Origin of the sequence: Aerolutibacter ruishenii (assembly GCF_007830115.1) — a bacterium.
GTDB classification, from domain to species: Bacteria; Pseudomonadota; Gammaproteobacteria; order Xanthomonadales; family Xanthomonadaceae; genus Aerolutibacter; species Aerolutibacter ruishenii.
This window is the reverse complement of sequence record NZ_VLKP01000003.1, coordinates 228,205-285,374: the sequence shown is the minus strand read 5'-3', so window position 1 is coordinate 285,374 and position 57,170 is coordinate 228,205. Positions and strand designations below refer to the sequence as shown.

At 66.6% G+C, this 57,170-nt stretch carries 53 protein-coding genes, 1 other RNA gene and 1 pseudogene (2 of these 55 only partly in view); 34 read left to right on the top strand and 21 right to left on the bottom strand.

Features of this window, described 5'->3' with window-relative positions:
- The 3 genes from dnaK to hrcA form a co-directional block, all read right to left on the bottom strand.
- On the bottom strand, nt 1-1,229 hold the 5' portion of the coding sequence (gene dnaK / locus IP93_RS05345) for a molecular chaperone DnaK (RefSeq protein ID WP_144812970.1). 688 nt of this gene lie to the left of the window's left edge; 1,229 of the gene's 1,917 nt are visible here — the first part of the coding sequence; the start codon lies at nt 1,227-1,229; the stop codon falls past the left edge of the window.
- Between the two features lie 103 nt (nt 1,230-1,332).
- Complete coding sequence (gene grpE, locus IP93_RS05340; RefSeq protein WP_144812968.1) at nt 1,333-1,863, bottom strand: nucleotide exchange factor GrpE; 531 nt, start codon at nt 1,861-1,863, stop codon at nt 1,333-1,335.
- Nucleotides 1,864-1,950: 87 nt separating this feature from the next.
- On the bottom strand, nt 1,951-3,009 hold the full coding sequence (hrcA, locus tag IP93_RS05335; RefSeq protein ID WP_144812964.1) for a heat-inducible transcriptional repressor HrcA: 1,059 nt from the start codon (nt 3,007-3,009) through the stop codon (nt 1,951-1,953).
- Nucleotides 3,010-3,205: 196 nt separating this feature from the next.
- Here hrcA and recN point away from each other — a divergent pair, with 196 nt between their 5' ends.
- The gene (gene recN / locus IP93_RS05330) at nt 3,206-4,873 is read left to right on the top strand and encodes a DNA repair protein RecN (protein ID WP_144812962.1); all 1,668 of its coding nucleotides are present in this window, start codon (nt 3,206-3,208) and stop codon (nt 4,871-4,873) included.
- Nucleotides 4,874-4,971: 98 nt separating this feature from the next.
- Here the strand turns inward: recN and fur are convergent, their stop codons facing one another.
- A complete protein-coding gene (fur, locus tag IP93_RS05325) occupies nt 4,972-5,376 on the bottom strand; it encodes a ferric iron uptake transcriptional regulator (RefSeq protein WP_144812959.1) in 405 nt (134 codons plus the stop codon).
- An 89-nt stretch (nt 5,377-5,465) separates the two neighbouring features.
- Here fur and IP93_RS05320 point away from each other — a divergent pair, with 89 nt between their 5' ends.
- Nucleotides 5,466-5,855 carry an outer membrane protein assembly factor BamE gene (locus IP93_RS05320; RefSeq protein WP_144812957.1) on the top strand — a complete coding sequence of 130 codons (390 nt, stop codon included), beginning with the start codon at nt 5,466-5,468 and terminating at the stop codon, nt 5,853-5,855.
- Nucleotides 5,856-5,911: 56 nt separating this feature from the next.
- Here the strand turns inward: IP93_RS05320 and IP93_RS05315 are convergent, their stop codons facing one another.
- Nucleotides 5,912-6,181, bottom strand: a complete 270-nt coding sequence (locus tag IP93_RS05315; protein WP_144812954.1) for an RnfH family protein — start codon at nt 6,179-6,181, stop codon at nt 5,912-5,914.
- On the bottom strand, nt 6,178-6,612 hold the full coding sequence (locus tag IP93_RS05310) for a type II toxin-antitoxin system RatA family toxin (protein WP_144812952.1): 435 nt from the start codon (nt 6,610-6,612) through the stop codon (nt 6,178-6,180). The genes IP93_RS05315 and IP93_RS05310 overlap by 4 nt, the downstream gene beginning before the upstream one ends.
- A 43-nt stretch (nt 6,613-6,655) precedes the next feature.
- Here IP93_RS05310 and smpB point away from each other — a divergent pair, with 43 nt between their 5' ends.
- Nucleotides 6,656-7,165, top strand: a complete 510-nt coding sequence (smpB, locus tag IP93_RS05305; RefSeq protein WP_144812949.1) for an SsrA-binding protein SmpB — start codon at nt 6,656-6,658, stop codon at nt 7,163-7,165.
- Between the two features lie 33 nt (nt 7,166-7,198).
- Here smpB and IP93_RS05300 read toward each other — a convergent pair whose 3' ends face one another.
- Nucleotides 7,199-9,388 (bottom strand): CHASE domain-containing protein, encoded by a 2,190-nt coding sequence (locus IP93_RS05300; RefSeq protein ID WP_158636276.1) that lies wholly within the window; start codon nt 9,386-9,388, stop codon nt 7,199-7,201.
- Nucleotides 9,389-9,515: 127 nt separating this feature from the next.
- Between IP93_RS05300 and ssrA the strand changes: the two genes are divergently transcribed.
- The 13 genes from ssrA (at nt 9,516) to IP93_RS05240 (ending at nt 19,691) form a co-directional block, all read left to right on the top strand.
- Nucleotides 9,516-9,869: a transfer-messenger RNA gene (gene ssrA / locus IP93_RS05295) on the top strand.
- A gap of 175 nt (nt 9,870-10,044) precedes the next feature.
- Nucleotides 10,045-11,271, top strand: a complete 1,227-nt coding sequence (locus IP93_RS05290) for a tyrosine-type recombinase/integrase (protein WP_144812945.1) — start codon at nt 10,045-10,047, stop codon at nt 11,269-11,271.
- 67 nt (nt 11,272-11,338) lie between these two features.
- Nucleotides 11,339-11,614, top strand: a complete 276-nt coding sequence (locus tag IP93_RS05285; RefSeq protein WP_144812942.1) for a hypothetical protein — start codon at nt 11,339-11,341, stop codon at nt 11,612-11,614.
- Nucleotides 11,611-11,787, top strand: coding sequence for a hypothetical protein (locus IP93_RS15600; RefSeq protein WP_158636275.1), 177 nt, complete (start codon nt 11,611-11,613; stop codon nt 11,785-11,787). The genes IP93_RS05285 and IP93_RS15600 overlap by 4 nt, the downstream gene beginning before the upstream one ends.
- A 1-nt stretch (nt 11,788) precedes the next feature.
- A complete protein-coding gene (locus IP93_RS05280; protein ID WP_144812940.1) occupies nt 11,789-12,337 on the top strand; it encodes a hypothetical protein in 549 nt (182 codons plus the stop codon).
- A 56-nt stretch (nt 12,338-12,393) separates the two neighbouring features.
- Nucleotides 12,394-12,597: a helix-turn-helix domain-containing protein gene (locus tag IP93_RS05275; protein ID WP_144812938.1), complete on the top strand. Its 204-nt coding sequence runs from the start codon at nt 12,394-12,396 to the stop codon at nt 12,595-12,597.
- Entirely contained in the window at nt 12,594-12,869 is a 276-nt protein-coding gene (locus IP93_RS05270; protein ID WP_144812935.1) for a hypothetical protein, read from the top strand. Before IP93_RS05275 ends, IP93_RS05270 begins: the two co-directional genes overlap by 4 nt.
- Nucleotides 12,866-13,102, top strand: coding sequence for a hypothetical protein (locus IP93_RS05265; protein ID WP_144812933.1), 237 nt, complete (start codon nt 12,866-12,868; stop codon nt 13,100-13,102). Before IP93_RS05270 ends, IP93_RS05265 begins: the two co-directional genes overlap by 4 nt.
- Nucleotides 13,092-13,913: a helix-turn-helix domain-containing protein gene (locus tag IP93_RS05260; RefSeq protein WP_144812930.1), complete on the top strand. Its 822-nt coding sequence runs from the start codon at nt 13,092-13,094 to the stop codon at nt 13,911-13,913. The genes IP93_RS05265 and IP93_RS05260 overlap by 11 nt, the downstream gene beginning before the upstream one ends.
- Nucleotides 13,914-14,231: an HNH endonuclease gene (locus IP93_RS05255; protein ID WP_144812927.1), complete on the top strand. Its 318-nt coding sequence runs from the start codon at nt 13,914-13,916 to the stop codon at nt 14,229-14,231.
- 144 nt (nt 14,232-14,375) lie between these two features.
- Entirely contained in the window at nt 14,376-14,675 is a 300-nt protein-coding gene (locus IP93_RS05250; RefSeq protein ID WP_144812924.1) for a helix-turn-helix transcriptional regulator, read from the top strand.
- Nucleotides 14,676-14,760: 85 nt separating this feature from the next.
- The gene (locus IP93_RS05245; protein WP_158636274.1) at nt 14,761-15,987 is read left to right on the top strand and encodes a phage major capsid protein; all 1,227 of its coding nucleotides are present in this window, start codon (nt 14,761-14,763) and stop codon (nt 15,985-15,987) included.
- A gap of 164 nt (nt 15,988-16,151) precedes the next feature.
- A complete protein-coding gene (locus IP93_RS05240; RefSeq protein WP_144812919.1) occupies nt 16,152-19,691 on the top strand; it encodes a phage tail tape measure protein in 3,540 nt (1,179 codons plus the stop codon).
- A 200-nt stretch (nt 19,692-19,891) separates the two neighbouring features.
- On the opposite strand, the gene IP93_RS16020 is transcribed toward IP93_RS05240, so the two are convergent.
- Together IP93_RS16020 and IP93_RS16015 are read right to left on the bottom strand one after the other, a co-directional pair.
- On the bottom strand, nt 19,892-20,866 hold the full coding sequence (locus IP93_RS16020; protein WP_338419406.1) for an isoaspartyl peptidase/L-asparaginase family protein: 975 nt from the start codon (nt 20,864-20,866) through the stop codon (nt 19,892-19,894).
- A 201-nt stretch (nt 20,867-21,067) separates the two neighbouring features.
- Nucleotides 21,068-21,628 (bottom strand): annotated as a pseudogene (locus IP93_RS16015) (cyanophycinase); the annotation flags it as partial.
- 316 nt (nt 21,629-21,944) lie between these two features.
- Here IP93_RS16015 and IP93_RS05230 point away from each other — a divergent pair.
- The 3 genes from IP93_RS05230 (at nt 21,945) to IP93_RS05220 (ending at nt 26,730) form a co-directional block, all read left to right on the top strand.
- Entirely contained in the window at nt 21,945-22,541 is a 597-nt protein-coding gene (locus tag IP93_RS05230) for an RNA polymerase sigma factor (RefSeq protein ID WP_144812914.1), read from the top strand.
- Nucleotides 22,519-23,598 carry a FecR family protein gene (locus IP93_RS05225; protein WP_144812911.1) on the top strand — a complete coding sequence of 360 codons (1,080 nt, stop codon included), beginning with the start codon at nt 22,519-22,521 and terminating at the stop codon, nt 23,596-23,598. Before IP93_RS05230 ends, IP93_RS05225 begins: the two co-directional genes overlap by 23 nt.
- A gap of 87 nt (nt 23,599-23,685) precedes the next feature.
- A complete protein-coding gene (locus tag IP93_RS05220) occupies nt 23,686-26,730 on the top strand; it encodes a TonB-dependent receptor (RefSeq protein WP_144812908.1) in 3,045 nt (1,014 codons plus the stop codon).
- Nucleotides 26,731-26,813: 83 nt separating this feature from the next.
- Here IP93_RS05220 and IP93_RS05215 read toward each other — a convergent pair whose 3' ends face one another.
- The 8 genes from IP93_RS05215 to IP93_RS05180 form a co-directional block, all read right to left on the bottom strand.
- A complete protein-coding gene (locus IP93_RS05215) occupies nt 26,814-27,518 on the bottom strand; it encodes a YiaD family glycine zipper/OmpA-like lipoprotein (protein WP_425480025.1) in 705 nt (234 codons plus the stop codon).
- Nucleotides 27,519-27,595: 77 nt separating this feature from the next.
- Nucleotides 27,596-29,011 carry a WS/DGAT/MGAT family O-acyltransferase gene (locus IP93_RS05210; RefSeq protein WP_242006748.1) on the bottom strand — a complete coding sequence of 472 codons (1,416 nt, stop codon included), beginning with the start codon at nt 29,009-29,011 and terminating at the stop codon, nt 27,596-27,598.
- A 110-nt stretch (nt 29,012-29,121) separates the two neighbouring features.
- The gene (locus IP93_RS05205; protein ID WP_144812900.1) at nt 29,122-30,546 is read right to left on the bottom strand and encodes a cryptochrome/photolyase family protein; all 1,425 of its coding nucleotides are present in this window, start codon (nt 30,544-30,546) and stop codon (nt 29,122-29,124) included.
- A gap of 115 nt (nt 30,547-30,661) precedes the next feature.
- Nucleotides 30,662-33,499, bottom strand: coding sequence for a replicative DNA helicase (gene dnaB / locus IP93_RS05200; RefSeq protein ID WP_277874013.1), 2,838 nt, complete (start codon nt 33,497-33,499; stop codon nt 30,662-30,664).
- A 392-nt stretch (nt 33,500-33,891) separates the two neighbouring features.
- Entirely contained in the window at nt 33,892-34,344 is a 453-nt protein-coding gene (rplI, locus tag IP93_RS05195; RefSeq protein WP_144812895.1) for a 50S ribosomal protein L9, read from the bottom strand.
- 131 nt (nt 34,345-34,475) lie between these two features.
- Nucleotides 34,476-34,706 (bottom strand): 30S ribosomal protein S18, encoded by a 231-nt coding sequence (gene rpsR, locus IP93_RS05190; RefSeq protein WP_144812893.1) that lies wholly within the window; start codon nt 34,704-34,706, stop codon nt 34,476-34,478.
- A gap of 11 nt (nt 34,707-34,717) precedes the next feature.
- Complete coding sequence (gene rpsF, locus IP93_RS05185) at nt 34,718-35,146, bottom strand: 30S ribosomal protein S6 (protein ID WP_144812891.1); 429 nt, start codon at nt 35,144-35,146, stop codon at nt 34,718-34,720.
- A 207-nt stretch (nt 35,147-35,353) separates the two neighbouring features.
- Nucleotides 35,354-35,692, bottom strand: a complete 339-nt coding sequence (locus tag IP93_RS05180; protein ID WP_144812888.1) for a HesB/IscA family protein — start codon at nt 35,690-35,692, stop codon at nt 35,354-35,356.
- Between the two features lie 206 nt (nt 35,693-35,898).
- Between IP93_RS05180 and asnS the strand changes: the two genes are divergently transcribed.
- From asnS to IP93_RS05105, 15 genes are all read left to right on the top strand, one after another.
- A complete protein-coding gene (gene asnS / locus IP93_RS05175) occupies nt 35,899-37,299 on the top strand; it encodes an asparagine--tRNA ligase (RefSeq protein ID WP_144812885.1) in 1,401 nt (466 codons plus the stop codon).
- Between the two features lie 3 nt (nt 37,300-37,302).
- Nucleotides 37,303-37,611 (top strand): hypothetical protein, encoded by a 309-nt coding sequence (locus IP93_RS05170; protein ID WP_144812883.1) that lies wholly within the window; start codon nt 37,303-37,305, stop codon nt 37,609-37,611.
- Nucleotides 37,608-37,910, top strand: a complete 303-nt coding sequence (locus tag IP93_RS05165) for a hypothetical protein (protein WP_144812881.1) — start codon at nt 37,608-37,610, stop codon at nt 37,908-37,910. Before IP93_RS05170 ends, IP93_RS05165 begins: the two co-directional genes overlap by 4 nt.
- Before the next feature lie 15 nt (nt 37,911-37,925).
- On the top strand, nt 37,926-38,714 hold the full coding sequence (locus IP93_RS05160; RefSeq protein WP_144812878.1) for an SDR family oxidoreductase: 789 nt from the start codon (nt 37,926-37,928) through the stop codon (nt 38,712-38,714).
- Between the two features lie 128 nt (nt 38,715-38,842).
- Nucleotides 38,843-40,267, top strand: coding sequence for an aldehyde dehydrogenase (locus tag IP93_RS05155; RefSeq protein ID WP_144812877.1), 1,425 nt, complete (start codon nt 38,843-38,845; stop codon nt 40,265-40,267).
- 6 nt (nt 40,268-40,273) lie between these two features.
- On the top strand, nt 40,274-40,936 hold the full coding sequence (gene can / locus IP93_RS05150; RefSeq protein ID WP_144812875.1) for a carbonate dehydratase: 663 nt from the start codon (nt 40,274-40,276) through the stop codon (nt 40,934-40,936).
- Between the two features lies 1 nt (nt 40,937).
- Nucleotides 40,938-41,381, top strand: coding sequence for a RidA family protein (locus tag IP93_RS05145; protein ID WP_144812873.1), 444 nt, complete (start codon nt 40,938-40,940; stop codon nt 41,379-41,381).
- A gap of 24 nt (nt 41,382-41,405) precedes the next feature.
- Nucleotides 41,406-41,954 (top strand): 3-hydroxyanthranilate 3,4-dioxygenase, encoded by a 549-nt coding sequence (locus IP93_RS05140; RefSeq protein WP_144812871.1) that lies wholly within the window; start codon nt 41,406-41,408, stop codon nt 41,952-41,954.
- Between the two features lie 13 nt (nt 41,955-41,967).
- Nucleotides 41,968-42,978: an amidohydrolase family protein gene (locus IP93_RS05135; protein ID WP_144812869.1), complete on the top strand. Its 1,011-nt coding sequence runs from the start codon at nt 41,968-41,970 to the stop codon at nt 42,976-42,978.
- A gap of 45 nt (nt 42,979-43,023) precedes the next feature.
- Nucleotides 43,024-44,319: a kynureninase gene (kynU, locus tag IP93_RS05130; RefSeq protein WP_144812866.1), complete on the top strand. Its 1,296-nt coding sequence runs from the start codon at nt 43,024-43,026 to the stop codon at nt 44,317-44,319.
- On the top strand, nt 44,309-45,667 hold the full coding sequence (locus IP93_RS05125; RefSeq protein WP_144812865.1) for an FAD-dependent oxidoreductase: 1,359 nt from the start codon (nt 44,309-44,311) through the stop codon (nt 45,665-45,667). The genes kynU and IP93_RS05125 overlap by 11 nt, the downstream gene beginning before the upstream one ends.
- Nucleotides 45,668-45,671: 4 nt before the next feature.
- Nucleotides 45,672-47,114 carry an exodeoxyribonuclease I gene (gene sbcB / locus IP93_RS05120; RefSeq protein ID WP_144812862.1) on the top strand — a complete coding sequence of 481 codons (1,443 nt, stop codon included), beginning with the start codon at nt 45,672-45,674 and terminating at the stop codon, nt 47,112-47,114.
- 40 nt (nt 47,115-47,154) lie between these two features.
- On the top strand, nt 47,155-47,841 hold the full coding sequence (locus IP93_RS05115) for a DUF2461 domain-containing protein (RefSeq protein ID WP_144812861.1): 687 nt from the start codon (nt 47,155-47,157) through the stop codon (nt 47,839-47,841).
- 2 nt (nt 47,842-47,843) lie between these two features.
- Nucleotides 47,844-49,064: an MFS transporter gene (locus tag IP93_RS05110; protein ID WP_158636273.1), complete on the top strand. Its 1,221-nt coding sequence runs from the start codon at nt 47,844-47,846 to the stop codon at nt 49,062-49,064.
- 198 nt (nt 49,065-49,262) lie between these two features.
- Complete coding sequence (locus tag IP93_RS05105; RefSeq protein WP_158636272.1) at nt 49,263-49,826, top strand: DUF2939 domain-containing protein; 564 nt, start codon at nt 49,263-49,265, stop codon at nt 49,824-49,826.
- A 91-nt stretch (nt 49,827-49,917) separates the two neighbouring features.
- On the opposite strand, the gene IP93_RS05100 is transcribed toward IP93_RS05105, so the two are convergent.
- The 4 genes from IP93_RS05100 to IP93_RS05085 form a co-directional block, all read right to left on the bottom strand.
- Nucleotides 49,918-50,826, bottom strand: coding sequence for a 5'-nucleotidase (locus IP93_RS05100; protein ID WP_144812852.1), 909 nt, complete (start codon nt 50,824-50,826; stop codon nt 49,918-49,920).
- Nucleotides 50,827-51,007: 181 nt separating this feature from the next.
- On the bottom strand, nt 51,008-51,781 hold the full coding sequence (locus tag IP93_RS05095) for an NAD kinase (RefSeq protein WP_144812849.1): 774 nt from the start codon (nt 51,779-51,781) through the stop codon (nt 51,008-51,010).
- Between the two features lie 66 nt (nt 51,782-51,847).
- Nucleotides 51,848-56,830, bottom strand: a complete 4,983-nt coding sequence (locus IP93_RS05090) for an NAD-glutamate dehydrogenase (protein ID WP_144812846.1) — start codon at nt 56,828-56,830, stop codon at nt 51,848-51,850.
- A 218-nt stretch (nt 56,831-57,048) separates the two neighbouring features.
- Nucleotides 57,049-57,170, bottom strand: partial view of an acyl-CoA dehydrogenase family protein gene (locus IP93_RS05085; RefSeq protein ID WP_425480024.1) — the end only. It continues 1,069 nt past the right edge of the window; the window shows 122 of its 1,191 coding nt (coding positions 1,070-1,191); the start codon falls outside the window, past its right edge; it ends in the stop codon at nt 57,049-57,051.

Genomic DNA, 57,170 nt, shown 5'->3' with positions numbered 1-57,170 from the left:
GTGAATACGCCGCCCAGGGTCTCGATGCCCAGGCTCAGCGGGGTCACGTCCAGCAGCAGCACGTCCTTGACGTCGCCGGCCAGCACGCCACCCTGGATCGCGGCGCCCACGGCCACGGCTTCGTCCGGGTTGACGTCCTTGCGCGGCTCCTTGCCGAAGAACTCGGCCACCGCCGCCTGCACCTTCGGCATGCGGGTCTGGCCACCGACCAGGATCACCTCGGTCACGTCGCTGGCGCGCAGGCCGGCGTCGTTGAGCGCGGTGCGGCACGGCTCGATCGACTTCCTGATCAGGTCATCGACCAGCGACTCCAGCTTGGCGCGGGTCAGCTTGATGTTCAGGTGCTTCGGGCCGCTGGCGTCAGCGGTCACGTACGGCAGGTTGACCTCGGTCTGCTGCGCGCTGGACAGCTCGATCTTGGCGCGCTCGGCCGCGTCCTTCAGGCGCTGCAGGGCCAGAGGGTCCTTGCGCAGGTCGATGCCCTGGTCCTTGAGGAACTCCTCGACCAGGTAATCGATGACGCGTGCGTCGAAGTCCTCGCCGCCCAGGAAGGTGTCGCCGTTGGTGGCCAGCACCTCGACCTGCATCTCGCCGTCGACCGAAGCGATCTCGATGATCGACACGTCGAAGGTGCCGCCGCCGAGGTCGTACACGGCCACCTTGCGGTCACCGCCCTTCTTGTCCATGCCATAGGCCAGCGCGGCCGCGGTCGGCTCGTTGATGATGCGCTTCACGTCCAGGCCCGCGATCTTGCCCGCGTCCTTGGTCGCCTGGCGCTGGCTGTCGTTGAAGTACGCCGGCACGGTGATGACCGCCTCGGTGACCGTCTCGCCCAGATAGGCCTCGGCGGTCTTCTTCATCTTGGCCAGCACCTCGGCCGAGACCTGCTGCGGGGCCATCTTCTTGCCCTCGGAGGTCTGCACCCACGCATCACCATTGTCGTGCTGCAGGATGCCGTACGGGACGAGGTTGATGTCCTTCTGCACTTCGGCGTCGGTGAACTTGCGACCGATCAGGCGCTTCACCGCGAAGAAGGTGTTCTTGGGGTTGGTGACGGCCTGGCGCTTGGCCGAGGCGCCGACCAGCACTTCGCCGTCCTTGGTGAACGCAACGATGGACGGCGTGGTGCGGTCGCCCTCGGCGTTCTCGATGACCTTGGCCTTGCCGCCCTCCATGATCGCCACGCACGAGTTGGTCGTGCCGAGGTCGATGCCGATGATCTTGCCCATGGTGTTTCCCTCTCGAAATCTTTGACTTGGGGGCGGCCGGGCCGCCGATGGTCGTTATCTGGGGTCGCCGGAAAGCACTTCAAGCACCCGGCTGTGCAATGATTCAGGCGTCCCTGGCCACCACGACCAGCGCGGGGCGCAGCAGGCGCTCGTTGAGCAGCCAACCCTTCTGGTAGACCTGGACCACATGGCCGGGCGCGTGATCGCCGCTGTCGACCACGCTCATCGCCTGGTGGTGTTCGGGATTGAACGGCTGGCCGACGGGGTCGACCATCACCAGCCCGTTGTCGGAGGTGACCTTGAGCAACTGCTTCAGCGTCAGCTCCATGCCATCGCGCAATGCGCCTGTATCGGCCACGGCCGCGGCCAGTCCCGCTTGCAGGCTGTCGATGACCGGCAGCAGTTCGGACAGCAGCCGCTCGTTGGCGAACTTGCGCGCCATCTCGAGGTCGCGGGCAAGCCGCTTGCGCTGGTTGTCCAGCTCGGCGCGCTCGCGCAGCGCATCCTCGGACAGCTTGGCCAGTTCGGCCTTCAACTCGTCGATCTGCGATTCGAACGCATCGAGGGGCCCGGCGTCGGCCCCGCCTTCGACGGATTCACCCTGGTGGGGGTCGGTCTGGTGTTCGGTGGTCATCATGTCTGGTTCTCTGCCTGAAACGGACGCACCTACCCTGCGCGGGGGTGCACGACAGCCCTGCTATGGGGCTCCCACGAAGGGGTTTCAAGCGGACCGGCCCAGATCCGGCTGGATGGCGTCGCCCAGTGCGTCGGCGGCCGCCTGGACGACCGGGATCACCCGCTCATAGGCCATGCGCGTCGGGCCGATGACCCCGAGCACCCCCAGCACGCGCCCGCCGGATGTATACGGCGCGGTCACCAGCGACACGCCCTCCAGCGGCGCCAACCCGGTTTCCTCGCCGATGAAGATGCGCACGCCCGGCGCCTGCACGGTGCGCTCCAGCAACTGCAGTATCTCGCGCTTGCGTGCGAAGGCCTCGAACAGCTCGCGCAGGCGATCCACGTCCGACAACTCCTGGACTCCCATCAGGCGCGTCTGTCCCGCCACCACCATGTCCTCGCCGCCCGGTACCAGCACCTGCTCGGCCAGTTCAACCGACTGCGCCAGCAGGGACTCCATCTCCGCCCGGGCGCTGCGCAGTTCGAGCAACAGCGTGGCACGGATGTCCGCGACCGCGCGGCCGGCGAAGTGGCTATTGAGGTAATTGGCCACCCGCTCCAGCTCACCGGCGTCATACGGGCGGCGCGTCTGGATGATCCGGTTCTGCACGTCGTTGTCGGCCAGCACCACGATGGCCAGCACTCGCTGGGCATCGATCGGCACGAAGCCGACCCGGCGGAACGCGAACTGCGCGCGGTTGGGCACGCTGACCACCCCCACGAAATGGGTCATCGCCGATAGCAGTTCCGACGCGCTGCCCAGCAAAGCCTGGGTTCCGGAGCCGGCCGGCAACTCGCTGCGAAGGCGCGACACATCGCCCTCGGGCAAGGGCGAGACCTGCAGCAGCGAATCCACGAACAGCCGGTAGCCCTGCGCGGTGGGAATGCGCCCGGCCGAGGCATGCGGGGCGCTCAGCAGGCCCACGTCCTCCAGGTCGGCCAGGATGTTGCGGATGGTGGCGGGGCTGACGTCGAGCCCCGAATGCCGCGCCAGCGTCTGCGACCCCACCGGCTCGCCGCTCTGGATGTAGCGGCCGATCAGCGTACGCAGCAACTGCCGGGCGCGCGGATCGAAGACGGGGTCGGAGGGACGGCGGTTCATCCTGTTGATATATGCGCGCGGCCGCCGGGGCGCAAGCGAACACCCGCCGTATGGCGCCGGGGATTGGGGCCCGTTGCCCCGCTGGACCTTCCCGACTGCCCCGCTCCTGCCAGTCTCGTCGCGTGCGATGCGGCCATGCCAGGGTCTACCCACACCCGCTTGGCCCACAGCCCCGCACCCGGCACAATCGCTCCGCATGCTGACCCACCTCTCCATCAAGCAATTCGCCGTCGTCACCGAAGCCGAGCTGGCGTTCGGTCCCGGCCTGACCGTCATTTCCGGCGAAACCGGCGCCGGCAAGTCCCTGCTGGTGGATGCGCTGGGGCTGGTCTCGGGCCTGCGCGCCGACAGCGGCGTCGTCCGCCATGGCGCGGCACGTGCCGAACTGGTGGCCGATTTCGCCCTTGCGGACACTCCCACCGCAACGGCATGGCTGCGCGAGAACGAACTGGACGAAGAGGATGGGTGCCAGGTCCGCCGCGTCATCCGTGCCGATGGCGGCTCCAAGGCCTGGATCAACGGCCGACCGGTGACGTTGTCGCAACTGTCCGATCTGGCCACGCGCCTGGTGGAAATCCATGGCCAGCACGAACACCAGGCCCTGATGTCCAAGCCCAGCCAGCTTGCGCTGCTGGACGCCTACGGCCGCACCGAAGGCCCTCGCGCCGCCGTCGCCGGGGCCGCCCGCCAATGGAGCGCACTGCTGCAGGAGCGCGATGCCCTGTCCGCCCGTGGCGATGTATCGGAACGCACGGCCTGGCTTGAACACCAGTTCGCCGAGCTGGACCGGGAGGCACTCGATGCGGACACCATCGCCAGGCTGCAGGCGGACCACCGCCGCCTGGCCCATGCGACCGACCTGATCACCGCGTGCGAGGGCACCTTTGCGCGCCTGGGAGGCGACGACGGACCATCGCTGGCCCGACAGCTCCAGCAGGCCAGGCACGATCTCCAGCGCGTCGCCGAGCATGAGCCGCGTCTGTTGGACGTGGATGCCATGCTGGACAACGCCGCGATCCAGATCGACGAGGCACTGGTGGTGCTGGACCGCGTGCGCAGCGACCTGGACCTCGACCCGGGCGCCTTTGAAGGGCTGGAACGCCGACTCGGACGCCTGCACGAACTGGCACGCAAGCACCGGGTCAACCCCGATCAGTTGGCGGCTCATCGCGAGAGTCTGGCGGAAGAACTGGAGGTCCTGCGTACCGCAGGTGTCCGCGTCCAACAGCTGGAAGGCGAGATCGAGGCGGCAAAGGCCGCGTGGCAAGCTGCCGCCGCCGTCCTGACCGAAGCGCGCCAGACAGCCGCCCGATCCCTGTCCGAGGCCACCACCGCCCTGATCGGGGAGCTCGGGATGGGCGGCGGCAGCTTCACCGTCGCGCTGGAGCCCCTAGAGGCAGAGCGGCCCGATGCCAACGGCGCCGAGCGCGTGGAATTCCTCGTGGCCGCCAATCCCGGCCAGCCCGCCCGTGCCCTGCGGAAAGTGGCGTCGGGCGGCGAACTGTCCCGTATCTCGCTGGCCATCGAAGTGGCGGCGCTCGGCCTGGATGCCGTGCAGACCATGGTGTTCGACGAGGTGGACTCGGGCATCGGCGGTGCGGTGGCCGACATCGTGGGCCAGAAGCTGCGGGCGCTCGGTGCCAGTCGGCAGGTGCTGTGCGTGACCCACCTGCCCCAGGTGGCCGCCAAGGGACATGCCCACTACCGGGTCAGCAAGGCGGCCAGCGAAGGCATTACCCGCAGCGCGGTGCAGAAGCTCGACCCCAAGGCCCGCGAGGAAGAACTCGCCCGCATGCTGGGTGGCGTGGAGTTGACCAGGGAAGCACGCGCGGCGGCCAAACGCCTGCTCGCGGACGTGGACTAAGCTATCGGCGCTGTTCCGCTCAAGCCTGGCGCCATGCGCGCCCGGCAGTTGCGCAAAACCGCCCCTCCTGCGGGCGTGTCGCCTGTATAACCGTGGTATCAGCCACGCTTCTTGCGCACGTACAGCACCAGCGAATGCGCCTCGATCTCGTAGCCGTACTTGGCCGCGATCGTATGTTGCAGCGCCTCGATTTCCTCGCTCTCGAACTCGATGATCTTGCCCGTGTCCACGTCCACCATGTGGTCGTGGTGGTCGCCACGGTCCAACTCGTACACCGACTGGCCAGCCTCGAAGTTGTGCTTCAACACGAGTCCCGCCGCCTCGAACTGGGTCAGCACGCGGTACACCGTGGCCAGGCCAATGTCCTCGCCCTGCTCCAGCAGGTGGCGGTAGATGTCTTCGGCGGTCATGTGCCGTGGCTTGGCCTGCTCCAGCAGTTGCAGGATGCGCAGGCGCGGGTGGGTGACCTTCAAACCGGCATTGCGCAGGTCTTGCGATTCCATGTCGTCTCCATGAACGGACGGCACGCGGCGGGCGCGCAAACGGACCTTCAGTGTATCATCGGGCCGATATCCGCCTGCCGCGAAACCCAATGCGAAAGCTCGTCCTGGTCCTCACCCTTGCCCTTGCCACCTCCGGTTGCGGGATCGTCTACCGCCAGCCCATCTACCAGGGCAACCTGCTGGAAAAGAGCGCGGTCGACCAGCTCCAGGTGGGCATGAGCAAGCAGCAGGTGCAGTTGCTGCTGGGCACGCCGTCCATCGCCGACCCCTTCAGCCAGTCCCGCTGGGATTACACCGCCACCCAGCGCGTGGGCCGATTGGCCCGCATCGAGAAAAAGAACCTCACCATCCACTTCGAGGGTGATGCGGTCACCCGCTGGGAAGGCGACTACTTCCCGGAGCAGGACGAAGCCCTGGCCAAGTCCGCGCGCAAGCAGTTCGGTCCGAACCTCGCGAAGGACAAGAAGAAGGGGCGCTGAGCCCGTCCCACGCGACCGGGCATCGGAAAGGGCCGCTATTCGCGGCCCTTTCTCGTTCAACGCTTCCCGGCCGGTCGAGCTTCGGCACGCTTGCGGCGGGCCACCTTGGGATCCACGGTGAGCGCGCGCAGCACTTCCACCCGGTCGCCTTCCGCCAGGACCGCGGCCGGGTCTGCCTTGGCACCGAACACCGCAAAACCGGCGACATCCGCCTCCCCGGCCCAGCCAGCCGCGGCGACGGCGTCACGCACGCAGGCGCCTGGCGCCAGCACCAGTTCGACCACCTCATGGCGGTGGGGCCACGCCCGGATCACCTGCACCTTCACGCAGCGCTGCCCCGGTCGGCGACGCGCACGAAATCATCCACCATCCGATCAGCCAGGCCCTGGAACCCCATCGCCATCGCCGCACCCAACAGCTTCACCGAGGGCTCGAAGTCCAACGTGAGGGTCACCTTGCACGCGGACTCATCGAGGGAATGGAACTCCCAGCGCCCGCCCAGCTTGCGGAACGGGCCATCAAGCAGGCGCATGTCGATATGGTGCGGCGGCGCCAGCGTGTTCTCGGTCTTGAACCAGGTGCGCAGCCCGCCCATGCGCAGGTCCAACCGGGCCACCTTGCGCCCCTCGCCCTCCTCCAGCACCTGGGCGGCTTCGCACCATTCAAACCGCCGCGGGTAGGCCTCGACGTCGTTGACGAGCGCGTACATGCGCGCGGCGGAGTGTTCGACAAGGGCGGAACGGCGGATGCTTGGCATGGGTGGTCGCCTGTGGCCCCCACTTTCGGGGACAATAGGCCTGATGGCAAAGAACAATGGCAAGACCGGCAAGGATAAGGCAAAGGGCGCGGGTGGCGGCACCATCGCGTCCAACAGGCGTGCGCGGCACGACTACCACCTGGAACAGAAATACGAAGCGGGGCTGGCTCTGCAGGGCTGGGAACTGAAGGCGATCCGTGCCGGCCGCGCCAACATCGGCGAGAGCTACGCCCACATCCGCGATGGCGAGATGTACCTGCACAACGCGCAGATCACGCCGCTCATCTCCGCCTCCACCCACGTGGTGGCCGATGAGCGACGTACGCGAAAACTGCTGCTGCACCGGCACGAGATCGACAATCTCATCGGCCGCGTCCAGCGCGAGGGTTACACCGTGGTGCCTACCTCGCTGTACTGGAAGGGCAACAAGGTCAAGATCGAGGTCTGCCTGGCCAAGGGCAAGCAGTCGCATGACAAGCGCGATGCCAGCAAGGAGCGCGATTGGCAACGCGAGAAGCAGCGCGTGATGCGCCGGCACAACAAGGACGCCTGAGCGGCGCGAACCTGATCGCTCCGGGACGCAGCGTCAAAACTTCTCCATGATCGCCGGCAGCGAGAAGTGGAGCGCGGCGCCCTCGCCCTCGCGGCCTTCCGCACGAACCTCGCCGCCGTGCCGTTCCACGATGCGCTTCACCGACGCCAGTCCAATGCCGTGGCCTGCAAACTCCTCCTGGCGGTGCAGGCGCTGGAACGGACGGAACAACTTGTCCGCGTACTCCTGGGTGAAGCCGGCGCCGTTGTCGCGCACGAAGAACTCGACCATGCCGTCGCGTTCACCGGTGACGCCAATCTCGATGCGCGCATCGGGCCGGTTGCGGGTGAACTTCCATGCATTGCCCAGCAGGTTGCCGAGCAGGTTGCGCACCAGCGCCGCATCTCCCTCCGCGGCCATGCCCGGGGCGATCACCACGTCGACGTGGCGTTCGGGCGCGGACAGCCGCAGTTCCTCGACCACTTCGCCGGCAAGGCGGCTCAGGTCCAGCCGCGCCAGCCGCATCTCGCCACGCCCCACGCGCGACATCTTGAGCAGCGCGTCGATCAACTCGCCCATGCGCGAGGCCGCCTTTCGCACCCGGCCAAGGTAATCCACCCCCTCCTCGTCCATCACGCGCGCGTAGCGTTCGATCAGGACGCGACTGAAGCCGTCGATGGCGCGCAACGGCGCCCGCAGGTCGTGCGACACGCTATAGGCGAACGCCTCCAGTTCCTGGTTGGCCTGGCTCAACTCACGGGTGCGCAGCGCGACCCGCGCCTCCAACGTGCGGTTGAGTGCGTGCACGCGGGCCTCGGCGCGCACGCGCTCGGTAATGTCCTCCACCTGCACCAGGCTGGCGACATCCTGGCCAACGTTTCCCGGGATGGGCGAGAAGGTCAGTTGCACCTCGCGCACGTCGCCGTCCTGCCGCACGATCTGCCGGTTGCTGCGGCGGATCCCCTGCTCGTCGATGCTCTCCCTGGATTCGCCCACCGCAAACAGCGAGGACAGGGCCGTCCCGGCCAACGAGCCACGGTCACGTCCTACGATCTTGGCCAACGCGGCGTTCACGCCCACGACGCGCTCGTCCCTGTCGAGCAGCGCCTTGCCGATGGCCGAATGCTCAACCGCGATGCGGAAGCGCTCCTCGCTGCGACGGAGGTCCTCGGTCATGCGTTCCGCCAACGCGCGGGCGCGTGCCTGGGTCCTGACCAGTGTCCACGCCACCGCATACATCAGCAGCGACACCAGCACGCCCAGGGCCCCGGTCCAGTACAGGCCGCGCAGTTGGGGCGCCGCGACGGCGATGGGCCCGGAGTGGAAGGTGAACCGCCACCGTCGGCCGTAGTGGTCCAGTTCGAATACATGCACGAAAGCCGGGGGCTGCTTGCGCGGGGAAGGCAGCGAGGAGAACAGCGGTCGCGCCCCTTCATCCGTGACATCCGCAATGCTGAAGCGCAGATCGGAGCCTGCCCCCGCTTCGCCCAGAGCAGCCCGCACGAAGGGCTCCAGCCGCATGGGCGCATACACCCAGCCCAACAGCCCCTGCCTGCGCCCCGACAGCGTCCTGGGTTCCAGTCCTCCGAGATAGACCGGGACATACAGCAGGACGCTCTCACGCTGCTGGTCCCCGTCCTGTACCAGTTGGACGAGGCCTGTCAGGCGCGGCATCGCCATATCCCCGGCATCCGCCATGGCCCGGTGCCGTACTGGTTCGGAAAACATGTCGAAGCCAACGGCGCGGGAATTGACGGCGGTCCGTGGCTCCAGGTACAGGATCGGCCCGTAATAAGGCCGGATGCCCCTGGGCGAGACCTCCAGGCGCCCGTAGCCCGATTCCATCCATTCCCGTTGCAGGGCGATCATCTGCGCCTGGCTGACATAGCCGGCAAAACCAAGCCCGACCATGCCCGGGAAACGATTCGTGATCTCCAACTGGTCCACGTAGGCCCGCCATTGCCCGGGCGTCGGGCGGGCGATGGACGCGAACAGTGAGGCTCCCCCCATCAGCACCAGCTCATGCTTCACCATTCGTTGGCGCACGCGCTCGACGACGGTTTCGGCATCCTGGACGAACCCCTGGCGCGACGCTTCCAGCTCCCGCTGGTAGGCCACGCGCCACAGCGCCACGACAATGCCCAGAGAGCCCAGCAGTACCGCCAGTGCCAACAGGTGTTTACGCGGCCCGGCTCGCCCGCGGAGTCCATGGTCGTTCCTGGACACAGGATCGAGTGAAATCATGCGCGCGAGCATAGCGCGTGGCCGTGGAGAGCATGTCACTGAACGGTTGCAACATCCCGCGGCGTGCCCCCTTGAGTACCGCCCGCGCGGCCCTATACTGGGGTTGTCAGCGATGTTGGCTGTCCCCGGGGGTGCACTGGCTTCGACGGGGGTTGCAAAGTCGCCTGGCGCATGCCGAGGGGGTAGCTTTCCTCGTAAATCCAGCTGCAAAACTCTAGTTGCCAACGACGACAACTACGCTCTCGCCGCTTAAGGCGTAAGCCCCGAAACTGCTTGTGTCCGTGCTCGCAGCGTAGGGTCATCATCACGGAATCGCCGGGGGTGGCCGCCTGTCAGCCCTTGGTTAACCCAAAGCAGGCTGGTCCTTGGGCGCGCTTTGCGCACCGTGCTGTCCCGGGACGAGATCTAACGGTGAGCTAAGCATGTAGTGCCGGGGATGGAGTGCCTTCGGACGGCGGTTCGATTCCGCCCACCTCCACCATTTGAACGTTCGCAGGTGACCGCAGACGTACGCTAAGGGTCTGATTTCAAGGGAATTTCCCAAGAGATCAGGCCCTTTTTGTTTGCCAGCGTCCACAAGCGGCTGTTGCAATCCGGGGGCATGTGGGGGCAGATTTGGGGGCACGCGGCCTACCCCGCCGCTTGGATGCCCCCAGATGCCTCTCTCCGATGTCGCCGTCCGCAAGGCCAAGCCCACCGGCAAAGTGCAGCGACTCTTCGACGGCTTCGGCCTGTACCTGGAGATCTCGCCGACTGGCGCCAAGCTGTGGCGGCAGAAGTACCGCTTCGGTGGAAAGGAGAAGCGGCTCGCCCATGGCACTTACCCCGAGGTCACGCTCGCTCAGGCTCGAGAACGCCTCGCTGCTGCGCGCAAGCTGCTGGCGGCCGGCGTGGATCCCGCGGACCACAAGCGAGCCGAGAAGGCGGCCGGAGATGACCGCGCAGCCAACAGCTTCGAAGTCATCGCCCGCGAGTGGCTGAGCAAACGCGACTGGGTGCCGGCCTACACGTCCAAGGTGACCGCATGGCTGGAGAACGATGTCTTCCCGTGGATCGGCAAGCGCCCCGTCACCGACCTCGCCGCCCCTGAGTTCCTGTCCGTCGCGCGGCGCATCGAGTCCCGCGGCGCCATCGAGTCCGCGCATCGGGTCATGCAGAACTGCGGCCAGGTCATGCGCTATGCGATCGCCACCGGCCGCGCGAGATACAACCCCGTGGTCGACCTCAAGGGTGCGCTTGCGCCGGCGCCGGAGAAGCACCACGCCGCCATTACCGACGCGACCGATATCGGGCCCCTACTCCGGGCCATCGATGCCTACAAAGGCAACCTGGTGACCAGGATCGCGCTCCAGCTGGCGCCGCTGGTCTTCGTCCGCCCGGGCGAACTGCGGAACGCTGAGTGGGCGGAAATCGACCTGGAGGCTGCGGAGTGGAACATCCCGGCCGCCAAGATGAAGATGCGCCAGCCGCACTTGGTCCCGCTGTCCCGGCAAGCGGTCGCCCTGCTGGAAGAGCTGCAGCCGCTCACCAGCCGCAGCCAGTATGTGTTCCCGGGCGGCCGCAGCATCAAGCGCCCGATGAGCGACAACGCGCTCAACGCCGCACTGCGCCGCATGGGCTTCGACAAAGACACGATGACGGCCCACGGCTTCCGTGCGATGGCCCGGACGGTGCTGGACGAGGTGCTGCACTTCCGGCCCGACTACATCGAACACCAGCTGGCGCATGCCGTTCGCGATCCCAACGGCCGCGCCTACAACCGCACTGCCCACCTGCCCGAGCGCCGCAAGATGATGCAGGCCTGGGCCGATTACCTTGACCTCCAGAAGGCCGACACCGGCACGGTGCTGCCCTTCCGCAAGAAATCCGGCACCAGCCGGTAACGCGCCGGCCGGCGTGGTGACACACGACCGGCCGACGACTTCCACAACCGTTCACTGGAGAACGATCATGGCGAAGCAGAGTGTAACGACCCCCACGGTAGAAGTTCCGGCGGCCCACGTGTTGGCCAACGCCGAGACGGCCAACGAAGTCAGCTGCATCATCGAAAGCGTTATCGGCATCCTCGAGGTAGCGGCCGAACGATTCGCCGATGACCGCTTTGGTAGCACTGCCATTTATGGGGCGATCCGCCTAGCGCAGGACGGATTCAATAAGGCGAACAGTCTGCAGGTGGACATGGACATGCAGGCGCGCGCACGTGAGGCGGTTGGGGCTGCGCAATGAGCGCGCAAGTCATCCCCTTCCCGCGCGCCATGACTGCAGTGGCGAACGATGGCGAGGCGACTCCCGAGCTGCTGCGGCTCGCCGACCTTATAGCCGAGCGCGTGCGGCGGGAACGCCAGTGCACGCCTGCAGAGGCGGTCGCCGCGGCACGCGCTGCAATGAGGGCCGGCTGACATGGCACGCAAGGGAATGGAGGACGGCGCGGGGAAACCCGCGCCAGCGAAGTCCCGCGACTACTGGGGGAAAGACGACGCCCCCAAGGGGAACAGGCTGATCCAGCAGTTCCTGTTTGCAGCAGCTGCGGAGGACTTCAACGACCCATGGTTTCTGGAGCTCTTGCCGGAAGTCATTAAGTGCCTGCAGCGCTACGAACTCCATGAGGCCAGGACACTGGACGAGGCCTTCGAAGCCGCACGCCCGCCAGGTTATCGGCGTGCCGCCGCGCACAACCGTGCAACCAACAAGAAGGCCGTCCAGATTTTGGGCGGAAGGCTGCGCGATGCAGGTGCCGCGGTTGATGAGGCATTTTTCAAGGTCATCGGGAACCTGCGAGGGGTGGAGTCAACCCAAGCAAAGGACTGGTATTACGAGGGCAACCCGTCGACGGCACCGCGGCGCTTCGCCCCGCTACCTTCCATCTTCCAACCCTTCATCGGAGAGTTGACTTGGGTTGAGGGTTCCGCACTTCATCTTGGAAAGCGGAAATACACAAGAAATAGGTAGCCATAGCCTGTCCTCACCGCTCCGCACAGACGCGAGCGCCCACGAGAGGACAGGCCGTGAACACCCAAGAATCCACCTCCGCAGCTCCCCTGCTGCACAAGATCCCAGAGGCTTGCGCCCGACTCCAAGTCGGCCGCTCCACCCTCTACGAACTGATCGCCAGCGGCGAGATCCGCGCCATCAAGTTCGGCACCGCGACCCGGATCCCCGAGAGCGAGCTCCAGAAGGTCATCGCCGCGCGCATGCAGGTGCAGGCATGAAGCCCGCTCCCGAAGACGTGGAGGGCATGGCCAACGCGCTTCGCGAACTGGCGGCTCAAGCCAAGCACGCATCCAACATGGTCAAGACGCGCAAGGCGGCGATGCGCGTACTGCTGCACACGCGAGAGGGGCGGAAGTCCATCCAGGACACGGCCGACCTGCTGGGCGCGCTGTACCCCTCAGTCTGCGAAGCGATGGCCGCCATGGGCCCGGCACTGGGCGCGCTCAACCGTCTGCTGAAGCAGGCCCAGCGCGGGAGGTTCCAGGCATGACCGGACCTCACGCCGCGGCTGTCTATGCCGCCCAGTTCAGTCCTCGCGTCGACGAGCTGACTAAGCCTCTTCCCGATGCCGGCGACGCGTTCGCTGCGATGCTGGCTGACCTCGCGCGCGATCCCCAGCCTGAGCGCGTGGAGCGCGCCCTGGTGCGCCTGGAGGGAATCCGCCAGCACCTGCACCGCCTCCACGGCGCGCTGACGCGTGGGGATGGCGCAGATGGCCGATGAACCACGGAAGCGCCCCTTTGTCCTGCAGTGGCGATCTGCCGTGCTGAACAGTGCGGAGCCGGCCAGCACCAAGCTGACCCTGCTGATGCTGGCGGAGTACGCCGACACCCGCGGCGCCAACGCACTGCCGGGGATGAAGTCACTCGCCCAGCTCTCCTCCCAGAGTGAGCGCACCTGTCGCCGCGCGCTCGAGGATGCAGACGGGAAGTGGTTCACCAGGCAGCCGGTCAACGTCGGCGGGCAGCAGTGGCGAGGCTACGTCTACACGCTGCGCATCCCCGAAGGTGCGGACACCACGACCGCACGTAGCCGTAAAGGTGCGGTCACAGTGTCCGCAGCTGAACCCGAAAGGTGCGGACATTCGGAACCGAAGGTGCGGACATTGACGACAGAAGGTGCGGTCACAGTGTCCGATGAACTAGGTTCTAAGCTAGGAAAAGCAACTAGGGGGACGCGCTCACGCGCTGCACCCAAGGTCACGTTCGACAGCTGGATCGAAAACCACCCCACGCCGGATGACGTGATTCCTGCTGATCATGCTGTGAACCGGTTCGCCGAGAAGGCAGGCATCCCCGATGCGTTCATGGATCTCGCCTGGATCGCCTTTCAGGATCGTTACGCCGGCAACCCGAAGAGGTACGCCGACTGGCCGCGCGTCTTCCACAACGCCGTCCAAGGCGACTGGCTGAAGCTCTGGCGTTACGACCAGCAGAGCAGCAGCTGGGTGCTGACCACCGCCGGCTATCAGCTGCAGCTCAGCGAGGGCCAGCAGCAGAACAGGCCGAACCGTTTGCCGGTGCTCGAGGCCTAGATGGGCAAACTGAAGACACTCAAGCCACGCATCGGGGCATTGCCGCCCAGGCTCAAGCCGGTGCAGGCCGACCGGCAGGCCACGCGCCAGTACGCGACCAACAGCGCCCCTTGGCTGGCCCTGCGCCTCCAGGTGCTGCTGCGGGACGCGTACACCTGCCAGACCTGCGGGCGCGTCTGTGGGCGGAAGGGCGAGGCCCACGTCGACCACAGGGACGGCGACAGCAGCAACAACCACCTGACGAACCTCCAGACCCTGTGCGCTCCCTGCCACAGCAGGAAGACTTGCCTCGAGATGGGAGCGAACGGCCATGGATGAGGGCACGAACCCGGGGGCCATTGGAAAGTCTGGAACCCCCCAAACCAACGATACGCCTGCCCCCCCACGCGTGGATTTTTTTCGTGATTTGAAAAATTCAAATGAATGAGTTTTTGCGCAAAAAACGAATTTTGGAGGTTGACTATGGCAGCCCGTAACCGACTGCTAGGCGCCCTCTGCGCCACGATTGACGGTCGCGCGGACGCGACGACGGAACTGATCCTGGCCGAGATCCGGAGGGCTGGCTACTGGATAAGCGGCGATGGCCGCATCGGCGAGGGAGACTTGGCCACGATCCTGGGCATGGCTGCAGGTGCATTGGCCAACCGGCGACGGGAAGGCAAGGCGCCGCCCAGCTATGCCCTGGGCGGTGGTGGTCATCGGGTCACCTACCGCGTGACCGAGGTCGCGCAGTGGCTCGAGGCACACCGCAACGCCACCTAACCCCACACAACCTTATGGTTTGCACGGGGCGCGTTGCTGACCATGAAGTCCTCAACCGGAGGACACCATGGAACACAATCGAAAGATGACCCGCGGTATCCAGTGCGTGCGGGCTGAGGGCGAAGAGCCCGATATCAACGCGCTGGTCACTGGCCTCAACCAAGCGTTCGCCCAGTTCAAGACCAAGCACCAGTCCGAAGTCGACGATCTCCGCCGAGCCATCGACGAGCAGGCAACACAGGCCGCAGCCCGGCAGATGAACGGAAACCATGACCCGAACGCCGCCAAGCTGGACGGCGGTGGCGTCAAGGTGCTCCGCACCGCAGCGGAATTCCAAGCGCACTACGCCGGCAAGTCCGAGGGGCGCGAGGAAGGTCCTAGCCTGCAGGATTTCATGCGCGGCGTCGCTGGGATGAAGAGCACCGACGCGGTGCTGGCGTCGATGTCCACCGGTACCGATTCCGCGGGCGGTTACTCGGTCCCGACGAAGACCATGCCTGGCATCCTAAGCGCACTGGTCCCGGCATCCTCGTTGATGCAGGCCGGCGCCGGCATCGTCCCCATGGAGGCTGGCGCGAAAAGCGTCACCACGGCAGCGATTGACACCATCCCCACCGCGTCCTGGCGCGCAGAGCTGGGCAACGTTGCGGAGAGCGATCCCAGCCTGCGCGCGGTGACGGCAGCACCGAAGAGCCTGGCCTGCATCGTGCGGGTGTCTCGCGAACTGTTGGCCGATGGTACCGACGTGGACCGGGCGCTCCGTCTTACCATCGCGCAAGCCTTCGCCAAGGAACTGGATCGGGTCGGGCTGATGGGCTCCGGCACCGCGCCTGAGCCGCGCGGCCTGCGCAACACGTCCGGCATCAACATCGTGAGCATGGGCACCAACGGCGCGGCCCTTGCCAACTATGGGCCGCTGCTGAGTGCGCACTCCCCCATCATCGCCGCGAATGCCCCGGCGCCCACAGCCGACATCATGGCTGGCCGCACGCTCTTGGACTTCGAAGGCCTGGAGGACACGACCGGCCAGCAACTGCGCCGACCGCGCATGATCGAGACCATGCAGTTTCTGCCGACCAGCCAGTTGCCGGTGAACGTCACCCAGGGTACGTCGACTGACACCAGCGAGATCTACGTCGGTAACTTCTCCGGCCTCTACTTCCTGATGCGCGAGGCGATCTCGGTTCAGCTCCTGCGTGAGGCCTACGCCAAGACCGGCGAGATCGGTTTCCTCTGTCACGTTCGGGCGGATGTAGTCATCAATTACCCGCAACAGTTCGCGGTGATCACCGGCGTGAAGCCGGCTGTCTAACCGCAAGTCGATTCGCTGAACGGGTTCAGTGATCGGACCAGCCGGCGGTGTCCGCAACAACACCGGCAGCCGGGGCGCAATGGATAGATGCGTGACCCGGTAATCCATTCGCACTGAGGTGACCAATGGCTAGGTCTCTGGGGACTTTGACGATAGACCTGGCCATGCGGCTGGGAACGCTAGAAAGCGATGCAGGCCGCGCCGCGAACATCGCAGAGAAGCGCGCGAAGCAGATCGACGCGGCGTTCACCAAGGCCGGCGCCGCGATGGGCGCCTCCATCGCCGCCGGTGCCGGCATCGCGGCTGTCGCGATCAAGAGGACGATCGACGAGGCCGACAACTTCAGCAAGATGGCGAGCAAGATCGGCATCGCCACGGAATCCCTGACCCGCCTGGACTACGCGGCCAAGCTGTCCGACGTGTCCATGGAGCAGCTCAGCGGAGCCGTGCGCAAGCTGGGGCAGAACCAACTGGAAGCGCTGCAGGGGGGCAAGCAGTACGCCGCCCTGTTCAAGCAGCTCGGGATCGAAGTCGGCAGTGCGAAGAACGGCATCCGAGATGCCGGCGGGGTCATCACGGAACTGGCCGACGTCTTCGCGAAGATGCCGGACGGCGCCAACAAGACCGCCCTGGCGATCAAGCTGTTCGGCAAGTCCGGCGCGGACATGATCCCGCTACTGAACAGCGGTTCGAAGGCGCTGCAGGATTTCGCCGACAAGTCCGACGAGGTGGGCTACACGCTCAGCGGGACCACCGGCAAGGCGGCCGAAGAGTTCAATGACAAGCTCACCGAGGTGAAGCTGGGGATCGATGGGCTATGGCGCCAGGCGCTGCCCCAGCTGCTGCCCAAGCTGTCCGAGTTCGCGGACGTCATCTCCTCGCCCGACTTCCGCGACGGCTTCGCCACGATCATCAACGGGTCAATCACCGCCGTCGGGGCCCTGGTGAAGTTCACCACGACGCTGGCCAACACGACGAAGTTCGTCGGCGAAGAGCTGGCGGCCCGGTTCAACGGCCCGAGCCTGGATGACCAAGTACGCGTGGCTGAGAAGCTGGCACGGCTCCGGAAGACAGAGGGCGAGTTCGCGCAAATCCAACGTGGCCAGGCGCCGAATCTGGGCAACATCACCGAGATGAAGCCCGGGGACTTCCTGCGCCCCGTGGCCGACGTCCGGAAGCGCCTGCAGGCCGAGATCGCCGACTACGAGCAGCGGCTCAAGATCAGCCAGCAACTGGGCGAAGACGCCGCCGCGCGCGCGGCCAAGATCGCAGAGGATGCGGCCAAGGCGATTACCGTCCCGGACTGGACGGCCAACACTGGCGCAGCCAAGCGCACGGCCAAGGGCGGCAAGTCCGAGGCTCAGCGCCAGATGGAAGAGGCAGCCAAGGCGGCGGAGGCCCTCACGGAAGCGCAGGACAATGCTCGCCGCACGCTGGAAGACTGGCGCGCGGAGCTTGACGGCCCTGCGGCGCAGGCGCTGCTGAAGTATTCGCGGATGGAGCGTGATCTCGATGAGCAGGTCGCCGCCGGCGAGATCTCGTGGAAGCAGTACGCGGACGCGATGGGCATGGTCTCGGAGATGCGCGCCAAGGATGAGGCGCTGATGACCGACCAGCAGAAGGCGGCCAAGGCGCTGGCCGAGGCTCAGGCCGACGCCGCGGCGGAGTATGAGCGCACCTGGCGCGGTGCCGTGGAGTCGGTCTCCTACGCGTTCGCGGACTTCATCGCGGGCGGGATCAATTCGTTCAAGGACTTCGGCCGCGCGCTCAAGGACATTGCGCGCCGGATGATCGCCGACATCATCGGGCAGTTCGCGAACAACGCCCTGCAGAGCACCGTGGGCAACTGGCTGCGCGGCATCACCAGTGGCGGTTTCTCGCAGGCCGGCGGGCAAGGTGGCTGGATGCAGATGCTGTCGCAGATGTTCGGCGGCGGCAGCGGCGGGGGCCTCAGCTCGATTGGCGGGTGGCTGGGCAACCTGTTCGGCGGTGGCTCGTCGGCTGCCGCTGGCTCGCTCTACGGCTTCGGAAACGTGAGCAACCTTGCCGGCGTGGCGGGCGCGAGCAGCACGTTGGGCGGTGGCGCGGCGGCCGGGGGCAGTTCCGGCGCAATGTCGGGCTTGGCCAGCATCCCGGTGGTCGGCTGGATCATCGCCGGCATGATGGCTAATTCGGCCATGTTCGATAAGGGCTGGGACATCGGCAACGGCGAGAGCTGGGCTGGCAAGATCGCCACGCTGGGCGCGGTTGGCAACGCTGACAAGCTGTTCCGCAAGCTGGGCCTGGACAACAAGACCGCCTCGATCCTATCGGGCTCGTCGATCCATGCCGCGCTGTTCGGCCGCAAGAAGCCCGAGATCAAGGGCCAGGGCCTGATGGGCTCCATTGGCTTCGATGGTCTCGACGGCAAGATGTTCGCCGACATCGTCGAGAAGGGCGGCCTATTCCGTAGCGACAAGAAGTACTCCCGATACGGCGACGTGGATCCCGAGATCGACAGCGCGTTCGACGTGGCCGCGCGCCAGGTCTACAGCGGGGCGACGGCGCTGGCCAAGCAGTTGGGCGTGGACCTGACCGCGCAGCTGGCCGGCGTCAAGATCGACCTGGGCAAGGTCAAGCTGGACAAGGATCCCGAGAAGGCGCAGGCGCAGCTGGAGAAGCTGCTGATGGACATGGTCGAGCGGCTGGCCGGCGAGTCGGTGAAGGCGGCCGGCTTCCAGCACCTGCTGGACGATGGGTTCAAGGCCGGCGAGATCATGAACGCGCTGAGCGTGTCCATCGGCCTGGTCTCCGGCAGTGCCGAGGATCTGGGCCGTGCACTGAACGATGTCGAGCGCGCCGAAATCACCCAGGCGGTCGAGTGGTTCGAGAGGCTGGCCAACGTCAACGGCACCGAGCTCGCGGCGGAGATCGAGCGCGTGGTCGGCACGCTTTCCGCCTACTCCGACCTGATGACCGGCGTGGAGACGCAGCTGCTGACGGCCGGTCTGAATGACTACCAGCGCGCCCAGCTCGACGTGGAAATGGGCTACCGCGCCCAGGTCAAGCAGGCCAACGATCTGGCCAAGTCGCTGGGCCTATCCGGTGCGCGGGCGGAGGATCTGGCCAAGATCGAGCAGCTGCGCGCGGTGAACATGGCCGCCCTGCAGAAGCAGTACGAAGCGCAGAAAGACAACTTCCTGCAGGACTTGGGCCTCTCGGACCTGTCGCCGATGCGGGACGACCAGAAGCTGGCCAGCAGCATGCAGATGCTGCGCGAGGCGGTTGGCGCCGGTGACCTGCAGCGGGCCCAGCAGCTGAGCCAGCAGGCGCTTGGCTTCGGTCGCAATCTCTACGCCAGTGGCGCCGATTACAACGGGCTCTACGGCGAGGTGACCGGCCTGCTTGGCGGCATGACCGGCGGCGCGCTGGATGGCTTCACTGAGACCGGCCTGGACAACATCGCTGACATCCTGGAGGGCCTGCCTGACGAGTTCGCCCGCGCGCTGTTCCGCGAGGCCGCGCTGGCCACGCCGGTCACGCCCCCGCTGCCGACCACGCCCCCGCCGCTGCAGCCGCCTGGCGGCACCACGGGTGGCACCGGTGGGGACGATAGCGAGACGAACCGACTGCTGCGCCGACTGATCACGCTTGCCGAGGCGCAGACCAGCATCCAGCAATCGGACAGCCTCAACAGGTCGCTCAACGGAATGGCCGTGGTGTGATGCGCCGGGAATCGAACCCCCGGAGCAATTCCAGCACGGGGGCATCGGCGGGGGCATCGTTTTTTGGTGCGGTGCGGCAAGTTCGCGCAAATCAGCGACTTCCAGGGCGTTTTCGATAGGGCCCACCCCATCCACCTGAAAAGCCCTTGGCATCGCCAAGGGCTTTTTTCTGCCGCCGCCATCGTGCCAGCCAGCGTCAGTCAGCGAACGTCTCCCTGCAGCCGGTCTTCCGCATAGATCGCCACGTGCGGAACACCATCCGCGCCGATCCAGCCGCGGTACATGCCTTCGGTGTTGAAGGGCAGCGCAAACGTGCCGTCGCTGCCGAGGGCAATGGCACCGCCGTCACCACCGGCCTTGGGGATGTCGCCATTGATCACGCTCGCGGCGGCGCGGTCGATTCCCTGCCCCGACAGCCGGACACGGGCGCAGATCTCGTGGGCGGCGGCGGCCCGGATGTAGTACTCACCCCAGCCCGTGCCAGACACCGCGCAGCGACCATCGGCCCAGGTGCCGGCACCAACGATGGACGAATCGCCCACGCGGCCGTAGCGCTTGTTGGTCATGCCGCCAGTGGACGTGCCGGCGGCAAGACGCCCTTCGGCGTCGAGCGCCAGCGCACCCACCGTGCCGAAGTAGAAGATCCCGCGATCCAGGCGTGCCTGGCCTGAAGCTTCCTCCGCCAAGGCTTTCTGCAGTTGCTGCCAGCGCTTCTCGGTGCGGAACCACGCGGGGTCCACCAGTCCAATCCCCTGCTCCTTCGCAAACGCCTCCGCGCCCTCGCCCACCATCATCACGTGGCGCGATTTTTCCATCACGGCACGTGCCAGCAGGATGGGGTTCCTGACCCGGTGCACACCGGCCACCGCACCGGCCTTGCCGGTGGCGCCATCCATCAGCGAAGCGTCCAGTTCATTGCGTCCGTCATGGGTGAATACCGCACCGCGCCCGGCATTGAACTGCGGCGCATCCTCCAGGACGGTGATGGCGGCCGTCACCGCGTCCACGGCAGGCGCACCGGCGCGCAACCGGGCGTGTCCGGCGCGCAGTGCCGCTTCCAGTGCCTGCCGTGCGGCGGCCTCGTCGGCCGGCGTCATGCCCGCACGCTCAACGCCCGCGCCGCCATGGATGACCAGCACGGGGGCGTCCTTTGCCACCAGCACGCCCTCGTGCACGGCATATCGGTGCTGGAACGCCGGGCGATCCACTTGCCCTCCGGGAAGGTGAAGCACCGAGCCCGCGCCGATGCCCACCACGTCGACCCGCGGCTGGTCCATGGCCGCATCCTCGGCCTGGTTGTCGAACCCACCCTTCACCAGCAGCGCGCCAGCGCCGGGCGATGTGGCATAGACCCGCCCGCTGCCATCCCCCTCCACGGCGACGGCGGCATCTTCGTCCACGCCCAGCCCCAACAGTGGACGCCTGACCATGGATTCGGCCTTGGCCACGAACGCGACCAGTCTGCCCAGGCGGTTGCGCTCGCTGAAGTGGGTATCGGTCACCACGCCCTTGAGCTGCGCCAAATGCAGGAAGTCGGTCTCGATGGTGTTGTCAGGCCCGAGTGGGTCGGCCAGGGCGCGTGGACTGGTGATGCTGCCGCCATCCATCGCTCCGTACAGGTACTCGCCCAGCATGGCCAATCCGGCGCTGGTACCGCCCAAGGGCTTGCCCGCACGCACGTGGGCATCCAGCAGCTCCGCCACCGGCGTGCCGCGCCAGTACCGCACGTAGCGTGACTGGTCACCGCCGGCAATGAAGATGCCATCGGCCCGCTTGAGGCTGCGCAGGATGGCCGGATCGGTCGCGGCTTCACGGTCCTTGAAGACAAAGGTTTCGACCGATGCTATGCCGCCGACGTCGTTGAAGAATTCCTCGCCGATCTCGCCTGCCTGGGACGCGCGCAGCACGACGATGTGGCCATGTCCGGCCTTCGCCATGAACCAGCGCAGCGCTTCGAAGTTGCGGTCGCCTCCTCCCATCAGCAGCAGGCCGGGCTGCACACGGCCGGGCGTCTTCGCCGCCGGATCGCCGAGCAGGTAGTGGCCATAGTCGGCGGCATGCACCGGCCAAGCCAGTACGCCTGCGATGAGCATCGCCAACATCCACCGGAACCTGCCCAACGCTCTCTTCATGCCGCGACTCCCCGAGGTTGATGGCGGACGGCGCCTGTCACCGGCCAGCACTTTGGAGTAGACGAACCGCGGGCCGGCTTCCCCCATGCGGGTGGGCCTGCGGTTGGGCTAGAGTGCGGCCATGCCAACCGAACTTGACGACTGGTTCGTCCACGAGATCCTTGTACACGAGCGTGCACTGACGCTGTTCCTGCAGCGCTGTTGGCCACACCGGGACGAATGGCACGACCTGCGCCAGGAGGTTTACGCGCGCGTCTACGAGTCCGCCGCGCGCAACCGGCCGACGGCCCCGAAGGCCTTCCTGTTCACCGCGGCGCGCCACCTCATGACGGACCGTTTGCGCCGAAGCCGGGTGGTATCGATCGACTCGGTGGGTGATTTCGAGGCTTCGAACGTCTACCTGATAGACGAGGTGTCGCCAGAGCGATGGATGGGCACGCGCCAGGCGCTGAAGCGGTTGGTCGAGGCGCTGGACCGGCTGCCCGAACGTTGCCGCGAGGTCGTGTGGCTGCGCCGCGTGGAGGAGTTGCGCCAGAAGGAAGTTGCCGTGCGCCTTGGCATCAGCGAGAAGACCGTGGAAAAACACTTGGCCAAGGGTATGCGCCTGATCGCCGACCACCTGTATGGTGGCGACCCGCTGGCAGGGCATGTCCGCCCACCTGGCCGCGTGCTGGCCGATGACGAGGACCAGGGACATGGACGACAGCAGGCAGATTGAACGCGACGCGGCCGGCTGGCTGGTGCGTTTCCACGCCGATGACTGGGACGAGGGCCAGCGGGAGGCGCTGGATGCCTGGCTATCGGCGAGTACGCGCCATCGGGTCGCCTTCCTGCGTTTGCAGGCCGCCTGGCACGAGACCGGGCGCTTGCAGGCGCTGGCCGCCGGACCTTACGGCGGCGGCGTGCCGGAACGCCGGTCAGGTACCGCGCCTGGCATCGGTCCAGCCACCATGTCTACTGCGACAGAGGCCACGCGCCTGCCGGATCTGGACAACCTCACCTTCGCAGCACGGCCCGCCAGCCCCTCGCGTCGTGGCGGATGGCGGCATGCGCTGGCCGCAAGCGTGGCGACCATCGCAGTCGGCTTGGCGGCCTGGGCGGGCTGGCAACTCACCGGTCGCCACGAATCCAGCGTTGCCAGCGGCATGGGCCAAGTGCAAACGTTCACGCTGGCCGACGGGTCGGTGGCAACCCTGAGCAGCGACAGCCGCGTGCACGTGCGGTTCACCCGCGGTCGCCGTGACGTGACCCTTGTGAGCGGCGAAGCGTATTTCGACGTGGCAAGGGACACGAGGCGCCCGTTCGTGGTCAAGGCGGATGGGCGTCGCGTGGCGGCGGTAGGCACGCGCTTTTCCGTACGCCGCGACGCGCAGGCCCTGCGCGTGGTGGTGACCGAAGGCAAGGTGCGACTGGACGCCCATCCCTCGGCCGATGGCCGCGCCTCCCCGGTATCGCTGCTGCCGGCCGGCAGCGTGGCGACCGCCAGCCGGGCCGGAGTGCTGGTGCAGTCCATGCCGGTTGCCGAGGCGGAGCGCTTCCTGGAGTGGCGCAGTGGGTTCCTGACCTTCAATGACGCCACGCTCGCGGTCGCCGCCAACGAGTTCAACCGGTTCAACCGGCGCAAGCTGGAGTTGGGCGATCCCGAGGTCGCCCGCCTGCACGTGGGCGGCAACTTCCGCTGGTCCAACCTCGACGCCTTCGTGACGCTGCTGGAGCTGGGGTTCCCGGTGCGCGCCGAACGGCTACCCGACCGGATCGTGTTGCATTCGGACTAGTGCGCCTGCCCAAGGGGGGATTCAGCCGGCTCGTTCGTCCTCGTTTCACGGGGGGCGTCATTTCCGACGCCAAGGGGAGAATCGTTGATGCGTAAATCCATGCGTGTGTTGTTGTTGAGCCTTGCCTGTTCCGCGGCGTTGGCGGCACAGGCGCAAGCGTCGTCATCACCGGCCCGGATCGATGTCCCGGCCGGCGAACTGACCACGGCCCTGAACATGTTGGCCCGGCAGTCGGCGACCCAGTTGGTCTACCGGGCCGATCAGTTGAAGGGCGTGCACACACGCGGCGTGCAAGGCGCGGCCACGCCTGACCAGGCCTTGGCCGCGCTGTTGCGCGGCAGCGGTTTCTCCGCACGCCGCGATGCCGCATCCGGCGCCGTCCTGATCGTCGCCGACACGTCAAAGCGGCGACCGGCACCGCCACCGCCGTCGCCCGAACCGCAGGCGGCCGGTGGTGGTTCGACCCAGGCCGCCCCGGAACCGCCGGTATCCAACGTTGACGCAGTGCAGGTGACCGGCTCGCGCATCCCCCGCTCACAGGTCGAAGGCCCCGCACCGATTTCGGTGATCACCGCGGAAGAGATCGAGTCGGCCGGCTTCACTTCCGTTCCGGACGTACTGCGCTCGATGACCCAGAACGGCGGCGAGACACAAAGCCAGCAGTCCGCTGGCGGTGCGGATTTCTCACCCGGCGCCCAGCAGGTCGACCTGCGTGGGCTGGGACCCAACCACACCCTGGTCCTGGTAAACGGCCGCCGCATCGCGGACTTCCCGCTGCCCTTCAAGGGGCGTAGCAACTTCACCGACATTTCCAGCATTCCGCTGGGCATGATCGACCGGATCGAGGTGCTGACCGGTAGCGCGTCGGCGATCTACGGCTCCGATGCCATCTCGGGCGTCGTCAACTTCATCCTGAAAAAGAGCGCCGACGGCACCACCGTCGATTACCGCTATGGCTGGACGGAAGCAGGCGGCGGCGACTCGCACGCGCTCAACCTGTCCAGTGGCTTTTCGCGTGGGTCGTTCAATGCCGTGGCCGGGCTGGAGTATCGCAAGCAGAAGCCGTTGTGGGGCTTCGACCGCGAGCAGCAGGACTCCAGCAACGATGCGCCCTCGTCCCGTTATGCCTATCCGCCGCGCAATTTCCTGATCACCGACTGGTGGGACGACTACATCGACCCAGGCCAGGACACCTGCGACGCGCTGTCCGGTCTCAACGACGGCACCATGGGCTATGCCTTTCGTCGCAATTACGGCTACTACTGTGGCAGCGACCGCGCAGTCGCGTACCGGACCATCACCAGCGAGCGCGAAGGCGTCAACACGTACGCTTCGATGAGCTATGCGTTCGAGAACGGCAGCGAGTGGTTCGCCGACGTGCAGGCGGGGCGACACGAGGTATCGCTGTTTCGCGGCCCCCGCAGCTGGTCGCTGATGACGCCCGATGGCAACGAGGAAGGCTATTTCTTCAACCAGGCCACCGACCAGGTCGAGTACTGGCAGCGCCAGTTCACCCTGGAGGAAATGGGCGGCCTGGGGAACGGCATGGTGAACACCGTACAGAGGACGTTCGGGGTCACCACCGGCTTCCGCGGCAGCGTATGGGGTGATTGGGACTACGAGGCGGCACTCAGCCACTCGCAGTACAAGGCCACGATCAGCTGGCCGCAGATCATCGCGGCCAAGGCCAACGCACTCTTCCTGGGCCCGCAACTGGGCTACGACGAAGACGGTTTCCCGATCTTCAATGCCAGCCATGATCGACTGTACCGCCCCCTGAGCCGCTCCGAGTACGACAGCATCGCGGCCTATACCCGGTACCACCCCGAGTCGTCTGGCCAGTCGCTGTCGTTGACCCTGACCCAGGCCGAACTGTTCGAGCTGCCCGGGGGCGCGGCCGGCTTTGCCGCCACCGCCGAGTTTGGGCACCAGCAGTACGACCTGAAGCCGGATCCGCTGGCGACCCAGTACTACTACTACAGCTGGAAGGACTCCGACGGCCACGGCAGCCGCAATCGCTGGGCGCTCGCCAGTGAATTGCGCATGCCGCTGCACGACACCTTCAGCCTGAGCGTGGCTGGCCGCTACGACCAGTACCGGTTCGCGGGCAACACGACCGGAAAAGCCACGTGGAGCACGGGCCTGGAATGGCGTCCCGTGGAAAGCCTGCTGGTGCGCGGTTCGTATGGCACCGCGTTCCGCGCGCCCGACCTGCACTATGTCTTCGCCGGGATCGGCAATGACGAGACCTCGGGCACCGACTACTACAACTGCCTGCTGGACGGCGCTGACGATTGCGAGGACTACTCGGAAGGCCTGATCCGCACGCGCGAAGGCAACCGCGAACTGGACTCCGAGACCAGCACATCATGGACCGCCGGGCTGGTCTGGTCGCCGTTGCAGGGGTTGGACCTGTCGGCCGACTGGTTCGACATCGACATGCGCGACCAGGTCCAGGACATGAGCGTCGACGCCATCCTGCGCGATGAAGCATCCTGCCGCCTGGGCACGCTGGACATCGCCTCCCCCACCTGCGTGGACGCGCTTTCGCGGATCACGCGTAGCGGCAATGGTTCGTTGTACGGGATCTACGTCAACCCGATCAACGTCGCGCGCGAAACCACCAGCGGCGTGGACGTCAGCGGCCGCTACCGGTTCGAGACGCCCATCGGCCGGTTCACGGTCTCCGCCAACCATACCTGGGTCGACCACCACGATTTCCAGCAGTTCCCCAGCGACCCGGTCGAGGACCAGTTCGCGGTCAACAGCGGCTTCGACATCCCGCGGACGAAGTCCAGCGCCACCGTCACCTGGGAGTTGAACCAGTGGTCGGCAACGTTGCACGGACAGCGCCTGGGCAGGCTGCCCAACGGCTGGTCCTATGACCAGGTGTGGGAGGACGGCGATCAGGGTCCTTACGTGTCCGCCACGTACCGCTACAACGCATCGATGCAATATCGGTTCAATGACCGCGCAAGGCTGGCGGTGTCGGTGACCAACCTGTTCGACAAGATGCCGCCCAAGGACCCGACCTACACGTCGTATCCGTACTACGACATCTCGTGGTTCGACGCGGTGGGCCGTTCGTTCAACGTGCAGTACACGCACAAGTTCGGCGGCACCGCTTTGTAAGGCGCAGCGGGTACGGCCATGCACCAAAGGCAACGGGCCGCATCATGCGGCCCGTTGCAGTACTGGCTCGTAAAGCGGAAAAATCAGGAACGCAGCGGAACCAGCGTGATCTCCACGCGACGATTCTGCGCACGGCCGCTCTCGGTGTCGTTGCTGGCCACCGGACGGGTCTCGCCGGCGCCGACCAGGATGAACCGGTCGCGCATCACGCCCTTACTCATCAGGTAGTTGCCGACCGAGGCCGCGCGTCGCTCGGACAACTGCTGGTTGTAGCTGTCGGTACCGACGCTGTCGGTATGGCCCGCGACTTCCACGATGGTCTGGTTGTACTCGGTCAGCGTGGCGGCCACGTCGTTCAGCACCGGATAGAACTGCGGCTGCAGGTCGGCGCGGTCAAAGCCGAACGTGATGTTGCTGGGCATGTTGAGGGTGATGTTGTCACCCTGGCGCACGACTTCGACGCCCGTGCCGGCCATCTTCTCGCGCAGGGCCCGCTCCTGGCGGTCCTGGTAATTGCCGATCGCACCGCCGGTCAAGCCGCCGACACCCGCACCGACCAGGGCACGCTGGCGACGCTCGGTGGCGTCATCGCCCGACAGCAGGCCGGCCACGGCACCCACGGCGGCACCGATGAGCGCACCCTTCTTGGTTTGGCTCATGCCGTCCTGCTGGGTGGAGCTGCTGGCGCTGCCGTAGGTGCCGCCGCCGGTGGTGGCGCAACCGGCCAACATGGCCGTGGAAAGGGCGGCGGCAAGCGCGATCTTGAGCGAAGTATTCATGTGGGTCATTCCTTGGGGGCGGGATTGATGATGGCCAAAGCTAAACACGCCCCTGTCAGCAACGGGTGACGATGCACCCAGCCCGTTCAGCTTTCGGCAGGCATCAGGTTGGAAGCGCTCTCGGCGTCCAACCGTCGCTCCCAGCTGCCCATCAGGGCCAGGTACAACAATTTCTCGAACTCGCTGCCGAAACGTTTGATGACGCTGGCCGGGTCGGGCACCAGCCTGGCGTCGGAGATCAGGCCAAAGTGCACCTGGCCGTTGTAGCTGAGGATGGAAATCCCTATCCCGATCGTGCCGGTCTGCGGAACCCAGAACATCATCTCGCGCAGCCTGCAACCCGCCATGTAGAGCGGTTGCTGCGGGCCGGGCACGTTGGTGGCCACCGCCGAGGCCTTGCGACTGAAAAGATCCAGCGCCAGCCCCTGCACCGCCGAGGGTGCCATCCCCAGTGCAGCCAGCAGGCCATAGGCCACGATGGCCTGGCGCGAGTTCTTGAGGGCATCCATGCACTGGGCCACGTGTTCAACCCGGCGGATGGGGTTGTCCTCGCCCACCGGCAGGTCCAGGAACACCAGGCCAAAATGGTTGCCCAGTTTCCTTGCGTGCTCCAGGGGACGCAGGTTCACCGGTACCGTCGCGCGCAGCACCATCCCATCAACGTTGTCGCCGCGTTCGATCATGTAACTGCGCAACGCGCCCGCTGCCGTCGCCATGAGCACGTCGTTGACGGTGCATTCGCAGGCGCGCCCGACGGCCTTGACCTCTTCCAGGTCCAGCGGCTCGGCCCAGGCAACGCGCTTGCTGACCCCCAGTCGCCCCCTCAGCAGCGACGGAGGGTCATCCGGCAGGGCCACGGCATGCAGCAACTCGCGGGCGATTTCGCTGCCCTCCCTGGCCAGCACGGCCGCCAGGGTGGGGTCGCGGTACATCTCCATGCCTTTTTCGACGGCACGGGTACCAAGCTGGACGTAGCGGTCCACGGCGCCCACCCGTTCCGCCACCCCCGCGTGTTCGTGCTTCAGCCACGACGCATGCAACTGGTCGCCGGGTGTGGGGTGGCGCATGGTGTCCGTCAGCGAGAGCAGCACCTGCACCAGCGCGATGCCATCGGCATAACTGTGGTGGATGCGGGCCACCATGGCGGAACCACCGCGGTAGTGTTCGACCAGGTGGAACTGCCACAGTGGGCGGCCGTGATCGAGTGGGCTGGAAGCCAGCTGGCTCACGAAACGCTCCAGCGCCTGTTTGTCGCCGCGCCCGGGAAGGGCCGTCGCCTGCACATGCCATTCCAGGTCGAAGTCGCGGTCGGTAACCCAGGACGCGCCCGTGGGTGCGTCGACCGCCTTCTGCTTGAACCGCCTGTAAGCCAGGAAGCGCTGCTTCACCACCTTGCGCAGTTCTTCCACGTCCATGGGCTCGGCGAACATCAGCACCCCGGTGATCATCATGGGGTTGGTGGGCCGCTCCATGCGCAGCCACGCCGTGTCCACCTTGGACATGCTCTCCCGCCTAGGCACCTTGTGCCTGCGTGCACGCTGCGTGGTCGCCACTGTGGCCATGCAACCCTCCCGTGGTTTGCTGCGAGTGAATCACGCAGCCTCGACGAGCGTCAACGCGGTTCGCGCAGTTGCCGGTATGCGGCCAGCGCGGCCTCGCGTCCTGACGCCAGGTCCACCATCGGGTACGGGGGATAATCCGGGGCCAGGCGCGCGGACGTGGCGCGATCGATCCACGGTGCGAAACGCAACGCCACCGGCAACCGGGCAAGCTCGGGTACCCAGCGGGTGATGTAGCTTGCCTGGGGATCGAACCTGGCGGCCTGGGTGACCGGATTGAATACACGGAAGTACGGCGCGGCGTCCGCCCCGGCGCCAGCCACCCATTGCCACCCCAGTGTGTTGTTGGCCAGGTCGGCGTCCACCAGCGTGTCCCAGAACCAGCGCGCCCCTTCGAGCCAGTGCGTGCGCATGTGCTTGGTCAGGTAGCTGCCCACGATCATGCGCACGCGGTTGTGCATCCAGCCGGTAGCCCACAGTTCGCGCAGCCCCGCGTCGACGATGGGAACGCCTGTGTTCCCGGAACGCCAGCGCTCGAGCTCCTCTTCGCGCACGTGCGCCCAAGCGAACCGGTCGAATGCGGGGTTGAAGTTGTGCTCCGTCGAACGCGGAAAATGATGCATGAGGTGGTAGGCGAACTCCCGCCACCCCAGTTCGCGCAGCCACGCATCGGCACCGGCCGCCGAAGTGGAGGCACGAGCGGCGAGTATCCCGGCTGCCAGCCGCCAAGGCGCGATCTCGCCAAAATGCAGGTGCGGCGAGAGCCGCGATGTGCCCTCCCGATCAGGGCGATCGCGCCCTTCGGCATAGTCGCCCAGGGCGCCTTCGATGAATTGCCCCAGCGCCGCATGGGCGCCTCGCTCGCCGGGCGTCCACACCCCCCAGAACCCCGAGTCCCAGCGTGGCGAGGGCAACAGACCCAGTGCTTCCAGCGGCACCCCGGCTGGACCTCCCGGAACCTCGCCAAGCGAAGCCGGTGGGTCCCACGCCGGCGGTATCCGCCGCTGTGCGAAGGCCGCCCGCCAGAACGGCGTGAACACCTTGAATGGTCCACCCTGCCGGGTGCGGATTTCCCAAGGCTCGAACAGCAGGCTGCCATTGAAACTCTCCGCGCGCAGGCCTCCCGTACGCAGCGCCTGCTTGATGCCCGTGTCACGCTTCTCCACGACGGGTTCGTAGCGCCGGTTCCAGAACACGGCCTCCGCGCCGGTGGCGACGACCACTGCCTGCAGGATGGCCAGGCTGGGTCCATGGAACAGGCGCAGGTGGCTGCCGCACCGCCGCAGGTCCGCGTCCAGTGCGGCAAGCGAGTGGTGACGCCATGCCCGGCTTGCCGCACCCGGCGCCCAGGGCGCCTCTTCCTCCGGCGCATGGATGTACAGCGGAAGCGGCGTGTAGCCGGCTTCAAGCGCCGCCCTCAGCGCTGGATTGTCCGCAAGGCGCAGGTCGTTCCTGAACCACACCAGTGCGATGGGCATCGTCGTCCGCATCCAGAACCCGAGCGTGGATTCTGCCAGACATCATGGCACCACGAGCCGGAGGGAGGGCGCGCGATCGCGGCGACCACACCGCCCAGGCGGGTGCGGCGTGGGTTTACTCGAAGCTGCCGATGGAGTCGTGCGACAGGTTGTCGAAACGGGTGTATTCGCCGAAGAACTTCAGCTTGATCGAGCCGGTCGGGCCCGAACGCTGCTTGCCGATGATCACTTCGGCCAGTCCCTTGTCCGGCGAATTTTCCTTGTTGTAGTAATCGTCGCGGTAGATGAAGACGATCATGTCCGCGTCCTGCTCGATGGCGCCCGATTCGCGCAGGTCGGCCATCACCGGTCGCTTGTCGGCACGCGTTTCCAGCGAGCGGTTGAGCTGCGACAGGGCGATCACCGGCACCTGCAACTCCTTCGCCAGGCCCTTGAGCGAGCGCGAGATCTCGGAGATCTCCGTCGCGCGGTTCTCGCTGTTGCCCGGTACCGACATCAGCTGCAGGTAGTCGATCACGATCAGGCCCAGGCCGTGCTCGCGCTTGAGCCGGCGCGCCTTGGCGGCGAGCTTGACCGGCGACAGGCCAGGCTCGTCGTCGATGAAGATCTTCACTTCCTTGAGCTGGCGGATGGCGCTGGTGACGCGGCTCCAGTCCTCGTCTTCCAGTTGGCCGGTACGCAGGCGCTGGGCGTTGACGCGCCCCACCGACGAAATCAGGCGCAGTGCCAGCTGGCTGGCCGACATTTCCATCGAGAACACCGCTACGGGCAGCTTGCTCTTGAACGCGGCGAATTCGGCCATGTTCAGGGCCAGCGTGGTGTTGTGCACGCACACGTCGTTGGCGATGAAATTGTGGGTACCGGCAATGGTCAGGTCGTAGACCTGCTGCTCGCCCAACGGAGTGATCGATTCGATACGGTCCCACAACACGTCGCTACCCGCCAGGTCGGCCAGGTAGGGATCGTCCAGCACCATGGAGATGCGTGCGAGGCGCTCGCGCGGGATGGCGCGCTTGCCCACGTGCGAGTTTGAGTCGCTGTAGCCGGTACGCCGGGCCAGTTCAGCCCAGGACATGTCGCCCTTGGCCTGCGCAATCCGCTCCCACACCGCTGCGGGCACATGGTCGACGTTGGAATGGCGACGTCGTTCGCCGAGAGCGGCCACCGCAGCGGCCAGAGCTTCGGATTTTCCGGTGATCCCGATCTCGGCCGCGAAGGTGCGGATGGAGTCGGCATCGGTGATGTCCAGCTGCCACGACACGCGTCGCGACTGGCGATACTTCACCCAGCGGTGGCGCAGCTTGGCCACGACGCCGAAGCGCAGCAGCAAGTGCTGGACCTGACGGGCCAGACGCTCGGACACCGACGCGTAACCCAGTTGCGCCTGGCCGCTGGCCAGCACGGTCGCCCACCCGTCGGTCGCGAACAGGCGGTTGAGGAAAGTCGCCACCTGCGTCTTCGGCATCCGGAAGACAGGCGCGGGAACGAATTTGTCATGCGATCCGCAGCCCATCAGGCCCAGTTCGCGCAGCCATGCCGTCATCGGGCTGGGCGCATTTCGGCTGCTGGCGGCGTGTCCGGCCGGAACCAGCGCGGAGGGCTCGATCCGGATCTCCTTGGCCAGACGCTGGAGCGTCTGCGCCCCGGGCATCGATTTGCCTTGGACCCAGTGGGTGATGGAGGACGGTGCGACGCCTACCGCTGCCGCGACCTGCCGGGCTGGGCGACCATCCGCCGTCAACGCCTGTGACAGCGTCTGACCAAACACCGCGCGGTTGGCCTGGAGGTCCACGGCATGGGTCACGAGCCGCCACGAGGACGCGGCGCCGGGGCGGCGTTCGACCATGCCCGCCTCCATTCCGCCGAAGTCGCCCACCGCGGCCAGGAAGTCATCCACGATCTGCGGATTGGTGTTGGTGAATCGGGGCGAGCTACCCGTCAGGCCGCCATCGCCGATCAGGTAGGCCAACAGCACCACTTCGCAGTCACGCATGGGCTGATCGCCGAACATCGGCAGTTGGCGTGGCACTGCGACATGGTCGCCCACGTTGAGTGTGTGCAGCGGCTTCCAGCCATCCAGGGTCAGGAACGGATGCGGCGCCGTGGTCACCACGCGCCGCCCAAGGCGCGTGACCACCTCGAACGTGGGCTTGTGTCCGTCGTCGATGAAGTCCGAAACTTCGGCCTGCTGCAACCGGAGCGCGTCATCCAGCGTGGCGACGCGACCGTCACGCGCGGCCACGATCGACTCGATGGTCGCCACGGAGCCGTCCTCCAGCACGATCTCGGCATCGGCGCTCAGGCACTTTCCCATCGCCGGACGTGCGGCCAGGATGATCAGGTCGGTCTTCTGCAGACCGGCGGTGAGTTCATCAAACTCCGTATAGCCCGTGGGCAAACCGGTGACGCTGCCGCCGTTGGCGTAGCGTGTCTGCAGCACGTCGAAGGCCTCGACCAGCGCCTTCTGCACATCCACGAAATCCGAGCGGCCCGAAGTGCGCGACTGGGCGATGGCCAGCACCTGCTTCTCGGCCTCCTCCAGGATCATGTCGCTGTCGCGGCCGTCTGGCTGGAAGCCGTCGTTGACGATGCCGGTGCCGACATCGATCAACTGGCGCAGCACGGCCTTGTCGCGCACGATCTCGGCGTAAGCCACGATGTTGGCCGCCGACGGCGTGGTGCTGGCCAGTTCGATCAGGTAGGCACCGCCGGCCACCTGCTCGGCCAGGCCCATCGACTCGAACCACTCGCCCAGCGTCACGGCGTCGAACGGCTTGCTCTTCTGCGCCAGTTCGGCGATGGCGCGGAAGATCAGCTGGTGGTCGCGCCGGTAGAAGTCGTTGTCGGTGAGCTGGTCGGCGATGCGATCGTAGGCATTGGGGTCCAGCATGAGACCGCCCAGGACGGCCTGCTCGGCCTCGACCGATTGCGGCGGGACCCGCAACTGGTCCATGCGCTGGTCGGAACGGGTCTCGAACCGCTTGTCGTTGCGGAAACCGGGACGTGCGCTCATGGCTGGTGGGATCCCCCTGCGATGGGCCGTCTACGCGGCCTTGTTGATGGCCTTGTCGACAAGGCTGGTTGGCCATCCTATGCGCCGACGGCCGCCGGGTGTTGCAGACAAGTCTGTGGATAAGCTGCGGATAGTTGCGCGGGGTGGACCTGGTTGGACGCTAGCCAATCACGGTCTCACCCCCTGCGACCGGGCGTGCGGGATCCGGGTGCGACGCGGGCCCGCGTGAACGGTGTTGCCGTGGAAGTGCCCTGGTGCTACACCGCCAGCCCAGCCAGAAACGCGAAGGGCGCCTTGCGGCGCCCTCCGGCAGCACAGCCTGGATCGTGGGATCAGGCGGCTTCGGCTTCGACGACCACCTTGACGGTGGTCTCGACGTCGGCGTGCAGATGGACCAGCACGTCGTACTCGCCGATGTGGCGGATAGCGCCTTCGCCCATGATGACTTCGGACTTGGCGACTTCGTAGCCGTGCTTGGTCAGCGCGTCGGCGATGTCACGGGTGGTGACCGAGCCGTACAGCTTGCCTTCGGTGGCGGCGTTGGCGCGGATGGTCACCGACACGCCTTCCAACTTGGCCTTGCGGGCTTCGGCGCCGTCGTGGATCGACTTGGCCTTGGCTTCGTAATCAGCGCGCTTGGCTTCGAACTCGGCCAGGTTGGCGGCGGTAGCCGGCACGGCCTTGCCCTGCGGCACGAGGAAGTTGCGGCCGTAGCCCGGCTTCACGGTGACGGTGTCGCCCAGGCCGCCGAGGTTGGTGACCTTCTGCAGGAGGATCAGCTTCATGGTGTTGCTCCGATTCGTTAGCGGGACGCCTGCCCCGCAGCAATGACTGTTGTCCGAATGAATGTGGCCGGAAGGCAGGCAGTGCCTGCCCTCCGCCGGTCATCCACGGGCCAGGCCCGAGGACGCGCCAATCAAACGTTGTGGTTGTCGGTGTACGGGATCAGGGCCAGGAAGCGAGCGCGCTTGATCGCGGTCGACAACTGGCGCTGGTACTTCGACTTGGTGCCGGTGACGCGGCTCGGCACGATCTTGCCGGTCTCGGTCAGGTACTGGCGCAGGGTGTTGAGATCCTTGTAATCGATCTCCTTGATGCCCTCGGCAGTGAACTTGCAGAACTTGCGGCGGCGGAAGAACTTGGACATGTCAGTGATCCTCAGGCGGCTTCGGCGTTGTCGTCGGTCGACTCGTCGGCAGTGCCGGCGTCGGTACCTTCGTCGTCACGGCGGCGGCGCTCGCCGCGCTCCGGCTTGTCGCCCTTCTCGTCCTTGAACTTCATGATCAGGGACTGCTCGGTGTCGGCGGCATCGCGCTTCATGACCAGGTGGCGCAGGACCGCATCGTTGAAGCGGAAACCGTCGACCAGCTCGTTCAGCACGTTCTGGGTGCACTCGATGTTCAGCAGCACGTAGTGCGCCTTGACCAGGTTCTCGATCGGGTAGGCCAGCTGGCGGCGGCCCCAGTCTTCCAGGCGGTGGACGGTGCCCGAACCGTTCTCGATCAGGCCCTTGTAGCGCTCGATCATGGCCGGGACCTGTTCGCTCTGGTCCGGGTGGACCAGGAACACGACTTCGTAATGACGCATGGTGTTGTTCCTTGTGGATGATGGCAGGCGAAGGCCAGCCGGATCAGCCCCCCGCCACCCCTGCATCGGGTGGATGCCGGGCGCGGTAGGGCAAGGGTCTCCCGAGGCGAGGCCACGGGAGCCGGAAAGTATGGCAGGACGCGGACTTGCGCGCAAATGGCCGGCCAGACCCGGCCGATCAGGGGCGGAGCGCCCGCCCCTGCGCCCTCAGGCGGCGTGGACGGTGGTGGTGAAGCTCTCGCCGCAGCCGCACTCATCGGCCACGTTGGGGTTGCGGAACACGAACTGGTCACCCAGTCGCTGCTTGACCAGGTCGATCTCCGTGCCATCCACCATGGGCAGGCTGATGGCGTCCACGTAGATCCGGACCCCCTCCTGCTCGAAGATGCTGTCGCCGGCCCGCTCGTCCGTCGCCAGGTCGGCCTTGTGCTGCCAGCCGGAGCAGCCGGTCTTGCTCGCGCCAAAACGCAAGCCGATGGCGCCCGGCGTCTCGGCCAGGTAGCGCTGGACGCGGGCAAGGGCGGCGGGGCTGAGGGTGACGGCCATGAGCGACTCCAGCAAGTACGGACAATTACGCGACAAGTACGGTAACGGTACGGGCACAGTATACGGCCCCGCCCCTGACAGGACCGGGAACGGCCACCGGAACGGGGGTTTGCCGGAAACCGGCCGCCGACTCGCAAGCACGCGCCGGCAACCGGTAAACTCGACGCCTTTCCCCATATCGGCCCTTTGCGGCAAGGATTCAAGGCATGACGGTGGTCAGCGTCTCGCAGGCGCTCGCGGGCAAGGTGCCCGCTGGCGGAGAAGTCACGGTCCGCGGCTGGGTGCGCACCCGGCGCGACTCCAAGGCCGGGCTGAGCTTCGTGAACGTCAGCGACGGCTCCTGTTTCGCCCCGATCCAGGTGGTGGCGCCCAACACCCTGCCCAACTACGAGGACGAGGTGAAGCGCCTGACCGCCGGCTGCTCGGTCATCGCCACCGGCACGCTGGTGCAGTCGCAGGGCCAGGGCCAGGCGTACGAGATGCAGGCCAGCAAGGTCGAGGTGGTGGGCTGGGTGGACGACCCGGAAACCTACCCCATCCAGCCCAAGGCGCACTCGCTGGAGTTCCTGCGCGAAGTGGCGCACCTGCGTCCGCGCACCAACCTGTTCGGTGCTGTGACGCGCATCCGCGACTGCCTGGCCAAGGCCGTGCACCGCTTCTTCCACGAGCAGGGCTACTACTGGATCAGCACGCCCATCGTCACCACGTCCGATGCCGAGGGCGCGGGCCAGATGTTCCGCGTGTCCACGCTGGACCTGGCCAACCTGCCGCGCACGGCCAAGGGCGAGGTGGACTTCAGCCGTGACTTCTTCGGCAAGGAAACCTTCCTGACGGTGTCCGGCCAGCTCAACGTGGAGGCGTACTGCCTGGCGCTGAGCAAGGTCTACACCTTCGGCCCGACTTTCCGCGCCGAGAACAGCCACACCACCCGCCACCTGGCCGAGTTCTGGATGGTGGAGCCGGAGATCGCCTTCGCCGACCTGGCAGAAGACGCGCGCGTGGCCGAGGAGTTCCTCAAGTACCTGTTCCGCGCGGTGCTGGCCGAGCGCGCCGACGACCTGGCGTTCATTGCCGAGCGCGTGCAGCCCGATGCGATCACGCGCCTGGAGAAGTTCGTCAACGCACCGTTCGAACGCATCGAATACACCGACGCGATCAAGCTGCTGCAGAACGCCGGCAAGAAGTTCGAGTTCCCGGTGGAATGGGGCCTGGACCTGCAGACCGAGCACGAGCGCTGGTTGACCGAAGAGCATGTCGGCCGCCCGGTGGTGGTGACCAACTACCCCGAGCACATCAAGGCGTTCTACATGCGCCTCAACGACGACGGCAAGACCGTCGCGGCGATGGACGTGCTGGCACCGGGCATCGGCGAGATCATCGGCGGCTCGCAGCGCGAGGAGCGTCTGGACGTACTGGACAAGCGCATGGCGCAGTTCGGACTGGATCCGGCGCATTACGAGTGGTACCGCGATTTCCGCCGCTACGGCACCGTGCCGCACGCCGGTTTCGGACTGGGTTTCGAACGCCTGGTGGTCTACGTCTGCGGCCTGTCCAACATCCGCGACGCGATCCCCTACCCGCGCGCGCCAGGCAGCGCGGAGTTCTGACCGGTGATCCTGTTCCTGGCCCTGTGCTGCGTAGCGCTGGCGATTGCCGGCGCCACCGCGATGGCGATCTTCTGGCCACTGACGCTGGTGCACGTGCGCGACCGCCACCCCGAGTTGCAGCGCAACCTGGGTGAACTGGCGTTCGCCAAGCCTTCGTCGTTGTGGTGGCTGCTGCGTGGCGGCTACCGCGCCGCGAATGACCGCAACCTCAACGGGCTGGCCACGCCGGCCCGCATTTCGCTGATGTGCATCATCGGCGGACTGATCGCGGGTGGGCTGCTTTGGCTGTTGTCACTGGTGGTGTCGGCATGAGCATGCGTGACGAATGGTGGCTGGCGACGCTGGGCCGCACGGTGGTCTGGGCACGCCTGCGCGTGCTGGACGCGGGTACGGCCGAAGTCTTCGACAGCGACGGCAACGCCCAGCCCTACGACAGCGAGGACACCGCACGCGCGGCATTGATGGACGCCGAGTACGTGGCGCTGGACGGCATGGATGCGGACGATGCGGCGGCACGTGGCCTGACGCTGGAAGAACTGGCGCCACCGCAGGCGGCCGATGACGCACAACTGCGCGAACTGATGGTGCAGAAGCTGCCGCAGCGGCACTGATTCCAGGAGACCGAGATGAACCTGAACCTGTCCGGCAAGCACGCCCTGGTCTGTGGCGCCACGCAAGGCATCGGTTTGGCGACGGCGAAGGCGCTGGCTGAACTCGGTGCCGATGTCACCCTGCTCGCGCGCCGTGAAGATGTGTTGCGGGAAGTGGCGGCCACTCTGCCCCATACACACACCCTTCAGACACATGGCTGGGTTTCCGCGGACGCTGCCGGCACCGATGCGCTGCGCGCCAAGGTCGAGGCACTCGCGGCGGGCAAGCCGGTCCACATCCTCGTCAACAACAGCGGCGGTCCGCCGCCGGGCACGGTACACGGCACCGACATCGCCGCTTTCGAGGCCGCCTACCGCCAGCACCTGCTGGCCAACCACGTGCTGGCCGAAGCGGTGATCCCCGGCATGGAGCGCGACGGCTATGGCCGCATCGTCAACGTCATCTCCACCTCGGTGAAGGAGCCCATCGCCGGGCTGGGCGTGTCCAACACCACGCGCTGGGCGGTGGCGAGCTGGGCCAAGACGCTGGCTACGGAACTGGCGGCCAAGGGCATCACCGTCAACAACGTGCTGCCGGGCTCCACCCAGACGCCGCGCATCGAGCAGATCATCGACACCACGGCCGCCAAGACCGGCCAGAGCCGTGAGGCGGTGTTCGAGAAGATGGTGGCGGAGATCCCGATGCGCCGCTTCGCCAAGCCGGAGGAAACGGCTGCGGCCATCGCCTTCCTGTGCTCGCCGGCAGCGGGTTACATCACCGGCGTGAACCTGCCGGTGGACGGTGGGCGTACGCGATCGCTGTAGGCCATCGCGTGCCGTCGGCGGCAGGGCCGCTGGCGGAACGGCGGCCAATGGCGTGGCCACATCAGCGTTGGCCCACACCCCACTCCGTACCCTGCCGAAGGGGTTGACGCGACTGCTACATTAGCCGGATGCGTCTCGGCCATTTCATCGCCGGTGAATACCGCGATCCCTCCGGGGGTCAGTGGCTGGACGTTTTTGATCCGGCCCGCGGAGAGGCCTTCGCGCAGGTGGCGCGAGGCAGCGTGCAGGACGTGGACGCGGCGATTGCCGCCGCCGAGGCGGCCGCCCCTGCCTGGGCCGTGTTGCCCACGACCGAACGAGCGCGCTGGATGGAGCGCCTTGCCGACGCCCTGGAGGCGCGGCTGGACGACTTCGCCCACGCCGAGGCGCGCGATGGCGGCAAACCGTACAAGCTGGCGCGCGAGGCGGAAATTCCACGGGCGATCAGCAACCTGCGCTTCTTCGCCCACGCCGCCACGCAGTTCGCCAGCGAATCACACCACGGACAAGCCGGCCTGAATTACACCCTGCGGCAGCCGTTGGGGGTGGTGGCGACCATCTCGCCGTGGAACCTGCCGCTTTATCTGTTCACATGGAAGATCGCGCCCGCACTGGCGGCAGGCAACGCTGTAGTCGCCAAGCCCTCGGAAGTCACGCCGGTAACCGCGACCATGCTCGGCGAGTTGATGCAGCAGATCGGCTTTCCGCCGGGCGTCCTTAACATCGTGCACGGGCTGGGCCCCGAGGTCGGCGAACCACTGGTAGTGGATGCACGGGTGAAGGCGGTGTCCTTTACCGGCAGCACCGCCGTGGGCAGGCGTATCGCAGGCCTTGCTGCGCCGATGCTGAAAAAGGTCTCGCTCGAGTTGGGCGGCAAGAACCCAACGCTGGTGTTCACCGACAGCCACTGGCGCGACCACCTCGACACCATCGTCCGGTCGGCGTTCCAGAACAGCGGCCAGATCTGCCTGTGCGGGTCACGCATCCTGGTCGAGCGCCGCATCTACGCCGAGTTCCGCGATGCGCTGGTCGAACGTGTGCTGGCCCTGCGCGTGGGCGACCCGATGGATGACGACAGCCAGATGGGCCCTCTGGTGTCCCAGGCCCACTTCGACAAGGTCATCGCGGCACTGGCACGGATCCGCGAAGAAGGCGGTCGCGTGCTGTGCGGGGGCCACACCCTCGACCGCCCCGGCTGGTTCGTCGCGCCGACGGTCGTGGAAGGCCTGGGGCCGGATTGCGCGAGCAACCGCGACGAGATCTTCGGCCCGGTGGTCACCCTGCAGGCCTTCGACAATGATGACGAGGCGCTGGCGCTCGCCAATGCCAGTGAATACGGCCTTGCGGCCTCGGTGTGGACGAACGACCTCAACCGCGCGCACCGCATGGCGGCAGGATTGCGCGTGGGGATGGTGTGGATCAACACGTGGCTGATGCGCGACCTGCGCACGCCTTTTGGCGGCGTGGGTGCTTCTGGGCTGGGCCGCGAGGGCGGCCTGGAAGCCATGCGCTTCTTTACCGATGCCAAGAACGTCGGCATACAGATTGGATAGGAACCCATGAATTCCCTGAAGGAACTGCTTGAGCGAAATCGTGCATGGTCCGAGCGGATCTGCGAGGAAGATCCCGGCTTTTTCGAGCGTCTGTCCAAACAGCAGGCGCCCGAGTACCTGTGGATCGGTTGCTCCGACTCGCGCGTGCCGGCCAACCAGATCACCGACCTGGCGCCGGGCGAGGTATTCGTCCACCGCAACATCGCCAACGTGGTGGTGCATACCGACCTGAACTGCCTGTCGGTGGTGCAGTTCGCGGTGGACGTACTCCAGGTCAAGCACATCATGGTGGTTGGCCACTATGGCTGCGGTGGCGTGCATGCGGCGCTGACGGGCGAACGACTGGGGCTGGTGGACAACTGGATCCGCCACGTCGCCGACGTGGCCGACAAGCACACGCGCTGCCTGCACGGCTTCAAGGGCGAACGCGACCAGCATGACCGGCTGTGCGAGCTGAACGTGCTGGAACAGGTAGTCAACCTGGCCCACACCAACATCGTGCGCGATGCGTGGGCGCGAGGACAGGACCTGACGGTGCACGGCTGGGTCTACAGCCTCGAGAACGGACGCATCAACGACCTCGGCATCAGCATGAACAAGCCCGAGCAGTTGCCATCGACATATGCGTTGTCCCTGGCACGGATCGCCGATGGTTGCGGGGTCACCTGACATGGGCGACGTGATCCGAACCGACAGCGCGCCGAAGCCCATGGGCCACTACCCGCATGCGCGTCGCGTGGGCAACCTGTTGTTCCTGTCCGGTATCGGCCCACGCCACCCGGATGGCGATCACATCCCGGGCAACGAGTACTTCGCCGATGGTCGACTCAAGCATTACGACATCGCGGCCCAGGCGCACGCGGTGTTCGACAACGTGCGCTCGGTGCTGGAAGCCAGCGGGGCGCATTTTTCCGACCTGGTGGACGTGACCGTCTACCTGACCGACATGGCGCGCGACTTCAAGGCCTACAACGCCATCTGGGCGGAGTACTTCCCGGATGCTGGCACGGCCCCGTGCCGCACCACGCTGGGCATCACCGCCCTGCCCACCCCGATCGCCATCGAGCTCAAGTGCGTCGCCGTGTTGCATGATGGTGCCGCGCCCCGAACCTGACCACGATCACCAGGATCCGCTGCCATGCTACCCGCCCCGATCAACCTGCAGGCCTGGATCGACGAACACCGCCACCTGCTCAAGCCGCCGGTGGGCAACAAGTGCATCGTCGATGGCGACTACATCGTCATGATCGTGGGCGGGCCCAACGCCCGGACCGACTATCACTGGGAAGAAGGCCCGGAGTTCTTCTACCAGCTGGAGGGCGAGATGGTACTGCGGATCCAGGAGGATGGCGCCGCACGCGACATCCCGATCCGCGCCGGTGAGATGTTCTACCTGCCACCATGCGTACCGCACAGCCCGCAGCGCATGCCCGGCTCGATCGGGCTGGTGATAGAACGCAGGCGACTCGCCCACGAGAATGACGCACTGATGTGGTTCTGCGTGAACTGCAACCACAAGCTGTATGAGGAAAAATTCCACCTGGTGGATATCGAGCAGGACTTCTTCCGCGTGTTCGAGCGGTTCTACCGCGACGAGGCCCTGCGCACGTGCAGCCAGTGCGGCACCCTCAACCCGCGTCCCAGCCGCTACGAACTGCAGGCCGATTCGCAGGCCGACATCACCTGAGCCCGGACACGCGATGCTGAAAATCGACACCCACGCCCACTACCTGCCGCGCGACTGGCCGGACCTGGCACGCAAGTACGGCGACCTGCGTTTCCCGGTGATCCATCACACCGAGGACGGCCGCCACCGCATCTACAAGGACGGCAAGTTCTTCCGCGAGGTCTGGTCCAAGACCTGGGATCCGCAGGAGCGCATCGACGACTATGCGCGCTTCGGGGTGCAGGTGCAGGTGATCAGCACCGTCCCGGTGATGTTCAGCTACTGGGCCAAGCCGCACCATGCGCTGGAATTGCACCAGTCGCTCAACGACCACATGGCCAGGGCCTGCCGCGACTATCCGCGCCACTATGCGGGCATTGGCACCGTGCCGATGCAATCGCCGCGCCTGGCGATCCAGGAACTGGAGCGCTGCATGGACCAGCTGGGCCTGCAGGGTGTGCAGATCGGCAGCCACGTCAACGACTGGAACCTGGATGCGCCGGAGCTGTTCGATTTCTTCGAAGCCGCCGCCGAGCTGGGCGCTGCGATCCTCGTGCATCCATGGGACATGATGGGAACACCGTCCATGCCGAAGTACTGGCTGCCCTGGCTGGTGGGCATGCCGGCCGAGCAGTCGCGCGCGGCGTGCTGCCTGATCTTCGGCGGCGTGCTGGAGCGGCTGCCCAAGCTCAAGGTATGCCTGGCCCATGGCGGCGGCAGCTTTCCCTACACTATCGGCCGCATCGAGCACGGCTTCAACATGCGCCCGGACCTGGTGGCAACGGACAACCCGCGCAACCCGCGAGACTACCTGTCGCAGTTGTACTTCGACTCATGGGTGGCCGATGACCGCGCGCTGCGCTACCTGCTGGACACCTGCGGCACGGACCGCGTGATGCTGGGTACCGACTACCCGTTCCCGCTTGGCGAACAGGAGCCTGGTGCGGGCATCGCATCGCTTGCGCTATCGCCCGAGGCCCAGGCCCGCCTGTACCACGGCACCGCGCTGGAGTGGCTCGGGCTGTCCAAGTCGCGCTTCGCCTGACCTCGCCTCGACTGTTGTCCCGCAAGGGACCTGGATGACCCCGCCGTGACCGACACATTCGCAACAGCAGCCGCCGACCCCTTTACCGACGCCCACGCTGCGCACCTCGAGGCGGTCGTGCCGCGATCCCGTCGCGCCGATTTCCTGATCCCGCACCATGACGGTCGGGAGATGGCCTACTTCGTGGGCAATTCGCTGGGGCTGCAGCCACGGGGTGCGCGGGCGCATGTCGACGAGGTCATGGACAAGTGGGAAGTGGAAGCAGTGGAAGGCCATTTCACCGGCCAGGCCCAATGGATGAGCTACCACGAACTGGTCCGCGATCCGCTGGCGCGTCTGGTGGGCGCACGGCCCTCCGAAGTGGTGGCGATGAACTCGCTGACCGCCAACCTGCATTTCATGATGGTGAGCTTCTATCGGCCCACGGCAGCGCGTCCGGCCATCCTGATGGAGGCCGGCGCGTTCCCCTCGGACCGTTACGCACTGGAGTCGCAGGTGCGATTCCATGGGTTCGATCCGGCCACCGACCTCATCGAAGTGGAGCCCGACGAGGCCGACGGCACCTTCTCGATGGAGGCCATTGCGCGCGCCATCGCCGAGCACGGTCCGCGGCTGGCGCTGGTGGTGTGGCCCGGTGTGCAATACCGCACCGGGCAAGCGTTCGACCTGGCCGGGATCACGCGCCTGGCGCACGCACAGGGCGCGTCATGTGGCTTCGACCTGGCCCATGCGGTCGGCAACCTGCCGCTGCAATTGCACGACGCGGGCCCGGACTTCGCGGTGTGGTGCCACTACAAGTACCTCAACGCCGGGCCGGGGGCGGTCGCCGGCTGCTTCGTCCACGAGCGCCATGCGAACACACAGCGGCCGCGGTTTGCCGGCTGGTGGGGTCATGAAGTCGCCAGCCGCTTCCGCATGGGGCCCGACTTCGTACCCACGCCGGGTGCGGACGGCTGGCAGCTCAGCAATCCGCCCATCCTCGGGCTGGCACCACTGCGCGCGTCGCTGGCGTTGTACGACGAGGTCGGCATGGCCACGTTGCGCGCCCGCTCCGAGTCGCTGACGGGCTATCTGGAGACACTCATCCGCCAACGGCTGTCCGACGTGCTGCAGATCATCACCCCCGGCGAGCCCGCCCGTCGCGGCTGCCAACTGTCGATCCGCGTGGCCGGTGGCCGACCGCAGGGCCGCGCGCTGTTTGAATACCTCGCGGCCCATGGCGTGCTGGGCGACTGGCGCGAACCCGACGTGATCCGCATTTCCCCCGCCCCTCTCTACAACACCCATGCCGACGTGCTGCGATTCGCACGGACGGTGGAGGCCTGGCGCGATGCCCGCTGATCGACACATCACCGTAATCGGCGCTGGCCTCGCCGGCGCGCTGCTCGCCACCCTCCTCGCGCAACGCGGCTGGAAGGTGGACGTGTACGAAAAACGCGGCGACCCGCGGGTCAAGGGCTATGCAGGCGGGCGCTCGATCAACCTCGCGCTGGCCGAACGCGGTCGCCACGCCCTGCGCCTGGCCTCGGGCGACGACGAGGTCATGGAACAGGCCGTGATGATGCGCGGCCGCATGGTGCACTTCCGTGATGGCCGCACCGACCTGCAGCGTTATGGCAAGGACGACAGCGAGGTGATCTGGTCGGTGCACCGCGGCGACCTCAACATCGTGCTGCTCGACATTGCGGAGCAGGCAGGCGCGCGCGTGCACTTCCACCGTTCGCTTGATGGCGTGGATTTCGATGCCCGTGTCGCGACGTTCACCAACGACATTGACAGCTCGACCCATGCGATCGGCTTCAATGCGCTGGTCGGCGCCGACGGTGCGGGGTCGGCACTGCGTGCCGCCATGGCCCGCGTCAGCGACCTTGGCGAACGCACCGACTTCCTCGGCCATTCCTACAAGGAACTGGAGATACCGCCGGCGCCAGATGGTGGCTTCAGCATCGAGCCCAATGCCCTGCACATCTGGCCACGCGGTCGCTACATGTGCATCGCCCTGCCCAATGACGAGCGGACGTTCACCGTCACCCTGTTCCTGCCCAACGAAGGTGACCCCAGTTTTGCGACGGTGCGCAACGGGACCGAGGCGCGCGCGCTGTTTGAGCGCGACTTCGCCGATGCGTTGCCGCTGATTCCGAACCTGGAGGAGGACTTCGAGCGCAATCCCGCCGGCCTGCTTGCCACGCTCTACCTGGACCGCTGGCACCTCGACGACCGCGCGGTGCTGATCGGCGATGCCGCGCACGCCATGGTGCCGTTCCACGGCCAGGGCATGAACTGCGCCTTCGAGGACTGCGTTGCGCTGGCCGATCACCTGGACCGAGCCCCTGACCTGACCACGGCCTTCGCCGCATTCCAGGCCGAGCGCCTGCCCAACGCGCGCGCCATCCAGCAGATGGCGCTGGAGAACTACCTGGAGATGCGCGACCGGGTGGACGACGACGACTACCTGCTGCAACGCGCGCTGGAACTGCGACTGGCCGAGCGTCATCCGGACCGGTTCATGCCGCGCTATGCCATGGTGACGTTCCAGCGCATGCCCTATGCCGTCGCTTTCGAGCGCGGACAGCAGCAACGCCAACTGCTGGTCGACCTGACCCGCGGCCATACCACGCTTGACACCCTGGACTGGGATACGGTCGACGCCACCGTACGCGAACGCCTGACCCTGCTGCCCCGCGACTGAGCCCATGCCCGCCAGCTTCCTGTTCTACGACCTGGAAACGTTCGGCAAGGACCCGCGCACCACGCGGATCGCGCAGTTCGCGGCCATCCGCACCGACGCGGACCTCAACGAGGTCGAGGCGCCGATCAGCGTGTACGTCCAGCCCGCGGACGACCTGCTACCCTCCCCCGGCGCCACGCTGGTCACCGGCATCACGCCGCAACAGGCCCTGCGCGATGGCATTCGCGAGGCGGACGCGTTCGCGCTGATCCACGACGAGATGGCACGCCCCGAGACGTGCAGCCTGGGCTACAACTCCCTGCGTTTCGACGACGAATTCATCCGCTTCGGCCTGTTCCGCAACTTCTACGATCCGTACGAGCGCGAGTGGCGTGGCGGCAATACACGTTGGGACCTGCTCGACGTGCTGCGCATGGCCCATGCATTGCGCCCCGAAGGGCTGGTGTGGCCGCGCAACGAGAAGGGCGACCCCTCGTTCAAGCTGGAGCACCTGGCCGAAGCCAACGGCGTGCGCGAGGGCGACGCGCACGAGGCACTGTCCGACGTGAGGGCGCTGATCGGGCTGGCACGCAAGCTCAAGACGGCCCAGCCCAGGTTGTGGGAGTACGCGCTGCGCCTGCGCGACAAGCGCTTCGCCGCCAGTCTGGTGGACGTGGCCGCCATGACGCCGCTGCTGCACGTGTCGCAGCGCTACCCGGCCAGCCGACTGTGCGCGGCGCCCGTGCTGCCCCTCGCCAGGCACCCGAAGATCGACAACCGCATCATCGTGTTCGACCTGACCCAGGACCCCAAGGGCCTGCTCGAACGCGATGCCGACGAGATCGCGGCAACGCTGTACCTGCGCGCCGAACAGTTGCCCGAAGGCCAGGAGCGCGTCGCACTGAAGGAGCTGCATCTCAACCGCTGCCCCGCCCTGATGGCCTGGCAACACCTGCGGCAACCGGATTTCGAACGCCTCGGCATCCTGCCAGACGAAGTCGCCGCGCGAGCCGAGCAGTTGCAGGCGGTCGGCCCGGCCATCGCGGAAAAAGTCCGCCGCATCTTCGCCAAGGAAGAAGCGCGCGCCCCGGCCGACGCCGATGCCTCGCTGTACGACGGGTTTCTCGGCGATGGCGACAAGCGCCTGTTCCAGGACGTGCGCACCACGCCACCCGAGGCGTTGGGACAACGGAATATCCCCTTCCGCGACGCGCGTCTGCCCGAGCTCCTGTTCCGCTACCGGGCACGCAACTGGCCGGACAACCTGTCAGCCGGCGAACGGCAGCGGTGGGACGCCTACCGAAGCCAACGCCTGCGCGGCCCGGTCGGGCTGTCCGAGTACACCTTCGAGACCGTCCGCCACGAACTGGCCGACCTGCGCGCCCGCGGCGATCTGGGTGCCGACCGCCTGGCGCTGCTCGATGCCGTGGAGGCCTGGACCGATCGGCTGGATGCAGCCCTGCCCTGACGCGCGCGATACTGTCGCCCCCCGCCCCTGACTGCCTGCCATGAGCCAGTATTTCAGCGACGCCAGCTTCAAGTTCCTGCGCGGCCTCGCCCGGCATAACAACCGCGAGTGGTTCCTCGCGCACAAGGCCGACTACGAGTCGCACGTGCGGCAGCCATTCCAGCGGCTGCTGACGGACCTGCAGCCTGCACTGACGGCCGTCAGCCCCCGGTTCCGCTCCGACCCACGGCCGGTAGGCGGCTCGATGTTCCGCATCCAGCGCGACACGCGCTTCGCCAACGACAAGGCACCGTACAAGCCGTGGCAGGGCGCACGGCTGTTCCATGAGCGCCGACGCGAAGTCGCGGCGCCGTCCTTCTACCTGCACCTGCAACCGGGCGATTGCTTCATCGGCGCCGGCCTCTGGCATCCGGAAACGCCCACCGTGCGTAAAGTCCGCCAGTTCATCGTCGACAACCCCGGCAGCTGGAAGGCGGCAGCACATGCGCCCGCGTTCCGCAAGCGCTTCGACCTGGAAGACAGCGAGATGCTGGTGCGCATGCCGCGCGGCTTTCCCGACGATTTCGAGTTTGCCGACGACCTGCGCCGCAAGAACTTCGTCGCCTTCCGGTCACTGGACGATGACGTGATGACCGGGCCGCGGCTGCGACAAACCGTGGAGAAAGACCTGGACGCGCTCGGACCGTTCACCGACTATCTCTGCGCCGCGCTCGACCTCGAGTTCTGACGGTGTCGCCTGCTGATTTCCGACGTTACTCGCTGTTCTACCTCGGGTACTACGGCGCATTGGGCGCATTCACGCCGTACATCGGCCGCTGGGTGGTGGCGCAGGGCCACGGCGGCTATGTGGTCGGCGCGGTGCTCGGGCTGTGGTATGGCGGTCGCATGCTGGCGCCACCGACATGGTCGCGCTGGTCCGCCCGCAGCCCGGTGCCCGGCCACTGGCTGGTGGCCGGCTGCCTGCTGGCGCTGCTGGGCTTCGCCGCGCTGGCGGGCACCACGAGCGCGATGTCCATCTTCCTTGCCATCACCTGGTTCGCCCTGTTCTTCAACGCGGTGATGCCGCAGTTCGAGGCGATGACGCTGTCGGCGCTGGCCCACCGCAGCCACGAATACGGCCGTATCCGCGTGTGGGGTTCGATCAGCTTCCTGGTCGTGGCGGCGAGTTATGGCTGGCTGCTCGATCGATTGGGCGAAGACGCCTTCGTCTGGCTGACCCTGCCCTGGCTGGCGTTGACCGTTGCAGCGGCCTGGTTGCACCGAAAAGACCGGCCTCATGCCCCGATGCAGACTTCGCCGGTGAACCCATCGGCAGTTGGCGTCGAGTCCGACCCAGCGACCAGTCCTGCAGCCCGCCCCACTGGGATGCCACTCTGGCGACGGCCGGGCGTTCGCAGCCTGCTGCTGGTCACCCTGCTGATGCAACTTGGCTTTGGCCCGTTCTACGTGTTCTACACCCTGCACCTGCGCGCGCAGGGACACGACGGAACGGCCGTGGGCCTGCTGTGGGCCATCGGCGTGATCTGCGAAGTGGCCATGTTCTGGCTCGCGCCCAAACTGCTGCAGCGCTTTGGCGCCTGGCGCGTGATGCTCACCTGCATGGGCGTCACCGTGGTGCGTTGGCTGATCGTGGCATGGCTGGGTCCGTCCTTCGGCTGGATGGCACTGGCGCAGACCGGACACGCGTTCAGCTTCGCCGCGTTCCATGCCGGTTGCATGCGGCGGATGGCCGAGCTGTTCCCGGAGCGCCACGACATGGTGGCCGCGCAGGGCCTGCTGTATGGCTTCAGCGGCGGCATTGGCGGTGTGCTGGGCGCCGGCCTCGCGTCGGTTGCCTGGCAGCATGGCGGCGGCCAATGGGCGTTCGTCGCGGGGGCATTGGCCACGCTCGTGGGCTTGGGCGTGTTGGTGGCCACGGCGACGTCGTTCCGTAGGACCGCGGATGCCTGAGACGGTTGCGCACACGGGTGACCCTCGGGCAAATCAGCCGCCGCCACGTGTTCCAGATCGAGAGGGAACTGGAACGAAACGAAGTGAACCGAAGCGGATCGAATCGGATCGAATCAAGTCGGATCGAACTGGTGTTCAGACCAGGATTGGAGCCAGACAGTGGATATGCTGTCCCCATCGCCTATTGGAGCGCACCGAATGAAGAAGCTGCTGGCCGTCGGCCTCGTCATCCTCGTCCTGCTGCTGGGCGTTTGGGCTTCAGGCCCCTTCCTGGCCGTGCACAACATCCGCAAGGCCATCGAAGCCCAGGACACGGCGGCGCTGTCGCAACACATCGATTTCCCCGCGCTGCGTGCCAACTTCAAGCAGCAGCTGGATGACCAGTTGGTGCGTAGGGCCGGCGCGGACGTCCAGTCAGGCCTGCTCGGCGCGATCGCGCTGGGCATGGCCGGCAACCTCACCGATGGCGTGGTGGACATGCTGGCCACGCCCGCCGGGCTGGGTGCGCTGATCGAGGGCCGGGGGCTGGTGAGGCGGGTCACCAGCGACCGCATCAACCCGAACGAAAATGACGTGAACACCGCACCAAGCGATCCACTGGAAGGCGCGAAATACCGCTTCCAGTCGCCGTCACGCTTCACCATCACCCTGCATCCGGAGACGGAGGACCCGCTGGTGGTCGGGATGACGCGTGACGGCCTGCGCTGGCGGGTGACGGATATCCGCCTGCCATTCGACGCCGCGGCATTGGCGAACGAGTAAGCGCCCGGTTATTGCAGGCCAGACGAGCCGGACAGACCAACCGGGCCAACCGGCAACCGGACCAGACGAACCAGCTGGGCTAACCAGCGCGCTATCGCGGGTTGGCTACACCGTGCGGCACATGACCCGCCGCCACGTGGTCACGTGCCGAGACGATGTTGTGTTCGGAATCGTCGAAGAAGATGTCGGCGCCAAACGCCTCCAGGAACGGCCCCTTGGCGCGGCCGCCCAGGAACAGCGCCTCGTCCAACCGGATACCCCACTCCCGCAGCGTGCGGATAACACGCTCATGGGCCGGCACCGACCGCGCGGTGACCAGCGCGGTGCGGATCGGCGCGTTCTCTCCCATCGGAAACACCGTCTGCAGACGGTGCAGCGCATCCAGGAAACCGCGGAATGGCCCGCCTGACAGCGGCTGCCCCGCGTTCGCCCGCTCGTAGGCGGCAAACGCCGCCAACCCGCCCTCGCGCGAGACGCGCTCGCCTTCGTCGCCGAAGATCACCGCGTCGCCGTCGAATGCGATGCGCAACTGGTCATGCCGGTGCTGGGGCGCCCGCGATGGGAGCAGCGTCGCCGCCGCCACGCCCGCCGCCAAGGCCGCACGCACATCCTCGGCATGGGCCGAGAGGAACAGGTCCGAGCCAAACGGTTTGATATACGGATACGGCGGGGCCCCGTTGCTGAACGCAGCACGCTTGATGGACAGTCCGTGGTGCTCGATCGAATTGAAGATGCGCAGGCCCGTGTCGGCGGAGTTGCGCGAGATCAGGATGACCTCCACCCGCGGCGCCTCCGGTGGCGCCCCCTCGTTGAGACCCAGCAACTTGCGCACCAGCGGGAATGCCACGCCCGGTGCCAGCAGATCGTCCTCGTGACTGCGCTGGAAATCCGCATACGCGTCCAGCCCCTCGCGCTCGAACAGCGCGTGGCTGTCCTCCATGTCGAACAGGGTCCGCGAGGAGATGGCAACGATCAGCGGGTCGGCAGCGGCATCTGGCATGGGGTCATTGTGCAGGGTGTGGGTCTCTTTGGCTGAGACGTGGTGGGAGCGTCCAAAAGCCGACGCTCATGTTTTTGGCTCTGCCCACACCGTTGGAGGGCGGGTATCGGCGGGTCCGGGCACCGAGCGAGTATCGGGGAGCGAATGCCCGGACCCGCCGATACCCGCCGCCCATACACCCTCATCCGCTCGTGAACTGCTCCGCCAGCATCCGCTCCTCAAGGTTGTGCTCCGGATCAAACAGCAACGTAACCGTCCGATCCCGCGACTCGCGGATCACCACTTCCACCACGTCGCGCACCTCGTGCGAATCCGCGGTGGCACTGACCGGCCGCTTGTACGGGTCCAGCACCTGGAAGCGCACCTCGGTATCAGCCTTGAGTACCGCCCCACGCCAGCGCCGGGGACGGAACGCGGCAATGGGCGTCAGCGCCATGACATTGGCCCCGAGCGGCAGGATCGGGCCATGGGCCGAAAAGTTGTAGGCCGTGCTGCCGGCCGGCGTGGCCACCAGCACGCCATCGCAGATCAACTCGTCCAACCGCGTCTGGCCGTTGAGTTCGATGCGGACGTGCGCGGCCTGGCGGGTCTGGCGCAGCAGCGAAACCTCGTTGTAGGCCAACGAACCGGCGGTCGCGCCGGACTCGGTCTGCGCCAGCATTTCCAACGGGCGCAACACCGCCGGCTCGGCCGCCTGCAGGCGGTCGAGCAACCCGTCAGGGCTGTGGTGGTTCATCAGGAAGCCGACCGTGCCGAGCTTCATCCCGTACACGGGTTTGCCCAGCGAACCGTGGCGATGGAGGGTCTGCAGCATGAAGCCGTCGCCACCCAGCGCGACCACGACGTCCGCATCGGCAGGGGCATGCTGACCGTGGCGCTCGACCAGCGGGGCGAGCGCGTTCTGTGCCTCTTCGGCGTGACTGGCCAGGAAAGCGATGCGGGGCGACTGGGTCATCGAAGGCTCCGGGGCATGCCGACAGCATAACCCGGAGCCAGACGGGGTCCATTACACCCGCGTCACTTACTCCGCGGCCGAGGCCAACTGCGCCAGGCGGCGCGCGGCCACCGACAGGGTCGGATAGTCGAGCGACTTCTGGCTGAGCAGGTCATTGAGCATGGCAAGGGTGAAACGCAGGGTCGACTCGTCACGCTGCATCCACGCCTCCACCTTGGCTTCCGGCGGCTTCTTGCCGGCGCCGGCCAGGATCTGGCTCGCCAGGGTGCGCTGCTGGACCGCCAACTCGTCACGCAATGCGCTGCGGGCCATCGCCTGCCAACGCCCGCTGACGTCCAATGCATCCACCTGCTCGTACAGCCACGGCAACTGCAGTGCCGCACCCAGCGCGAAGTAGCCCTTGGCGACTTCAACTGGCGTCAGCTTGCGAGCCTGCGCGACCTCGACGATGTCGCATGCGAACTCCAGCGTCGGCAGGGCGGCGAGCTGGGTGGCCAGCGCCACCGGCAGGCCCTTGCCCTTCCACTCGACCAGGCGGGCTTCGTACGCGGTGCGACGCGCGTCCGACAGCACCGAGGGCAACGCCTCGCGCACCGCCTTGATGCCGGCACCATAGCGCGCCATCGCCGCGGTGATCTCGGGGATCGCACCCGGCCGCGAAAGGATCCAGCGGCTCATCGAGCGCAGCAGGGTCCAGATGGTCTGCAACGCATCGATCTGCACGCCTTCCGGCACCTTGCCGTCCAGCGCGTCGATCTGCGCCCACAGTTCGCGCGCGTCCACCGCCTCACGGGCGATGGTGTAGGCCTTGGCCACCTCGGCCGGGGAACGCCCGGTGTCCTCGGTCATGCGCAGGGTGAAGGTCGCGCCCATGCGGTTGACCATGGAGTTGGTCACGGCGGTGGCGATGATCTCGCGCTTCAGGCGATGGCCTTCCATGACCTTGGCGTACTTTTCCTGCAGCGGCTGCGGGAAGTAACGCACCAGTTCCTTGGAGAGGTAACCGTCCTCCGGCACGTTGGACTCCAGCAACTGCTGGAACAGCACCAGCTTGGAATAGGACAGCAGCACCGCCAGCTCGGGACGGGTCAGGCCCTGGCCGCGAGCCTTGCGGTCGCTGATCTCGGCATCGGAGGGCAGGAACTCGATCTGGCGGTCCAGCAGGCCCTGCGATTCCAGCGTGCGGATGAAGTGCTGCTTGGAACCCAGGCGGCTCAGGCTCATCCGCTCCATCAGGCTGATCGCCTGGTTCTGGCGGTAGTTGTCGTTGAGCACCAGGCCCGCGACCTCGTCGGTCATCGCGGCGAGCAGCTTGTTGCGGCCGTCCACCGTGAGTTTCTTCGACTGCACCACGTCGTTGAGCAGGATCTTGATGTTCACCTCGTGGTCCGAGGTGTCCACGCCGGCCGAATTGTCGATGAAGTCGGTGTTGAGCAGCACGCCATGCAGCGCGGCCTCGATGCGGCCCAGCTGGGTCATGCCCAGGTTGCCGCCCTCGCCCACCACCTTGCAGCGCAGGTCACGGCCGTTCACGCGCAGGGCGTTGTTGGCACGGTCACCCACGTCGGCGTGGGATTCGGTGCTGGCCTTGACGTAGGTGCCAATGCCGCCGTTCCACAGCAGGTCCACCGGCGCCTTGAGGATGGCGCTCATCAGATCGGTCGGGCTCATCGCCGCCACCGACGCATCGATGCCCAGCGCCGCCTTGGCCTCGGCCGACAGCGCAATGGACTTCGCCGAACGCGGGAACACGCCGCCGCCCTTACTGATCAGCTTGGCGTCGTAGTCGGCCCAGCTGGAGCGCGGCACCTTGAACATGCGCTGGCGCTCCTTGAACGTCACCGCGGCATCCGGGTTCGGATCGATGAAGATGTGGCGATGGTCGAACGCCGCGACCAGGCGGATGTGCCTGCTCAGCAGCATGCCGTTGCCGAACACGTCACCGGACATGTCGCCCACGCCCACCGCGGTGAAGTCCTGCTTCTGGCTGTCCCGGCCCAGCGCACGGAAGTGGCGCTTGACCGACTCCCACGCACCGCGCGCGGTGATGCCCATGCCCTTGTGGTCGTAGCCCACCGAACCGCCCGAGGCGAACGCGTCGTCCATCCAGAAGCCGTGCGCACGCGCGATGCCATTGGCCGTATCGGAGAAAGTCGCGGTGCCCTTGTCGGCCGCCACCACCAGGTACGGGTCGTCATTATCGTGGCGCACCACGTTCAGCGGCGGCACGATCTTGCCGTCGACGATGTTGTCGGTGATGTCCAGCAGGCCGTTGATGAAGCGCTTGTAGCAGGCCACGCCCTCGTTGAACCACGTGTCGCGATCCACCGACGGGTCCGGCAGCTGCTTGGCGAAGAAGCCGCCCTTCGAGCCCACTGGCACGATCACGGTGTTCTTCACCATCTGTGCCTTCACCAGGCCCAGCACCTCGGTGCGGAAGTCCTCGCGGCGGTCCGACCAGCGCAGGCCACCACGGGCCACCGGGCCAAAGCGCAGGTGCACGCCTTCCACGCGCGGGCCGTACACGAAGATCTCGCGGTACGGGCGCGGCTTGGGGGCATCCGGCACCTTGGCCGCGTCGAACTTGAAGCTGACGTAGTCCGCCGGACCACCGTCGGCGCGCACGCCATCCTTGCGCTCCATGTAGTAGCTGGTGCGCAGCGTGGCTTCGATCACGCCAATGAAGCTGCGCAGGATGCGGTCCTCGTCCAGGCTGCTGACGCGGTCCAGCAGGCCGAGCAGCGCGGCGCGCGCGGCTTCGGTCTGGGCCTCGCGCTTGCAGGCGCGGGCGTCGATGACCGGCTTGACCACGGCCATCACCGCTTCGTCGCCACCGGCCAGGGCTTCAATCTGGCGGGTGAAGCGCTCCACGCCGGCCTTGATCTCGGCCTTGCTCTCCTTGCCGGTCGACGGGTCGAAGCGGGCCTCGAACAACTCCACCAGCATGCGCGCCAGCAACGGATAGCGGTTGAACGTCTCTTCCACGTAATGCTGCGAGAACGGCACGCCCACCTGCAGCAGGTACTTGCAGTACGCGCGCAGCATGGCGACCTGGCGCCACGTCAGGCCTGCGCCCAGCACCAGGCGGTTGAAGGCATCGTTCTCCACTTCGCCGCGCCACGCACGCACGAACGCATCCTCGAACTGCGCGCGGTTGGCCTCGACGTCCAACTGCTTGCTGGCCACCGCCACGTCGAAGTCCTGGATGTGCGCGATGGTGTCGCCCGCCGCCAGGCGGTACGGATGCTCGGTGAGCACACGCAGGCCCATGTTCTCCATCAGCGGCAGTGCGTCGGACAACTGCAGGTCCGAGCCAAGACGGTAGAACTTGAGGCGCAGGTCGCCGACGCCGTGGGCACGGTACAGGCTCAGGCGCAGATCGTGGTCGCCCTTCAGCGCGGCCAGGTTCTCGACGTCATCGGCGGCGACTGCCGCGGATGCGCCTTCGATGTAGCCACGCGGCAGCGCGCGACCCAGGCCGTTGGCCAGCTTGAGGCCCTTTTCCTCGCCATGGCGCTTGACCAGCACGTCGCGCAGGTCGTCCTGCCAGTTGCGCACGATGGCGGCCAACTCCGCCTCGATGGCGGCGTTGTCCACTTCCACCGCTTCGCCGGACTTCGGTCGCACCAGCAGGTGCAACTGCGCCAGCGGCGACTCGCCCATCACCACCGTGGAGTCGATGTGCTCACCGTGCAGCACGCGCTTGAGCATCGCCTCGATGCGCAGTCGCACATCGGTATTGAAGCGCTCGCGCGGGATGTACACCAGGCCCGAGAAGAAACGGCCGTAACGGTCGCGACGCAGGAACAGCTTGCTGCGAACGCGCTCCTGAAGCCCGAGGATGCCGCTGGCGGTCCTCAGCAGTTCCTGCTCGTTGGCCTGGAACATCTCGTCGCGCGGCAGCGTTTCCAGGATGTGGCGCAGCGCCTTGCCACTATGGCTGTCCGGCGCCAGTCCCGACTGGTCCATGACGTACTCGTGGCGCTGGCGCACCAGCGGAATGTCCCACGGGCGGCGCGTGTACGCGCTGGAGGTATACAGGCCGAGGAAACGCTCCTCGCGGACCGGCTTGCCGTCCTTGTCAAAGGTCAGTACGCCGATGTAGTCCATGTAGCCCGGACGGTGCACGGTCGAGCGCGCATTGGTCTTGGTCAGGATCAGCGCATCGACGGAACCCGACTGCGGCATGTAGTGCGCCGCAAGCGACGTCAGCAGTCGCGACTTGCCCACCTCCTTGCCACGCAGCAGGCCCAGGCCGCTGTTCTTCACCGCGCGCAGCACGTCCTTGCCGCCTTCCTTGGCCACTTCGTATTCGCGGTAGCCGAGGAAGGTGAAATGATCGTCGGCCGCCCAGCGCAGGAACTCCTGCGCTTCGGCACGGCCGGCCGCATCGACCGGCATCTGGCGATTGACCAGGTCCGCGGCGACGCCGGTCATCCTGTCCCGCATCGTCGACCAGTCGGCGACGATGGCGCGGACGTCATCCAGCACCTCTTCCACCACCGACTTGATTTCGGCCATGGACTCCGGTGCCTGGCGATCGATCTCCAGGCACATCAGCGATTCGGCCACGCCCTGGCCCACCGCGGTCACCTTGCCGGCCTTGTCGCGCGTCAGCTTGACCACCGGATGGCCCAGCACATGCACGCCGATACCGCGCTCGGCCAGCGCCATCGTCACCGAATCCACGAGGAACGGCATGTCGTCGTTGGCGATCTGCAGCGCAGTGTGCGGCGATTCCCAGCCCTGTTCCTTGCAGTTCGGGTTGAACAGGCGGATCAGCGCAGTGCCCGGCTTGCGGGTGCGCGCGAAGTCCAGCATGTCCACCGCCAGCGCGGCCCAGCCTTCGGCGTCGTGCTGCGGCAATTCGTCCGTGCTCATGCGGCGATAGAAGTCGCTGGCGAACGCCTCGGCCTCCGCCTGGCGCGCCTTCGGCACGCGCTTGCGCACGGCGGCCAGGATGGGTTCAAGGGATACGGCGTCGGTTTCGGCCACAGCGGCGCGGGCTTTACCGCGGGGTTTGGCTGGAGCTTTGGCGGCAGTACTCATGGGTACGTTGGTTCCAATGCAGTGAGGCCCACGCTCTCGCGCAGGCCAGTCGGGGAAAGTCAGCGGGGAACAACACCGTCGCGCACGTCGCCCAGCCCGCGGAGCGGGGCGGTCACGACGCCACGACGGGCGATCGGTTTATCGCGGCGATCGCCACCGCGGTGCACATGGCAGACGGCGGCGGGCACGGCTTTGCCTTGCAGGCATGTCATGGCTGGTCAGCGCAGCCCGGTCTCGTTGCGGGCAATCACCAGGCGCTGGATCTCGCTGGTGCCCTCGTAGATCTCGGTGATCTTCGCATCACGGAAGTAGCGTTCGATCGGCATTTCCTTGGAATAGC

Bases quoted from the DNA above. Each gene is read 5' to 3' on its own strand.
- IP93_RS05100 (WP_144812852.1), bottom strand. From the start codon at position 50,826: ATGCCAGATGCCGCTGCCGACCCGCTGATCGTTGCCATCTCCTCGCGG.
- can (WP_144812875.1), top strand. From the start codon at position 40,274: ATGAATTCCCTGAAGGAACTGCTTGAGCGAAATCGTGCATGGTCCGAG.
- IP93_RS05260 (WP_144812930.1), top strand. From the start codon at position 13,092: ATGGCCGATGAACCACGGAAGCGCCCCTTTGTCCTGCAGTGGCGATCT.
- recN (WP_144812962.1), top strand. From the start codon at position 3,206: ATGCTGACCCACCTCTCCATCAAGCAATTCGCCGTCGTCACCGAAGCC.
- IP93_RS05270 (WP_144812935.1), top strand. From the start codon at position 12,594: ATGAAGCCCGCTCCCGAAGACGTGGAGGGCATGGCCAACGCGCTTCGC.
- IP93_RS05250 (WP_144812924.1), top strand. From the start codon at position 14,376: ATGGCAGCCCGTAACCGACTGCTAGGCGCCCTCTGCGCCACGATTGAC.
- smpB (WP_144812949.1), top strand. From the start codon at position 6,656: ATGGCAAAGAACAATGGCAAGACCGGCAAGGATAAGGCAAAGGGCGCG.
- IP93_RS05095 (WP_144812849.1), bottom strand. From the start codon at position 51,781: ATGACCCAGTCGCCCCGCATCGCTTTCCTGGCCAGTCACGCCGAAGAG.
- IP93_RS05265 (WP_144812933.1), top strand. From the start codon at position 12,866: ATGACCGGACCTCACGCCGCGGCTGTCTATGCCGCCCAGTTCAGTCCT.
- IP93_RS05320 (WP_144812957.1), top strand. From the start codon at position 5,466: ATGCGAAAGCTCGTCCTGGTCCTCACCCTTGCCCTTGCCACCTCCGGT.
- IP93_RS05280 (WP_144812940.1), top strand. From the start codon at position 11,789: ATGGCACGCAAGGGAATGGAGGACGGCGCGGGGAAACCCGCGCCAGCG.
- IP93_RS05285 (WP_144812942.1), top strand. From the start codon at position 11,339: ATGGCGAAGCAGAGTGTAACGACCCCCACGGTAGAAGTTCCGGCGGCC.
- IP93_RS05210 (WP_242006748.1), bottom strand. From the start codon at position 29,011: ATGTCCAAGGTGGACACGGCGTGGCTGCGCATGGAGCGGCCCACCAAC.
- dnaB (WP_277874013.1), bottom strand. From the start codon at position 33,499: ATGGACCAGTTGCGGGTCCCGCCGCAATCGGTCGAGGCCGAGCAGGCC.
- IP93_RS05140 (WP_144812871.1), top strand. From the start codon at position 41,406: ATGCTACCCGCCCCGATCAACCTGCAGGCCTGGATCGACGAACACCGC.
- IP93_RS05230 (WP_144812914.1), top strand. From the start codon at position 21,945: ATGCCAACCGAACTTGACGACTGGTTCGTCCACGAGATCCTTGTACAC.
- fur (WP_144812959.1), bottom strand. From the start codon at position 5,376: ATGGAATCGCAAGACCTGCGCAATGCCGGTTTGAAGGTCACCCACCCG.
- IP93_RS05155 (WP_144812877.1), top strand. From the start codon at position 38,843: ATGCGTCTCGGCCATTTCATCGCCGGTGAATACCGCGATCCCTCCGGG.
- IP93_RS05215 (WP_425480025.1), bottom strand. From the start codon at position 27,518: ATGACCCACATGAATACTTCGCTCAAGATCGCGCTTGCCGCCGCCCTT.
- IP93_RS05180 (WP_144812888.1), bottom strand. From the start codon at position 35,692: ATGGCCGTCACCCTCAGCCCCGCCGCCCTTGCCCGCGTCCAGCGCTAC.
- IP93_RS05160 (WP_144812878.1), top strand. From the start codon at position 37,926: ATGAACCTGAACCTGTCCGGCAAGCACGCCCTGGTCTGTGGCGCCACG.
- IP93_RS05135 (WP_144812869.1), top strand. From the start codon at position 41,968: ATGCTGAAAATCGACACCCACGCCCACTACCTGCCGCGCGACTGGCCG.
- rpsF (WP_144812891.1), bottom strand. From the start codon at position 35,146: ATGCGTCATTACGAAGTCGTGTTCCTGGTCCACCCGGACCAGAGCGAA.
- IP93_RS05220 (WP_144812908.1), top strand. From the start codon at position 23,686: ATGCGTAAATCCATGCGTGTGTTGTTGTTGAGCCTTGCCTGTTCCGCG.
- IP93_RS05310 (WP_144812952.1), bottom strand. From the start codon at position 6,612: ATGCCAAGCATCCGCCGTTCCGCCCTTGTCGAACACTCCGCCGCGCGC.
- grpE (WP_144812968.1), bottom strand. From the start codon at position 1,863: ATGACCACCGAACACCAGACCGACCCCCACCAGGGTGAATCCGTCGAA.
- rplI (WP_144812895.1), bottom strand. From the start codon at position 34,344: ATGAAGCTGATCCTCCTGCAGAAGGTCACCAACCTCGGCGGCCTGGGC.
- rpsR (WP_144812893.1), bottom strand. From the start codon at position 34,706: ATGTCCAAGTTCTTCCGCCGCCGCAAGTTCTGCAAGTTCACTGCCGAG.
- IP93_RS05300 (WP_158636276.1), bottom strand. From the start codon at position 9,388: ATGATTTCACTCGATCCTGTGTCCAGGAACGACCATGGACTCCGCGGG.
- IP93_RS05165 (WP_144812881.1), top strand. From the start codon at position 37,608: ATGAGCATGCGTGACGAATGGTGGCTGGCGACGCTGGGCCGCACGGTG.
- sbcB (WP_144812862.1), top strand. From the start codon at position 45,672: ATGCCCGCCAGCTTCCTGTTCTACGACCTGGAAACGTTCGGCAAGGAC.
- IP93_RS05115 (WP_144812861.1), top strand. From the start codon at position 47,155: ATGAGCCAGTATTTCAGCGACGCCAGCTTCAAGTTCCTGCGCGGCCTC.
- IP93_RS05105 (WP_158636272.1), top strand. From the start codon at position 49,263: ATGAAGAAGCTGCTGGCCGTCGGCCTCGTCATCCTCGTCCTGCTGCTG.
- IP93_RS05090 (WP_144812846.1), bottom strand. From the start codon at position 56,830: ATGAGTACTGCCGCCAAAGCTCCAGCCAAACCCCGCGGTAAAGCCCGC.
- asnS (WP_144812885.1), top strand. From the start codon at position 35,899: ATGACGGTGGTCAGCGTCTCGCAGGCGCTCGCGGGCAAGGTGCCCGCT.
- IP93_RS05125 (WP_144812865.1), top strand. From the start codon at position 44,309: ATGCCCGCTGATCGACACATCACCGTAATCGGCGCTGGCCTCGCCGGC.
- IP93_RS15600 (WP_158636275.1), top strand. From the start codon at position 11,611: ATGAGCGCGCAAGTCATCCCCTTCCCGCGCGCCATGACTGCAGTGGCG.
- hrcA (WP_144812964.1), bottom strand. From the start codon at position 3,009: ATGAACCGCCGTCCCTCCGACCCCGTCTTCGATCCGCGCGCCCGGCAG.
- IP93_RS05145 (WP_144812873.1), top strand. From the start codon at position 40,938: ATGGGCGACGTGATCCGAACCGACAGCGCGCCGAAGCCCATGGGCCAC.
- IP93_RS05205 (WP_144812900.1), bottom strand. From the start codon at position 30,546: ATGCCCATCGCACTGGTGTGGTTCAGGAACGACCTGCGCCTTGCGGAC.
- IP93_RS05255 (WP_144812927.1), top strand. From the start codon at position 13,914: ATGGGCAAACTGAAGACACTCAAGCCACGCATCGGGGCATTGCCGCCC.
- IP93_RS05225 (WP_144812911.1), top strand. From the start codon at position 22,519: ATGGACGACAGCAGGCAGATTGAACGCGACGCGGCCGGCTGGCTGGTG.
- IP93_RS05245 (WP_158636274.1), top strand. From the start codon at position 14,761: ATGACCCGCGGTATCCAGTGCGTGCGGGCTGAGGGCGAAGAGCCCGAT.
- IP93_RS05240 (WP_144812919.1), top strand. From the start codon at position 16,152: ATGCGGCTGGGAACGCTAGAAAGCGATGCAGGCCGCGCCGCGAACATC.
- IP93_RS05290 (WP_144812945.1), top strand. From the start codon at position 10,045: ATGCCTCTCTCCGATGTCGCCGTCCGCAAGGCCAAGCCCACCGGCAAA.